General features: G+C 46.5%; 40 protein-coding genes and 1 pseudogene (1 of these 41 running past the window's edge). 15 read left to right on the top strand and 26 right to left on the bottom strand.

What is annotated here, in order from left to right:
* The 7 genes from ACQ5DJ_RS24410 to ACQ5DJ_RS24380 all read right to left on the bottom strand — a co-directional run.
* On the bottom strand, positions 1 to 863 hold the 5' portion of the coding sequence (locus ACQ5DJ_RS24410; RefSeq protein WP_429844687.1) for a hypothetical protein. It extends 52 nt beyond the left edge of the window; the window shows 863 of its 915 coding nt (coding positions 1-863); it begins with the start codon at positions 861 to 863; the stop codon falls past the left edge of the window.
* Positions 864 to 1,043: 180 nt separating this feature from the next.
* Positions 1,044 to 2,000 (bottom strand): tyrosine-type recombinase/integrase, encoded by a 957-nt coding sequence (locus tag ACQ5DJ_RS24405; protein ID WP_429844686.1) that lies wholly within the window; start codon positions 1,998 to 2,000, stop codon positions 1,044 to 1,046.
* Positions 2,001 to 2,181: 181 nt separating this feature from the next.
* The gene (locus ACQ5DJ_RS24400) at positions 2,182 to 2,520 is read right to left on the bottom strand and encodes an Imm8 family immunity protein (RefSeq protein WP_429844685.1); all 339 of its coding nucleotides are present in this window, start codon (positions 2,518 to 2,520) and stop codon (positions 2,182 to 2,184) included.
* A gap of 1,153 nt (positions 2,521 to 3,673) precedes the next feature.
* Positions 3,674 to 4,093, bottom strand: coding sequence for an SMI1/KNR4 family protein (locus ACQ5DJ_RS24395; protein ID WP_429844684.1), 420 nt, complete (start codon positions 4,091 to 4,093; stop codon positions 3,674 to 3,676).
* Positions 4,094 to 4,125: 32 nt separating this feature from the next.
* The gene (locus ACQ5DJ_RS24390) at positions 4,126 to 9,972 is read right to left on the bottom strand and encodes a polymorphic toxin-type HINT domain-containing protein (RefSeq protein ID WP_429844683.1); all 5,847 of its coding nucleotides are present in this window, start codon (positions 9,970 to 9,972) and stop codon (positions 4,126 to 4,128) included.
* Between the two features lie 62 nt (positions 9,973 to 10,034).
* A complete protein-coding gene (locus tag ACQ5DJ_RS24385; RefSeq protein WP_429844682.1) occupies positions 10,035 to 17,777 on the bottom strand; it encodes a S8 family serine peptidase in 7,743 nt (2,580 codons plus the stop codon).
* Between the two features lie 231 nt (positions 17,778 to 18,008).
* Positions 18,009 to 18,905: a PhzF family phenazine biosynthesis protein gene (locus tag ACQ5DJ_RS24380; RefSeq protein ID WP_429844680.1), complete on the bottom strand. Its 897-nt coding sequence runs from the start codon at positions 18,903 to 18,905 to the stop codon at positions 18,009 to 18,011.
* A 128-nt stretch (positions 18,906 to 19,033) separates the two neighbouring features.
* Between ACQ5DJ_RS24380 and ACQ5DJ_RS24375 the strand changes: the two genes are divergently transcribed.
* Complete coding sequence (locus tag ACQ5DJ_RS24375) at positions 19,034 to 19,903, top strand: LysR family transcriptional regulator (protein WP_429844679.1); 870 nt, start codon at positions 19,034 to 19,036, stop codon at positions 19,901 to 19,903.
* 18 nt (positions 19,904 to 19,921) lie between these two features.
* Positions 19,922 to 20,299: a DUF3899 domain-containing protein gene (locus tag ACQ5DJ_RS24370; protein ID WP_429844678.1), complete on the top strand. Its 378-nt coding sequence runs from the start codon at positions 19,922 to 19,924 to the stop codon at positions 20,297 to 20,299.
* Between the two features lie 51 nt (positions 20,300 to 20,350).
* Here ACQ5DJ_RS24370 and ACQ5DJ_RS24365 read toward each other — a convergent pair whose 3' ends face one another.
* The 10 genes from ACQ5DJ_RS24365 to ACQ5DJ_RS24320 all read right to left on the bottom strand — a co-directional run bounded on the left by ACQ5DJ_RS24365 (position 20,351) and on the right by ACQ5DJ_RS24320 (position 32,084).
* Positions 20,351 to 21,301 carry an ABC transporter ATP-binding protein gene (locus ACQ5DJ_RS24365; protein WP_429844677.1) on the bottom strand — a complete coding sequence of 317 codons (951 nt, stop codon included), beginning with the start codon at positions 21,299 to 21,301 and terminating at the stop codon, positions 20,351 to 20,353.
* Positions 21,298 to 22,320, bottom strand: a complete 1,023-nt coding sequence (locus ACQ5DJ_RS24360; RefSeq protein ID WP_429844676.1) for an ABC transporter ATP-binding protein — start codon at positions 22,318 to 22,320, stop codon at positions 21,298 to 21,300. Before ACQ5DJ_RS24360 ends, ACQ5DJ_RS24365 begins: the two co-directional genes overlap by 4 nt.
* Before the next feature lie 20 nt (positions 22,321 to 22,340).
* Positions 22,341 to 23,276 (bottom strand): ABC transporter permease, encoded by a 936-nt coding sequence (locus ACQ5DJ_RS24355; RefSeq protein WP_429844692.1) that lies wholly within the window; start codon positions 23,274 to 23,276, stop codon positions 22,341 to 22,343.
* Between the two features lie 9 nt (positions 23,277 to 23,285).
* Positions 23,286 to 24,218, bottom strand: a complete 933-nt coding sequence (locus ACQ5DJ_RS24350) for an ABC transporter permease (RefSeq protein WP_069850659.1) — start codon at positions 24,216 to 24,218, stop codon at positions 23,286 to 23,288.
* A 15-nt stretch (positions 24,219 to 24,233) separates the two neighbouring features.
* Complete coding sequence (pepV, locus tag ACQ5DJ_RS24345) at positions 24,234 to 25,667, bottom strand: dipeptidase PepV (protein ID WP_429844675.1); 1,434 nt, start codon at positions 25,665 to 25,667, stop codon at positions 24,234 to 24,236.
* On the bottom strand, positions 25,664 to 27,739 hold the full coding sequence (locus tag ACQ5DJ_RS24340; RefSeq protein ID WP_429844674.1) for a sigma-54 interaction domain-containing protein: 2,076 nt from the start codon (positions 27,737 to 27,739) through the stop codon (positions 25,664 to 25,666). Before ACQ5DJ_RS24340 ends, pepV begins: the two co-directional genes overlap by 4 nt.
* 75 nt (positions 27,740 to 27,814) lie before the next feature.
* The gene (locus tag ACQ5DJ_RS24335) at positions 27,815 to 29,479 is read right to left on the bottom strand and encodes a peptide ABC transporter substrate-binding protein (RefSeq protein ID WP_429844673.1); all 1,665 of its coding nucleotides are present in this window, start codon (positions 29,477 to 29,479) and stop codon (positions 27,815 to 27,817) included.
* A 79-nt stretch (positions 29,480 to 29,558) separates the two neighbouring features.
* On the bottom strand, positions 29,559 to 30,584 hold the full coding sequence (locus ACQ5DJ_RS24330; protein ID WP_429844672.1) for an asparaginase: 1,026 nt from the start codon (positions 30,582 to 30,584) through the stop codon (positions 29,559 to 29,561).
* 279 nt (positions 30,585 to 30,863) lie between these two features.
* Positions 30,864 to 31,832 carry a GDP-mannose 4,6-dehydratase gene (gene gmd, locus ACQ5DJ_RS24325; protein ID WP_429844671.1) on the bottom strand — a complete coding sequence of 323 codons (969 nt, stop codon included), beginning with the start codon at positions 31,830 to 31,832 and terminating at the stop codon, positions 30,864 to 30,866.
* A 6-nt stretch (positions 31,833 to 31,838) separates the two neighbouring features.
* The gene (locus ACQ5DJ_RS24320; RefSeq protein ID WP_429844670.1) at positions 31,839 to 32,084 is read right to left on the bottom strand and encodes a hypothetical protein; all 246 of its coding nucleotides are present in this window, start codon (positions 32,082 to 32,084) and stop codon (positions 31,839 to 31,841) included.
* A 66-nt stretch (positions 32,085 to 32,150) separates the two neighbouring features.
* Here ACQ5DJ_RS24320 and ACQ5DJ_RS24315 point away from each other — a divergent pair, with 66 nt between their 5' ends.
* Complete coding sequence (locus tag ACQ5DJ_RS24315; RefSeq protein ID WP_429844669.1) at positions 32,151 to 33,887, top strand: phospho-sugar mutase; 1,737 nt, start codon at positions 32,151 to 32,153, stop codon at positions 33,885 to 33,887.
* A gap of 6 nt (positions 33,888 to 33,893) precedes the next feature.
* On the opposite strand, the gene ACQ5DJ_RS24310 is transcribed toward ACQ5DJ_RS24315, so the two are convergent.
* Positions 33,894 to 34,601, bottom strand: a complete 708-nt coding sequence (locus tag ACQ5DJ_RS24310; protein WP_429844668.1) for a hypothetical protein — start codon at positions 34,599 to 34,601, stop codon at positions 33,894 to 33,896.
* A gap of 238 nt (positions 34,602 to 34,839) precedes the next feature.
* Here ACQ5DJ_RS24310 and ACQ5DJ_RS24305 point away from each other — a divergent pair, with 238 nt between their 5' ends.
* The 6 genes from ACQ5DJ_RS24305 (at position 34,840) to ACQ5DJ_RS24280 (ending at position 41,635) form a co-directional block, all read left to right on the top strand.
* Positions 34,840 to 35,700, top strand: coding sequence for a hypothetical protein (locus ACQ5DJ_RS24305; protein WP_429844667.1), 861 nt, complete (start codon positions 34,840 to 34,842; stop codon positions 35,698 to 35,700).
* A 126-nt stretch (positions 35,701 to 35,826) separates the two neighbouring features.
* A complete protein-coding gene (locus ACQ5DJ_RS24300) occupies positions 35,827 to 36,798 on the top strand; it encodes a GDP-mannose 4,6-dehydratase (protein WP_429844666.1) in 972 nt (323 codons plus the stop codon).
* A gap of 44 nt (positions 36,799 to 36,842) precedes the next feature.
* On the top strand, positions 36,843 to 38,078 hold the full coding sequence (locus ACQ5DJ_RS24295) for a glycosyltransferase family 2 protein (protein WP_429844665.1): 1,236 nt from the start codon (positions 36,843 to 36,845) through the stop codon (positions 38,076 to 38,078).
* Between the two features lie 30 nt (positions 38,079 to 38,108).
* Positions 38,109 to 39,065: a GDP-L-fucose synthase family protein gene (locus ACQ5DJ_RS24290; protein ID WP_429844664.1), complete on the top strand. Its 957-nt coding sequence runs from the start codon at positions 38,109 to 38,111 to the stop codon at positions 39,063 to 39,065.
* The gene (locus ACQ5DJ_RS24285; RefSeq protein WP_429844663.1) at positions 39,062 to 40,168 is read left to right on the top strand and encodes a glycosyltransferase family 4 protein; all 1,107 of its coding nucleotides are present in this window, start codon (positions 39,062 to 39,064) and stop codon (positions 40,166 to 40,168) included. Before ACQ5DJ_RS24290 ends, ACQ5DJ_RS24285 begins: the two co-directional genes overlap by 4 nt.
* A 27-nt stretch (positions 40,169 to 40,195) precedes the next feature.
* Positions 40,196 to 41,635 carry an FkbM family methyltransferase gene (locus ACQ5DJ_RS24280; protein WP_429844662.1) on the top strand — a complete coding sequence of 480 codons (1,440 nt, stop codon included), beginning with the start codon at positions 40,196 to 40,198 and terminating at the stop codon, positions 41,633 to 41,635.
* 51 nt (positions 41,636 to 41,686) lie between these two features.
* Here ACQ5DJ_RS24280 and ACQ5DJ_RS24275 read toward each other — a convergent pair whose 3' ends face one another.
* From ACQ5DJ_RS24275 to ACQ5DJ_RS24250, 6 genes are all read right to left on the bottom strand, one after another.
* The gene (locus tag ACQ5DJ_RS24275) at positions 41,687 to 42,574 is read right to left on the bottom strand and encodes an NAD-dependent epimerase/dehydratase family protein (protein WP_429844661.1); all 888 of its coding nucleotides are present in this window, start codon (positions 42,572 to 42,574) and stop codon (positions 41,687 to 41,689) included.
* A 25-nt stretch (positions 42,575 to 42,599) separates the two neighbouring features.
* Entirely contained in the window at positions 42,600 to 43,193 is a 594-nt protein-coding gene (locus ACQ5DJ_RS24270) for an FkbM family methyltransferase (protein WP_429844660.1), read from the bottom strand.
* A 14-nt stretch (positions 43,194 to 43,207) separates the two neighbouring features.
* The gene (gene rfbF / locus ACQ5DJ_RS24265; RefSeq protein WP_144616844.1) at positions 43,208 to 43,987 is read right to left on the bottom strand and encodes a glucose-1-phosphate cytidylyltransferase; all 780 of its coding nucleotides are present in this window, start codon (positions 43,985 to 43,987) and stop codon (positions 43,208 to 43,210) included.
* Between the two features lie 24 nt (positions 43,988 to 44,011).
* Positions 44,012 to 45,103: a CDP-glucose 4,6-dehydratase gene (gene rfbG / locus ACQ5DJ_RS24260; RefSeq protein ID WP_429844691.1), complete on the bottom strand. Its 1,092-nt coding sequence runs from the start codon at positions 45,101 to 45,103 to the stop codon at positions 44,012 to 44,014.
* Positions 45,096 to 46,499, bottom strand: a complete 1,404-nt coding sequence (locus tag ACQ5DJ_RS24255) for a sugar phosphate nucleotidyltransferase (RefSeq protein WP_429844659.1) — start codon at positions 46,497 to 46,499, stop codon at positions 45,096 to 45,098. Before ACQ5DJ_RS24255 ends, rfbG begins: the two co-directional genes overlap by 8 nt.
* 113 nt (positions 46,500 to 46,612) lie before the next feature.
* Positions 46,613 to 47,458 (bottom strand): hypothetical protein, encoded by an 846-nt coding sequence (locus ACQ5DJ_RS24250; protein WP_429844658.1) that lies wholly within the window; start codon positions 47,456 to 47,458, stop codon positions 46,613 to 46,615.
* 207 nt (positions 47,459 to 47,665) lie between these two features.
* Here ACQ5DJ_RS24250 and ACQ5DJ_RS24245 point away from each other — a divergent pair, with 207 nt between their 5' ends.
* Together ACQ5DJ_RS24245 and ACQ5DJ_RS24240 are read left to right on the top strand one after the other, a co-directional pair.
* Entirely contained in the window at positions 47,666 to 48,514 is an 849-nt protein-coding gene (locus tag ACQ5DJ_RS24245; protein ID WP_429844657.1) for a DUF1698 domain-containing protein, read from the top strand.
* Positions 48,515 to 48,637: 123 nt separating this feature from the next.
* Positions 48,638 to 49,825, top strand: coding sequence for a glycosyltransferase family 2 protein (locus tag ACQ5DJ_RS24240; protein ID WP_429844656.1), 1,188 nt, complete (start codon positions 48,638 to 48,640; stop codon positions 49,823 to 49,825).
* A 4-nt stretch (positions 49,826 to 49,829) separates the two neighbouring features.
* Here ACQ5DJ_RS24240 and ACQ5DJ_RS24235 read toward each other — a convergent pair whose 3' ends face one another.
* Complete coding sequence (locus ACQ5DJ_RS24235) at positions 49,830 to 50,177, bottom strand: DUF1360 domain-containing protein (RefSeq protein ID WP_429844655.1); 348 nt, start codon at positions 50,175 to 50,177, stop codon at positions 49,830 to 49,832.
* A gap of 95 nt (positions 50,178 to 50,272) precedes the next feature.
* On the opposite strand from ACQ5DJ_RS24235, the gene ACQ5DJ_RS24230 reads away from it, so the two are divergent.
* Positions 50,273 to 51,370, top strand: a complete 1,098-nt coding sequence (locus tag ACQ5DJ_RS24230) for a peptidoglycan-binding protein (RefSeq protein ID WP_429844654.1) — start codon at positions 50,273 to 50,275, stop codon at positions 51,368 to 51,370.
* 55 nt (positions 51,371 to 51,425) lie between these two features.
* On the opposite strand, the gene ACQ5DJ_RS24225 is transcribed toward ACQ5DJ_RS24230, so the two are convergent.
* Positions 51,426 to 52,811 carry a hypothetical protein gene (locus tag ACQ5DJ_RS24225; protein WP_429844652.1) on the bottom strand — a complete coding sequence of 462 codons (1,386 nt, stop codon included), beginning with the start codon at positions 52,809 to 52,811 and terminating at the stop codon, positions 51,426 to 51,428.
* 135 nt (positions 52,812 to 52,946) lie between these two features.
* Here ACQ5DJ_RS24225 and ACQ5DJ_RS24220 point away from each other — a divergent pair, with 135 nt between their 5' ends.
* The 3 genes and pseudogenes from ACQ5DJ_RS24220 to ACQ5DJ_RS24210 all read left to right on the top strand — a co-directional run.
* The gene (locus tag ACQ5DJ_RS24220) at positions 52,947 to 53,831 is read left to right on the top strand and encodes a glycosyltransferase family 2 protein (RefSeq protein WP_429844651.1); all 885 of its coding nucleotides are present in this window, start codon (positions 52,947 to 52,949) and stop codon (positions 53,829 to 53,831) included.
* A 108-nt stretch (positions 53,832 to 53,939) separates the two neighbouring features.
* Positions 53,940 to 55,142 (top strand): hypothetical protein, encoded by a 1,203-nt coding sequence (locus ACQ5DJ_RS24215; protein WP_429844650.1) that lies wholly within the window; start codon positions 53,940 to 53,942, stop codon positions 55,140 to 55,142.
* Positions 55,143 to 55,294: 152 nt separating this feature from the next.
* Positions 55,295 to 57,671 (top strand): annotated as a pseudogene (locus tag ACQ5DJ_RS24210) (hypothetical protein); the annotation flags it as partial.

Below are 57,671 nucleotides of genomic sequence, written 5' to 3'. Positions count from 1 at the left end.
GGGATGGTTATTTGCTTTGCCAAACTCCTACGATTAGGAAGAGTGGATGTTGTATAAATTGCTCTTATTCCACTTTCTTGGAACAAATTTTTGATCATAGTGAAACCTAGATAAGTCTCAATCTTTGATATTTCCTCCTTATTTTCCAAAAGCCATTCATAATCAATGGTTTCCACATTTTCTGTGTATGGCAATCCTTCCAGTGTCTTTTTGATTATGTAGGTAAAAAAGGAATGAGTGACGAGATGAATGGCTCTCTTCTCTTTGGTATATTTCTTCATGTCATTGTCGCTCGGTCTAATTTCTAATCGTAAAATTCCCTTGGATTGCTCAATGATCTGCTTCGGTTCCTTCGCTCGTTTACATTGCTTGTATTTATCGTATAGCATGACTCTGCTGCTTTTGTTATAAAACTCTACTGTTTCGTCATGATTAAAATTTCGCGTATCTTTATAGGGCATTTTCCCTTTGCTCAACTGACGAACATACTCCCCTGTTCGATTCCCAACATGGAAATTGCAGCAAACATCTAAACGGGTAATTCTCCAATCTTCATCGGCAATATGGATACCGAATAATAGCTGTAATCGTTCTTGTACACGCTGAAAGAAGATAGGAATATCTGATTCGTTGATTGCTTTGACATTGTTTCCATATAGCATCTTGGGAATCGAAACTTGGATAGTTAAAGTGCCGCTTGCTTCCTGATATTTGATATATGGAATGATCTCGTCTTGCATCTGGAATGTGGTCATAACACCTGTTTTCTGATTACGGTATGTAAAAGATGCAAGGTTATATTGTTGTAATATTTCAGGTTGAATAAATACGGAACTTACTTTCATTTTGATGGAATCAAACAATTTTATACTCTCCTTTTTACTATAAATTTTAATATATTGAATATGATTTGGCATGTTATATGATTTGGCATGTTATAACAAAAGATAGCAACTCATACGTTTGTTCACCTCCTTCATCGATTTACAATAAATTTTTAGTTTTATCTTGTTTCCCCAGAGGAATTACATCCTCTAGGTGCGTTACTCGTACATTGCAGCAATCATGTCTGGATTTACGAAGTCTTTTAATCCCCACCACATATACTCTAGCTTGTTTCCATTCATGACTTGGCTAATGCCGAACTGTTGGCATATCTCATAATACTGCTCTTTTCCGAGTTCACCATCACGTTCTAGCAGTTGTTTTCCCATCCAGATCATCCCGCTGCGTTGAATCGTTTTCACTCGTAGATTGTCCAAACCAAAGTATTCTTCTAATGCATGCAATCTCCCATAAATCAGATGAGGACTGACTTGTTCCATATGAACATTTCTTGTCTTGGCTGGCCTGATTACATAGCCTGTTTCAATTAATTCACTTGTTTCTTTGAGATGATCTCGTCTCATCTCCCCATTACCTTTGAGATAATCCTTTTGCTTGATTGCGCCATTTATTAATTTCAGACACTGTTCCGATATTGAAATTTCTCTTGTTTCTTCTTTATCGTTAAACAATATCAATGTTCGTTTCTCATCATTGACTTGTTCACGTTTCAGATTGCGTAGTTCACTTACCTCTCTTCCACCCGCACCTTCGAATAACAGGGAGAGAATCACTGAATCCTGATCGTTATTACATTGGTCAATGATTGCATCGATTTCTTTCTTCGTAATAAATTGTTGGTGGGTGTTGCCTACCATGTTCTTAAACCATTCTTTTGAAACGGACTCCAGTGGATTGGTGTCCTCTCTAAGCCCCTCTGCCCTTGCCCAATTCAAGTAAGCAGATATCGTTCTCCCAGCCGTATTAAGAGAGTCTCCTGTAGAAGCATGGAAGCTGTGCAGGGCAGTTTCAATCTCATCTAATGTAAAGTGGAGCAAATCCTTATCTTTTTCCACTTCGAACTTCATGGTCAGGTTGAACACTCTTGAATAAGCTTTTTGGGTATTTTCTTTATATCCTTGAAGAAAGGTAGTTTTTGTTTCGGGGTTAAACATGGTTACACACCTTTCTTGATGAAACAGAAATACTATAAATTTATAGTTCGACTTTCTTGAATTGATATTACTATAAATTTACACTTTAAATCAAGTGTTATTTACGTCTTTTATGAGTAAAAAAGAAACCCCAGACGAATAGTTGATTACTCGTTTGGGGGCACTCACCTTAAGCTATTATTTATCTCTTATCGTATTCCCAAAACAAAAACCGATTAATTGCTTGAGCTACCTCTTCCCAAGTTTCTCTCGCACATTCTTCTAACATCTTAATTACTTCTTCTTCAATAATTCTGCTATCAAATTTATTCATTATTAACAAGTCTTTCCCCCAAAAAACTCCTTCATCCTCAAATAATCTTTGCAATCGTTTAGGAGAGGCTGCATAAAAGTAAAATAGATCTGCTCCCGTTGAATCTTGAGTACCAATTACAGCAGTTATTGCAACATAAAAATCTTCGTCATTGTCTTCAGGAACATTGCGATATTCTAGTGGTCTCTTTAATATTGGTTTTATCATGTCTACTTTCCCTTCTTATCCTAGTATTTTCCCTAGCTTTTTTTAGAATTAGTCTTTTAAATGGATATGATAATTTTTATCAAGCTTCCCCTTACTATCACGAATTTCAAAGTTTGCTTCCCAATTACCGTCTCTCTTCTTTTGCATCATTCTTACAGTATACTTTCCATCCTTACTTATAAAATCCCAGATTCCGTTTGTAGTATCAATCTTTGCGGAAATAGTTCCTGTAAACTTTTTGGCTGCATCAATAACTGTCGCTCTATCTAATGTTTGTCCCTCTAATCCAACATTTACTCTATCTATATTTAAACTTTTTTGAATATCTTCAAGTAATTCCTTACTATTAGTAATTCCGCAACTATTATGCGTCCAAATTCCAAGATTGGAAACAAAGTACGTATGAAAGTCTTTTACCTTAAAGTTGTAAACTGTCTTATGTTCTTTCTTGACTTAGGGACAAAGGCGAGCTGATAGGAAACGTGTATGTAATGACTTCCATCTCTCACATGTAAATGATATTTAAACCCCTTCTCCTGCAAATGAAAGCTAGCATTGAAATGGGTACGTAATGCGAGATGGAATCGGTTGAAGAAATCCCAAAATACGTCCGTAAAATCTACTACAATTCGGTTAATCGAAACTTGTACGTTTTCCATACTCAGCCCAACCCGAAATTTTTTAACGAATTTCGGACTATATTAGAGGGCAAGGTGGCTAGCCTAAAACGTTCCTTACCTGCATCTATGTAAACTGGCACGTTACCAGATTAATCTTTGACCCTTACACTATAAGTAATCGGGACTACGCTGCATTTTGTTGCGATGAATATTTTTTGACAGTCCCTCACCCTATACATCGTTTTATGTACGTACATTGTGGCAAGCCTTTTTGAAAAACTGCAAGAAAACGAAGATAACAAAAAACAGGTCAATCATGGTGGTATCTGACCATAATCAACCTATACATCGTGATTGTATAACGTGATTTAGGGTATAATTGTCATCCTTACTTGTACGTACTTTATTTTAGGAAAACATTATACGGAACTGACGAAGGTTAAGTTCTTTCGGAACGTGCTGCCCGATTCATTTCGCACTGGGTGGGGGTAAAATAAAAGACCTTGAGGATTGCTGTCCCCAAGGTCCTTCACTCAATACAATTTTCTTATTAAGTCTGTAAAAGAATCGCAAACATAGATAACCTTATTCTCACCAGTATCGCTTTGTCTCCATAGTGCTATTGTAGGCGCTTCATTAAAACGATAATTAAAACAAAATAGATAACTATCCGACCCTAACCCAAATGGTATTAATCCCGATGGAATATTTTTTTTTATTGAATTGTACACATCGAGAATATCAAGTTCATCAAAAGCTAGAAACGTCAATAAGCAACTAAATTGTACAATAATATACTCATCCACCATGATATTACATAGAGAAGGTTTACCACCTTGATATTTAAGTACACACTCTAGATAGTCCTTTGGAAACTCAAGGGACAGCCGTTTTTCAACAATCTTTATGTTCTCCATCTGTACTTCATCGTACTCTGTATTCCAAGTGACCATTCCTCACTCTCCTTTTACATAAATAATCAAGTTTACTTTTTCCATTTAATATCACTTGACGACCAATAAGTACTCCAATTAGGGTCATTAACGTCACTAGCTTGGATAATCTCTCCTGTATCATTCCTCCTAGCAACGTAACCACCATTTTTATGATAGTAAACTGTTACTGGCGCATTATTCATGCCTTTTCTCTGGTCAGTCCAATTTACAATACCGGCAGGATTATCCAATGCTTCGCCAATACGTTTATCATTCCAACCTCTTTCAGCTATTTGGTCCGCTATACTCTTTCCGCCTTTTTTAACAGGTTGATAACTATAGCTGAATGAAGTTCCGGCAGATGTACACTTCGTATTATGCACCCAAATTCCCAAGTCAGTTACATAATACGTATGGAAGTCAGCTACCGTAAAGTTGTAAACCGTAACAGGCTCATCTAGCTTAACGAACTCTACTTTGTCAATCGTCAGGTTGCTTCCATCAGCCTTTTGGAGTTTGTCCCCTACTTGCAATTCATCTGCGAAGACCCACCCTTTACCTTCCACCCAAAACGGATGGTTGTCGGTCGTCTCGATGATTTGCTCTCCAACATACAGTTTAATTATATCATCACGCTGGTTGCGGTAAAGGTTCGTTACTTCCTTGTAAGCCAACTCTCCATCAGGGTTATTCTCATCCTTGGCAAGAACCTTATCCCCTACCTCGATTTCCTCGATAGGTTTCTCCCCTTCGTCTGTTAATACTTTTGTACCAGCAGTAAAACAGTTACATCCTTTTATTGCATTGATTAATACTCCACTAGTTTTACCTGTAGCTTTTCCTGCTTTTCCAGCAGGAACGAGTCCTATAAAAAGTTGTCCTGAAGCTACCCAATGTTCGTATGACATTGGCTGTTCTTTACCTATCCTCATAACCTCTTGTAACTCTGAATATGATCCCATTGACCAATAATCGACTGCGGAATCAAATGATTCATGTTTCTTCTTTAGAGTTTCCCAAGCTGCGTTTGCATCTTTTTCAATATAATCAGCCGCTTGTTTACAAAACGTTTGGGATGTTTCTGTAAAGCAGTGACCACTTGGATCAATGTACCTTAATGGGTTATTTCCTGTATACGTATACCGATTCAACGTCAGCGGGTTATCTACTTGCCCCTTATACGTATCCTCCGATATAAAACGCCCGATCTTCGGATCATAATACCGGGCCCGCAAATAGTAGAATCCGCTTTCCTTGTCATACATTTCCCCTGCATACGTAAATGGGTTAGAAATCGTCTCCTTGACCTTATCCGGGATCAAGTTACCCCAAATATCATAGTCATACGTATTCAAGACGTTACCGTTCGAATCCTTGATCTTAACTACATCACCGTGGCTATTGTAGTAGTAACTGCCTTCGAGATTCGACGCATAGTCCTTTCGCCAAATCAACTGGTTACCAAACACATTCCGCGCCTTCACTCTGCCATCCTGCGTCAACTCTTCAATAACTTGCCCATTCAAATAGACGTAGTGAGTCGTATCCGTCACGCTGCCAGTCTGTTGCTTCGTCGCCCGCAGTCCACCTGGGTAATACGTGTATGTCGTTGTCCCTTTCTCATCCTTATACTCCTGTAATCGATTAAACAAATCGTGCTTCATTTCATAGGAGCTTAAGATGTTACTAGGAGCATTTGCATACACTTGGCGGTTGCCCCGCTTGTCGTAGGCATACTGCTTGACGTTTCCTTCGACTGATTCTTCCTTGATCCGGGAAAGCTTGTCGTACACAAACAACCCATAATTCGTACCGGAGCGCTTTTGACTGGTGATATTCCCAAACAGATCGTAGCCATTTGTCTCATTCCAGCCATCTGCGTGATTCAAGGCTGTTTTTTCACCAAACGAACTAATCGATTGCTGCATTGCTGTCGGTTGTCCCGGATACGATATAGCATTGGTTTCCCCTGTGTTGCTGATATCGTACGTGTACGTGGTCGTTCCGACTCCAGGGATCGCTACCGCGTTCAATCTGTTCGCGTTGTCATAGGTGTATTCGACTCTCAGCGATGGGGCTGAACCAGATACTGCACCTCTTGCTGGGTAAACAAGAGTATCAACCGTATCGTCGCTGTCTGAATAGAGAAGCTGGTAGTCTTTACCCATCATCGTCTGGCGATTTTTGCGATGGAAACCATCGTAGCCATAACTGATGGCGTTTCCGGCGTTATTATTTTCGCTCAAAAGCAGACCAGACTGTGGATCATACACGCGCTCTTCATAGAAGGAAGTACCGGAAGAAACTTTCGTCAGTTCATGGAAAGGTGAATAGTCATAGTTGAACATGACGCCGTTTTTGTCCTTGTAACTTTTCACAAGGCCGCTTTTATCGTAGGTGTACGTCTCTGCTCTTGTTTCCGGATTCTTCTCCGAGAGCTTCCATGCCAAACTATTGTAGGCATACTCTGCCGTAGTTGTCCCATTTTCTAGGACACTGGTGAGATTGCCTAGTGTATCGTAGCCATATACGTTTACGTTATTTTCCGGGTCCTGCAAATATACTAGATTGTCGTTATGATCGAAGCGCATACTCCACACTTGGGAAGTCTTGCCGTCAGAGATTTCCTTGTTGGTTACTTTCCCGAATCGATCCGTCTGATAGGTTGTCACGCGATGGTGACTGCCACTTTGGGTCGTCTCCTCTGTGCTCTCCACTCTTCCATACAAGTCGCGGTAGGTGGTGGCGATGAAGCCATTTGGAGAGTGAGTTTGTTCCGTCAATCTTGGCAAATATTTCGATCCGTCCGAGTAAGCATTGTTTCGATGGTGCTTGGTGGTTCCCAGAGAATTCGTGGTTTGGTATTGAAAACCGTCCCAGTCATACAGATACGAAGTGCTTTCCTCTTGCTTCCCAAAAGGAACCGTGCGGCTGATCTCCAATCCATCCGAGGTGAAGTCGTTCTCAACCAAGGGACGCTTCGCACCTGTCGTGCCCACCTGCTCTTGATAGGCGGTATCTCCGTAAGGCGTGTAGTAAGTGATGAGTCTTGATGAGTCAGGGGCAATTTTCTCAACGATGCCCGGTCCCTCTGAACTCGCCCCAGAAGCTTCCCCGTCCCGATAGACATACGTAATGGTTCGTTTTGCGCCTTGATTGTGAAAAGTCTCCGATAGAGGTCTTCCTAATTCATCGTATTCATACGTAGCCTTGCTTCCATTCGGATAGGTCTGGCTTTTGATTTGGCTTTTGTCATCGATTTCGTAGGAAAAATTCAATACATCTGACCTTCCGCTTTCCAGCTCCACACCAGCGAGTGCAATCTGCGTGGGCTGAACTCCGTATGGATCATAAGCGGTAAAGGTCTGCGTCCGTGTTTTTCCTGCGCCAAAGTTCTCCGTTATCGAATAAAGCTGTTTGTTTGTGTACTCATAGGTCCGTTCAACCGATTGACTCTTGGGAGTATTGATTAAATTGGCAGGGAACGAGTTGATCTCCGTTTCCTTCCGGAGCAAATATTGATCGTTGTACTCGAATGTCGTATTCGAATAATAAGGATCGCCCGAGGCAGTGGTTGATTGGGTTCTGACTGCCTTCAAAACGGAGAAGGTTCGGAAGCCCCATGGATTCAGCGCCACCTCATCATGCGTCCATGTGCTCACAATCCCGTCCGGTGCAATCTGCTTGATGAGTTGTCCATAATCGTTATATTCCAAATACGTCTCTTGTGCGTAATTGTTGATCTTGGCCGCATACTTTGAGCGATTGGAGAGCTTCGGGTCTTTCAAGTAGGAATTGTATACCTCTAAATCGCTAACAGCCGATGTCGGTTCCAGGAAAACGTATTGATACGTGGGCTTTGTGTTCCGGCCTGAATAGGCGTAGGTAGTGTATGTAGTAGGATTGTACTCAACCCGGTACTTCGCGCCAGATACATTCGTTCCGCCTTTACTAATGCCTGTTGTCTTCTCGCTTCTCAGCAACGTATTTCCGTCTTGATTGACCTTGTAGATTGAATTCTTCGAGTAACGGGAAGCCTCCGTTTCCGTGACATGAATGGTATCCCCGTGTCGATCCGCAAAATTCTTCAGTCTGGGCAGCTGTTCCTTTGGCACCTTCCATATCTCGCGGAAATTGCCATTATCCGCATAGCTCTTTTCCAGCTTATACGTATTGGTCCCTTTCGGTGTTTTCTGCGTATAGCTGTATGATACTTTATTGACAGGATGGTAGGATACATAGCTCAAGGCATGCTTGTCTTGAAAAATCCGTACGAGTCCGTCATTGAAGGTAGTCTGACCTAATTGATAGGGACGGTAATCGTAATTGATTTTTAAGCCTTGCAAGGGATAAAACGCTTCTTGCATGAGCAAGTAATCGATTTCCGCTCGCTTGGTTACATCGGAATCCCAAAACTTCGCTGAATCCTGTAAGGTTTGATCTGTAGGCAGCTTTTCTAGCGTATAGTTTTTGTTTAAATTAAAATACGCAATGCCCTTCGTTTTCGGATCATGATAGGCATAACGCGCCATTGTATATGCGCCGCTTCCGCTTCCTGCTGTCGGCAGGACTTCTACTCGAACAAGCTGATGGTAACCGCTCAATGCGAACTTTCGTTCAAAGTGGTAGCGAATGTGCTTGAGAACGGTGGTCTCTGTCTTGTCTTTATAGACAATCAAGTCTTGTGTTGTGTCGTTTTGCTTGCGTTTTAGCACGACATAACGGCCGACACTGTCTTCAATGCTAACCGGCTCTCCTTCGCTATCCAGGTTATACTTGATCGTGTCCCCATAAATATTGGATTTGACGACCGTTCCTCGCTTCACATCAAATTCATACTTCAGATTACGGTAATGCAGCGTGTATCTCCAATTCACGTCGTCAATCAAGAACATAATGTCTTTATACGGATAATTCACAAACTTGTTGAATCGGTATTCTAAAGATGTGCCGTCTTCTAAGGTAATGTAATACCGATTACTCGATGGATCCTTATCTACTTTGGTAGAGTAAATTTGTAGACTTCGGTCATAGGGGTCGTCCCTTACCGTTACGGCCTGCTCCCGTGTGACGATATCCAACCTTGGCATATTAAAATCCCAGCCGGTTGCAAATTTCTCATTGGCCTTCAGTGCTTCATTCTTGGAAAAGTCCTCATCCCAGCTTGGCACACTGATTTTACTGCTTAGGGAGTGGTATCTGCGTTTTACCTCTAGATCCAGTCCATGCTTCCCTGGCAAATAGAGATCTTGCTCTACCAGGTTCGCACCACGATATAGATCATCTACGGATTGCTCTGTTTTTGATCGAGCAAATCGAAACTCCTGATCCTTCTCGGTGTATTTTACCGGAGGAGGCGTAACGGATTGGACCTCCATCTTCTCTTCCAATTGGTTGATTTCATTGATTTTTGCCAGAACGAGAGGGGTTAACCGCTGTAAGAGATCTTTGCTTTCCTGACTGAGATTCTCGAATTGGGAGATGATCTGCTCAGAGGAAAGGCGTTTGACTTCTTCTTGTTCTTCTACTGTTAGTAATTGCAGCAACTCAGAATAGAAATAAGCTGCGAATTTTAACAATGCTCTGTCAAAACTGCGATGAATTTCAATAACAGTGCCAGTGTCTAGCTGCGTCCATGTAAGAGAAGAAATATCCGTTTCTGTGAACTCGATCGGATTTTTTGCTTCTCCTTTGTCTTTGGTGATTGGCTCGCCCATGGATTGTTGAATCTCTTCGATTGCTGTGTCAGGCGTTGCTGCTTCTGCACCTGATGTTACATGAGAGATGGACACGGGGGATGATTCATTTGCGAACGTCGTTCCAAGCGGTAGCATCGTCGTGAATAATGCAAGGCATAGCACATAGATCATGAGTGATTTTATGGAAAAATGTTTCATAATGCCTCCGTTAGAGATATTCGTCCCCCCATGATGCGAAGGGGGGACTGAATGAACATGGATTAGGGTACAACCGTAACCATTATCGTTTTATACTGTCCGCCATAAAACACCCTGGCCTCTGTTGTTCCAGGGTTCATCCCATGCACAACGCCTTTCACGATAAATCCAACCCTAGAATCTACCACCGAGTAAAGGCCTTGTGTTGTTACATCCAGCGTACTGCCGTCCTCCAATGTTGCTGTGACCTTAATCGGTCGCGTGCTGCCAGCTCGTACCTCCACTTTTTCCAAATCCACATGCAATACGGTTCCTTTCGGTGGAAGCGTCACTGCATGCTTGACACTTTTCAAAATGTTTCCATTATCATCATGAATGAACGTTACGGATTCTACGCCATTTTCTTTAATCGATTTGATCCGATTGTTTTGATCGTAAACGTACTCATAAAGAGTCCCACCAGGGAGAGGAGCAAAAACGGTAAAGGAAACACTGACTGGATAGCTCTCGGTATTGGTCAATTTGATCGTGTAACTGCCCATCCCCAGCTCATAATTGATTTCGGAAGGAGTTGGCGTTTCTTTGGGTGATATGGCATTTCCATTGGACAGTACCGTGACAACCGGATATTTATTTGTCTGGTTTTTCAATTGTGTCATCATGCGATATTTGCCAGGAATGGTCGTAGTCATGATCATCTCTACTGTTTGACCAGGCTGAAGCGTAATTTCTTTTGGTTGGTTGAAGGTAAAGGCCTCCCCCCCTGGCTTTGCCAGAAGTGTAGCGTAAACGGAATCCTTTGCAACAATCTTTACATAATAGGTTTTTCCTGCAACGAATACTGGGTTGACTCTTCCATTCGCTCCAGCCGCAATCTCCTCATGTGGCTGCAAGCTGGCCGCTTTATAGATGGATAGGGTTGCATTTGCAGGTGAACCCGTATCGTTGTTTAACGTGAATGAATAGGTTCCATTTATTCCAGCAACGATTTTCATGTATTTCGCCTCATTTGCAGGGAAATACATCCGCATTGGGCTATTCTCAACCATTCCGTTAAAATTACCTTCTGCTGGTTTCGTTTCAACCGTAATCGAACTGCTGTAGCTACTAATACCAGCTGAAGTATACGCCCAAAGTCTAATGGTATAAACACGAGCAGGCTGAAGACCCGCGATCGTATGGTTAGTGACGTCGCCGACTTTTTTAATCCCGCCGCCATCGACTTGGATTCCGTAGTCAATGGCACCTACAGATGGACTCCAATAGATTTTGAGTGAATTGGTTTCAGCCTCTGCGTTTACGATACTCGGTGCATCTGGCTTGTCTTCTACTGTTAAGCTTCCGCTGTAATAGGCCACAATCGGCTCGGTCACTTGGATATTTTCGTACGTGCCTGATCCGATTTCCCGCCCCGTCCAGTTCAGCTCCCACTGACCGGAAATTCCTGTTGTCGTGAATTCTTTGGCAGGATCAGAGAGGTCGACCTTGGCTGCAATCGTTTCTCCGGAGGTAAGCTTCGTGTATGTTCCATCCAATGTAAAGGTGTCATCAAGGTCCATGACTCTTTTGGCAACCGGTGTGTAGATCACGATTTTCGGAAGTGCCTCTTCCAGTCGAACGGAATAGTTAACAGCTGGTGTCCATGCTCCCCTGTTATCCTGTGCCTGCACTGTCCAGTAAATGGTCTGGTGCAGCATGTCTTTGGTAAGGGGGAAGGAATATCTGCTAACAACCTGTCTGTTTTGGGAAGACTCCGGGATCATCTCTTCCTTTTCACCAAGCTCATTTCCGTCTGGTGTTACGCCTACTCGCAATTTTGTCGAAACGATTTTGTCCGTGACATCATTTTCATTGAGCGTATAGTTGATGAAGCCTGTAAGCCCTCTGTCCAATGTGACAAACTCCGTGTTGGATACGACAGGTGCTTGATTGGCAGCCAGAACACTGAAATTCAACTTCGCCGTGCCACCATAAACATGAACAGGCGTCTTCGGCATAATCGAGCGAATTCGTGCTTCCACTCGGGCATTTTTCTCGATCACACTTGTATCAAACACGTAGGAACGTGCTGTACCCGTTAATTTTTCACGGATCGTTGAGGTGACATGCCCACCTTCGCTAATATAAATGAGCAATTCTTGCGATTCAATTTTACTGGAGTGCCCACCGTAGCTTGCGTATTCCCAGGTCAGTGAAACCTTTTCTCCTTTTGAAATTTCGGTTCCATCTATCGGGGATTTCCACTTCGCGACAACCACGATGTCTTCCTTTTCGGCTTGCGCTCTCATGTCCAAGGTGAAGTCTACTTTTTCACTGAGTGATCTTCCGGACTTTTGATCAACAGCCCAGACACGAAGAGAGTACAAAACATCCGGTTTCAGGTGATGGGTGGACAGGTTGTACAAAAATGGTTGGTGCTTTTCCGAAGCCGTAAATCTCGTCAACTCTTGTGGATCTTCATCATCCAGCTGGTACCAAATGTTTACCTGATCTCCCCTATTCGGGTCCATGGCAAAACCTGAGATCGTGACAACATCCTCACCATCAACGGTAGATACCGCTTCTCCTACAGCAGGAGAGGTCAAATAAATTTGTGGAGATGCATTGTCGTTAACGGCATTACTCATGTAGGTAATTTCAGGTGTCCATTTTAGTAAGTCGCCAACGCTATTTTCTTTTTGATCCACTTGAAACAAGAGCGCATCTCCTTGCTCTACCTCAAGTTCTTCTTGGATTTCCACACCAATTTCATCGTTGAATTCAATGGCTTGCCAGCCAGTAGACGGCCAAATTTGTTGATCGTTTTTCAGCAATCGGACGTTTACCCCATCGCCCTCATCGACTTGAATTTTGGAAATCCAACCGTTGACCTGAATCTTGCCTGATCGTGGCGCTTCCCATTTGATGACAGGGTTTGAGCTGCCAACTCTTATCCAGGTATTCCCGATGGCCGTATCGTGATTACTCTTCCATTCTTCTGTTTGCTTGTTCCACGTCAAATCAGCATGACGATCCCCTGACATCTCTTGATAGGACCAATTGTCCTTGCCTTGCTGATCTGAAAATTGCAGCCAATAGGTGTACTTGTCTTGAATCGGTTTCACAATCGTGATCTTCTTTTCCATGCTGGTCTGTTTCCCGTCTTTTTCCGTTACCAGCACAGTCAGCTGATGTTGTCCCAAGTCCAGATCGTCCACTTCTAGCAGATACGAAAAACCTGGTTTTACAGGGGGTGCCTCTGGGTACATTCGCAAAATATCCGGGCGATCCAGTCCATATTTCGCCTCACCCCATGCAACACCATCCATCAACACTTCGATTTTTTCCACTTCACCGGAAGTCATGAACCAGCCTGTTATGGTATAGCTTCCACTAATCTGTTCATTCTCTCCCGGAGCATCAATCGCACCTGTCGTCATCAAAGCATCGCCCTTCACATGAACAGGCACTTGCTGGACGATGCCAGCAAAAGTGACGGACAGAACGGTATTCCCTGGCGCTAGGCCCGTTATTACACCAGTTGCGTCTATTTTTGCAATGGCTGGGTCTTGAATCGCGTAGTTGACTTGGCCCGTTACGTCCTTGGTACTCTTGTCCCGATAAGATGCAACAACAGTGAGAGAAGCGGTCTTTTCTTTCTCAAGATCAATTTTGGGGAGATTAGTAGTGATCCCTGTTACGGGGCCAACTGTTACTTCTTTATCAAAGACGAGACTTTCTACTCCCTTTTTGTTGGTTACTCGTACGGTTATTTTGTGCTCGCCTTCATTGAAGCGCATGGTATCGAGCTGATACTGAAATCCGGCATTTGCATTTTCATAGCGCGGATACAGGGCAAAAATGTCTGAGCGAGGCCCGCCATATACTGCCGTTCCTTGTAGCTGCCCATCCACCAACACTTCAATCTTCGCTACACCGTCCGGATCAAGCAGCCACCCCTGAATCGTTGTGGTTCCTCCTATTTCCGCTTTGTCCATCGGAATGTCGATCTGTCCTTTTGCAACCAGTGGGCCAGATTCTGTTTCCGTCACAACCACTGGAATGGTTAGGGTCTGACCTCCATAACTGACGACAATCTTGGTCATTCCTACTTCGAGTCCTGTGACGATTCCCAGTGGACTCACGTGGATCACATTGGAATTCTCGTACGAATATACGGCTTGGGTAGTCACATCTCTTGGACTTTGATCAGCTGAAGTTGCGGTAATCTGTAGCTTCTGCATCGATGATTTTGCCACGCTGATGCCCGATTCTGAATGCTTCAAACTATCCACCGGAGCTACTTCTCTAACCACAAAGCTTTTCTCTGGCAGTGGGTATTGTTTGCCTTCACTATCCGTCACCACGACAGAGACTGTATGAGGGCCAGCTTGCAAATCGGACAGATTCACCGTATAGCTGAATCCGGCATTCGTATTCTTATAGTCTGGATGCAGCAGGGCAATGTCAGGTCGTGCTACACCCGAATTGGCTTGTCCAACTTCTTTTCCATCAAGGAAGACCTGATAACGTGAAGGCGTAGAAGGATGCAAAAACCATCCTGCTATCGTATACGCACCATGGATAATCGTGTCATTTGCTGGCGTTTCTATTTCGCCTATTGCTTTAAGTGCTTCTGCTGCTGTAATGACCAGCGGTATCTTGATACTCTGATTTCCGTACTTGATCGTGAGACTCGTTATTCCTTGCGCAAGAGCCGTAACCAAGCCGTCTGGACTCACTTTTGCAATGGATGGATCTTCTATGTTGTAAAGAGCGAGCTTGGTCACATCCTGCTTGCTCTGATCCTCCAGCTCGGCTTTGACCGTGAGTTGATGTGTCTTTCCTTGAGAAAGCTGCAGCTCGGCGATATCTACGTGCAATCCGATTGCCGGTAGCAATTCGACCACTTGAACGGTTCTTGACCCCAGCATCGTTTGATTTCCATCCTTGGCGGTCCCACGAACAGAAATGACATGCTTTCCTTTCTGCAAAAGGCCCGTGTCCAGGCTGTAATGAAATCCAACGTTGCTACCCGGTAGAGAAATATCGGTAATCTCTATTTCAGGACGGGGAACTCCATACGTAGCTTCACCAATTACAACGCCATCCACCAACACTTCAATGTTCGAGACGCCGCTTGAAGCGATAAACCAGCCTGTTACAGGGTAGACTCCGCTAATCGTCGCATTGTCGAGAGGACTGTCCAATCCCCCTTGGGCCAGACCTGCCGCCGCTTTTACCGTGATCGGTATGGTCAGCGTTTGTCCCTGATAATCGACAATGAGCATGGTTTGTCCAATCTGGAGACCTGTGACGATTCCGTGCTCGGAAATGCTGGCAACCGTAGAGTCCTCAAGGGTGTACTTCACTTCTCTTGTTACATCCCTTATTAGGTCCTTCAGCAAAACAGCCGAAATGATAACTTGCTGTGTATTCCCTTGTGTTAGTTCGACCTTGCTTACATTGGCAACTATACTCTTGGCTGGTTCTGCACGCTCGATGGACACAGTGCGCTCTGCCAGGACTTGCTCTTTGCCTTCCTGATTAACAGCCATCACCGTAATCGTGTGCTGCCCTTCCGTTATTTGGGCCGTATCCAAAAAATACTGAAAACCAGAAGTAGCATTTTGATAAGCTGGATACACCTGCGCAATATCAGGTCGTGGTTGCCCGTAAAGAGCTTCCCCGACTAATTTCCCATCTACATGGACCTCTATCTTTGATACACCTGCTATATCTAAATACCAGCCTTTTATGAGTGAGACTCCCATCATTATGGAATGATCGACTGGACTCTCTACTTCCCAGCGCGGTATAAGCGCGATTTTTTCTTGGATCGTGACAGGAATCGTGATGGCCTGTCCCTCATAGCGAATCGTAACAATCGCTGTTCCTATTCCTGTTCCTTTTACGAAACCCGTCGGAGTTACCGTTACGATACTTTCATCCGAAGAAGTGTATGTAGCCAGCATCGTGACATCTTTTAGCGTTTTATCTTCGAGAATCGTAGAGACAACGAGCTGATGCGTATTCTCGGCTGTTAGTTCCAGCTTGGAAACATCGGCATGAAGGCCCTCTACTGGCTGTTTATTGCCAATATAGAACGTATTTCCCTCGATAACCTTCTGCTCTCCATTCGTGTTTTGAATGGCTAGCGTAATCGTATGCAATCCTACGCTCATTTCTCTTGTATCTAGGTTAAAATGAAAACCTGCGTTTCCATTTTGATACGCTGGATACTTGGCCTCAATATCGGGTCTGGGGTCGCCATAGGTCGCCTCTCCAACCTTTATGCCATCAATCATGATTCTGATTTGAGACACGCCTGTTGGATCTAGGTACCATCCCTTCATCTCATAGGTACCAACAATTAATTCACCATTTTCTGGAGTATCAAGACCGCCACGTGGGGTCAAAGGTACATTTTCACTAACCACAACTGGGATTTCGATCGACTTGTCTTCAAACTTTACGATCAATCGCGTCTCACCAATGCCTGTCGCAGTCACCAGTCCTGTTGACTTTACTGTTGCGATCTTTTCATCGTTACTGACATAACTCGCTTCCTCGGTAATGTCTTTGGTCGTGTCATCTGTCATCTTCGCCTTGATCTTCAATGGATAGCTTTGCCCTACGGAAATAGCGAGCTCGTTACGAGAAGATTCGATCGACTGAATTGCGAGAGACTCTGTGCTTCCTATCTCCAAGGCTTTTTCCAGGTTCACCAGCCCTTTGCCATAATAACGTGGCTCCCCTAGAGGTGTTGCACTCTCGGCCAAAATATCCCGGACTTCAACATTGGTTGCCTTTCCCTTCTTCGACCAAATGACTGCTGCGGCACCTGCCACGTGAGGAGCAGCTAAAGAAGTACCAGAGCGCAATTCATATCCTTTGTGAAGAGACGTACTTAAAATATCCACGCCCGGAGCCATCAAGTCCAAACCCGCTCCTACACTGGAGGTATCCGCGCGCTGGTTATCCCGATCAATGGAACCGACCGACAACGCTTCCGTATATTGTGCCGGGTATAATTGGGTATCCTCCCCGAGGCCTCGATTTCCCGCTGCTGCAATAACCAGAATCCCATGTTCATTTGCCCTTTTTATCTGGTCATGCAACGCGCGACTATCCACGGACCCGCCCGCACTGATCGAGATGATATTCATGTCATTCTGGATCGCCCATTCTATTCCCTGAATCATACTGGAATACTTGCCATGACCTTTTTCATCAAGAACTTTGATCGAATAGATGTCCGCTTCTGGCGCGACTCCTACTATTCCAAGCTGATTGTCTTTTCCAGCGATCACCCCAGCCACAGCGGTACCATGACCATGGGTATCATCATAATCCGCTTCACCTTCTACATAGGAAATGCCGCCACTCACTTTCAAATCTTCATGACGAGAGATTCCGGTATCTAAAATTCCTATCTTGATATTTTTACCTAAGTAATTTTTATTGTGTGCCTGAATAGCACCTACGTGCTCGACTCCCCATGGGATCTCCTGTTTTTCTGTCAGGTCGATCTCCGCTAACTCTGTGTCACTATCTTCCTCAATGTACGCTACATTTCGATCTTGAGATAATTCCTCCCTCTCGCTTTCAGTTAAGGTAGCCACCATCATTTTGGAATTGAGTTGTTGCACAGACGATCCCTGGATAGCGCTCCTTTTCGTTCGTTTACTGTCCTTGAAACCAATCAAGTATGTTTTGCTTTTTTCAGTTGCGAACGCCTGATCAGGAATCGTTTGCAAAAACAGTAAAGAGAGCATTATAAATACGTTACAAATACTAATGGAACGGATGATTTTACTATTCATCAGGCAACTCCTTTTCTTATGGAAAATGAATGAACCTTTCATTAACGAATCTTTCTCCAACTCCCTCCCCAATGGCGGTTCAAAACCAAAAGAATATAAGTAGAAGTAAAATTATTGAAATATTCCTTAAACACACAATCCGAATTATAATGAATTCCTTATATGGTATCAATAGGAAATTAAGACAAAAAAAGACGTCCTTAGATAAGAACGCCTTTCTCTTTTCCTTATTTAAACCCTCATCTGCCCCGCAATCGTCAAATGCGCCTCACCCGCTACGCGAATAACAGGCTCCTCTCCGGATCGATCAACCGTTACATACAGCTTTCCTGGCCGACCAATCGCATGTCCTTGCCCTACGACAAGCTGTGTCACTTTTCCAGCAGGCAGCCTTTCTTCCAATGCCAGATAGCCAGCCAGTGCCCCGTTTGCAGCACCTGTTACGGGATCTTCCGCAATTCCGATCGCAGGCCCGAAATCCCTCGTATACAAGTCATAGCCTTCAGCAGCATCCCACGTAAACAAATGGGTAGTCGTGATGCTGTGTTCCTTGTTCATTTCTGCGAGCGAAGAGAACAATGGCTGCGCTGCATCAATCGCCTGTCGGGTACGGACTGGAACGAGCAGATGCATATTGCCAGTGGAAGCGAGCCTCATTGGATAGCGATCGTCCAGATCAGCTGGTGTAAGGCCAACCAGCCTCGCTACCTCTTCTCTGTCTAAATCAATCTCCTTCACAGAAGGCTTGATTTGGGTCATTTCCACTCGCTGTAACTGGCCGTCCTCCATCATCAATTGAACAGGGATCAACCCGACGTTGGTCTCAAACACGATACGGCTACCCTTTTCCAACCATCCGCGCTCTGTTGCCAATAGCCAAGCTGAACCCACTGTCGCATGGCCGCAGAAATCGATCTCAACCGAAGGAGAAAAGTAGCGAATACGAAAATCTGCTTCTGGATGGTCAGACGGCATCAAAAAGGCAGACTCAGGAAGATTCAACTCATTGGCAATTTTCTGCATTTGTTGTAAAGTCAAAGTACCTGCTTCCGGGATGACGCCTGCAGGATTGCCTGCAAATGGCTCTCTCGTAAAGGCGTCCACATGGTATACGCTCACATGATTCATGGTTCATTTCTCTCCTTTTGTTAAACGAATGCTTCTCTTGCCTTTCATCTTAAAGTGCTGCAACCGCACTGTAAAATGAAGCTTTCGCATACCAACCATGATAAAAACTTCATGAAAGGAGGAGCACCATGACTTTGTTTCAAATGGAAGTTCTTGTGGCTGTCACGAACGCTGGTAATTTCACACGAGCAGGAGAACAAATCGGATTGAGCCAGTCGGGTGTAAGTCATACCATCGGCGCACTGGAAAAAGAGCTGGGCATTTCCTTGTTCATCCGAAATCGTGGCGGTGTTAAGCTGACCGCAGTTGGCGAAAAAATTGTCGCCTCTGCTCTGACCATATTGGAAAACGTCTCTCTGATAAAACAGGTGGCTACTGAATCAAGCGGGCTATTGGAGGCAACGATTCGGATTGCTTCTTTTCCCAGCGTAACCGCTCAGCTCCTGCCAAAATTGCTAAAAGCGATGCAGAGTCACTATCCGCATATGAAAACAAAACTATATGAAGGAAGCTATCAAGAAATAAAAGAATGGGTTCGTTCAGGAGTTGTCGACGTCGGTTTTCATGTGTGGCCCGATGACGAGCTGGAGGGAATCCTGCTGACGACAGACACCCTGCATGCTGTCGTGCCAGCCCATCATCCTCTGGCAAAAGAGCGCTCTCTTACCTTGGAGCAATTAGCCCGCGAATCGTTTCTCATGCCCATGGCGGGTTGTCAGTTGTTGATAGGCGCGGAGTTTGCCAAGGCTGGGCTTACGCCAAATGTTTCCTATGAAATCGCGGATAATACAACGATACTGGCAATGGTAGAAAGCGGTGTTGGGGTGACAGTCGTTCCGTCACTGACTCTACCAGCGCAACTACCCGATGTCGCTGTCAAAGAAATCACACCGCCTCTCTCTCGGCAAATCGGCTTGACTGTACGCTCGCTTCGTGATGCCCCACCTGCCGTTCAAGCTTTTTTGCGGGAAGCAGAGCGCATTGCACCCACACTATAAAAAGGACGTGCTTCTTCGTTGAAAAAATGGCTCATTCTACTACTCGCTCTCTCCGTGATCAGCAGTGTGATTTTAGGAATTACCATTCAAGCTGGTACGTTGGTGCCTTTGATTAACCAGAGCTTTTTAATCGGTCTTTTCCTGTTAATCGTTGGGAGTATTGCTGTCGTTACACGCTCTGGATTTTTCACTATTTTTCTGCGTGGATTCAAACAACTGAAAGGAATGTTCTTTCGCAAGCCGCGCATGATGGACAGTGACATCGTTCAAGCAAACGACCCTGCTTTCGAGGACAAGAAGGAGACATTCGTGCGAATCGGAACCTCGCTTTTTCTCACGTCAGGCACTGGACTGATTGTCTTCTCCATCGTCCTTACCTGTTTCTACTATTTATAGTCTCACAAGAAAGGGCTGTCCCATCGGTCGGGAACAGCCCTTCTTCCTCTCTTACGACTCTATCAAATGACAAGCCACCCAATGCCCGGGCTGTGCCTCCTGCCACTTCGGCACTTCTTCCGCACAACGAGGCTGTACGAGTGGGCAGCGTGTACGAAAACCACAACCACTCGGCTTGTTGGCTGGACTCGGTAAATCTCCCTGCAAAACGATGCGCTCTCGCTTCACCGTCGGGTCAGGCACTGGCACAGAAGAGAGCAACGCCTGCGTATAAGGGTGCAACGGACGAGCGTACAGCTCATAGCTCGATGCAAGCTCGACCATTTTGCCCAAATACATGACACCAATCCGGTTGGAAATATGTTTGACCATGGACAGATCATGTGCGATGAACAAATAGGTCAATCCACGATCATGCTGCAAATCCTCCAATAAATTGACGACTTGCGCTTGAATCGATACGTCGAGCGCGGAGATCGGCTCATCGGCAATGATAAATTCCGGCTCTACTGCCAACGCACGTGCGATTCCGATCCGTTGGCGCTGTCCCCCGCTGAATTCATGCGGAAAACGCTGCGCATGATCCTTATGCAAGCCCACTAGATGGAGTAGTTCCGCCACACGCTCTCGTCTCATCCCGCGATTCAAATGGTGGATGTCCAAACCCTCTGCAATGATATCCTCCACGGTCATACGCGGGTTCAGACTTGCTTGCGGGTCCTGAAAAATCATCTGGGCATCCCGATTGAACTGCCCCGCTTCTTTTCCCCGAAGCTGATGAACATTCTTCCCTTTGAACAGCACTTCACCATCTGTATGCTCATACAGGCGAATAATGGTCCGACCTAGCGTAGACTTCCCGCAGCCACTTTCGCCGACCAGACCGAACGTCTCCCCTTTGTTGATCGCAAACGAAACACCATCGACTGCTTTCAAATCAAATCCCGTTCCAAGCGAAAAGTATTTCTTCAAATCGCGAACATCAAGCAAAGCTTCTGTCATACTCCTTGCCTCCCTGCTGCCACCAGCTCCTCTATTCGGGGTGCCCGTGGATCGTGGAGCCAGCAAGCTGCCTGATGTCCACGACCGAATTCGCTCGTCACGGGCATCTGCTGTTCGCATATCTCCATCGCAAAATCACAGCGGGCAGCAAACGGACAGCCGACGGGCGGATTGAACAAATCTGGAGGACTGCCTTCGATGGGAATCAGCCGTTGCTTTTCTCCTTCATCCAAACGAGGGAGCGAGCGCATCAGTCCCCATGTATACGGGTGACGAGGATTTGCAAAAACGTCCTCGACCGTCCCAGTCTCTACCACCATCCCCGCATACATGACAACCATGCGATGAGCGATCTCAGCTACGACTCCCAAATCATGGGTAATAATCACGACCGACAACTCCTGTTCCTCTTGCAGTCGCTTGAGTAAATCCAAAATCTGCGCTTGAATCGTCACATCCAGTGCTGTCGTAGGCTCATCAGCAATCACCAGCTTGGGCTGGCAAGCAAGAGCAATCGCAATGACCACACGCTGACGCATCCCTCCGCTGAATTGGTGCGGGTACTGATCGATTCGCTTTTCCGGATCGGGAATTCCTACGAGGGAAAGCATCTCGATCGCTCGCTCTCGCGCTTCCTCTCTCGATACGTGATGACTGCGAACGAATCCCTCTACAATTTGCGTCCCTACCTTCATCGTCGGATTGAGCGCTGTCATTGGGTCTTGAAACACCATACCAATCTGCGTTCCGCGAATACCCAGCAGCTCTTTTTTGGGCAGGTGACTGATTTGGGCTCCTTCAAATACAACCTTTCCCCCGACGATTTTTCCAGGTGGATTGGGGATTAATCCCATGATCGCTTGAGCCGTAACGCTCTTGCCACATCCACTCTCGCCTACGATGGCAACTGTCTCCCCCTTGTCCACGTAAAAGGACACTCCCCGCACGGCTTGAACCTCGCCACCATACGTCTTGAAATTCACCCGCAAGTTATCGATTGTCAGCAAATGCTGATTCATCCTCATTCCCCCTGTCGTCTCTAATCGCGTAGACGCGGATCAAGTGCATCCTGCAAACCGTCGCCGAATACGTTGAAGGCGAACATCGTCAGCGAGATCATCAATGCCGGGAAAAACAGTCTCCACCAATCACCCGTTAAAATAACGCCCAAGCCATCGTTTGTCATCGTCCCCCAACTGGCGACGGGAGCCTGTACACCGAGTCCAAGAAAGCTGAGAAAAGATTCCGCAAAAATCGCCGATGGAATCGTAAAGGTCAAATTGACGATAATGACGCCAAATGTATTGGGAATCAGATGCTTTAGCAAAATTCGTGAAAACTTTGCCCCCAATACTTGGGCAGCCAGAATGAACTCTTGATTTTTCAATTGCAGGATTTGTCCGCGCACCAACCGCGCCATGCCGACCCAACCAGTAGCAGACAGGGCAATAATAATCGTCAGCATACCCGGCTCCATCACGACCATGAGCAAAATGACGACTAACAAATACGGCAATCCATACAAAATCTCGATAATACGCATGATCATCGTATCGATGCGATCCCCTCGTTTGCCTCGTCCCGCCATATAGCCTGCAATTCCCCCGACTGTCACTCCGATGACCAGGTCGATTAATGCCGCGACAATGCCAATCGTCAAAGAAATCCTCGCCCCGTACCATGTACGGGCAAACATGTCACGTCCCAGCTCATCTGTACCGAACCAATGCTCTGCGGAGATTTCCTGATTTTTGGTCAGCAAGCTCTGGTCGGAATAACTATACGGCACGAGATTCGGTCCAATAATCGCCATGCCAATCAAAGCGAGAATAATGAACAGCCCGAGCATAGCCAGCTTGTTTTTCAGCAGCTTCCGAATGACCTGCTGCCCATTGCTGAGACTCGGTCGTGCAATGACATTCGCCTGCGTATTTTTCATCAGCGGGCGAAATAACGGGTCCACTTTGTGCTCCATCGCCACAGTTTATCTCTCCTTGTTGGTCAGCTTGATCCGCGGGTCAATCAGGGTGTATGCGATATCAATCAGGAAAATGGTAAAAATCAGAATCGCACTGTAAAAAATAGTCGTACCCAAAATGACCGGATAATCACGGTTGAAAATGCCGTCTACGAAATACTTGCCAATGCCGGGAATCGCAAAGATTTTCTCCACAACAAAGGTCCCCGTTATCAAACTGGCAATCAAAGGTCCGAGAAAGGTGACAACAGGCAGAATCGCATTGCGAATGCCATGTCTGACGACGATGATAAACATGGGAATACCCTTTGCTTCTGCTGTTCGAATGTAGTTCTGGTTCATGACTTCAATCATGCTAGCGCGCATGTAACGGGTAATGACCGCAACCGGACCAAAGGCGAGTGCCAGGGAAGGCAGTATTGTATGTAGCCAGGTTCCCCATGTCGCAACGGGAAAGAGCGGCAGCTTAATCGCGAAAAAGTTGATCAGAAGCGGGGCCATAATGAAGCTCGGGATTGCTACCCCCAATACAGCAAGCGCCATGGCAACGTAGTCCAGCCATTTGTTGCGATTAAGCGCTGCGATGATGCCCAACGATATTCCGAAAAGAAGTGCGATCCCGATCGCTTGCGCACCCAACCACGCAGATGCACCAAAGCCATCGGAAATCATGTCATTGACTCCACGAGAGTCTGATTTAATGGATGGGCCTAAGTCGAGCATTAACAGATTTTTCAGATACAAAACGTATTGAACAGGCAACGGCTCGTCCAAGTTGTATTTGGCACGTAAATTATTGAGAATTTGCTCTGGCAACTGATCCGACTCCGAGGCAAACGGGTTCCCCGGAATGGCATGCATCAAGGCAAACGTCAGCGTCACGATAATCCACAGGGTGACGAACATCATCAAAATACGCTTTACCAGATAGTTTGACATGGAAGTCCTCCTCGTTTACTTAGCCAGTTCGTAAATGGCATGCGCGTAAATCGCCATGGCACGCAGCAGGTCGTCAATCTCGGCATATTCATCAGCCAAATGGGCCATGGATTCCTTGCCTGGAAAGAGCGGGCCGAAAGCAACACCAGACGGCATGATTTTGGCATAAGTTGCTCCTCCTGAGGAAAGAAGGGTCGCCGGTTCTCCCGTGTGCTCCTCGTACACCCGCGACAAGGTTTGAATCACGGGATGATCTTTGGGTACATAGTGCGACTTGGATGTCCGCAAAGCGGAAATCGTCCAGCCCAGCTCTGCCGTCCTTTGCTTCAATTTCTCCACGTATTCTTCACAAGAAACGGTAGCTGGATAACGGATATTGAGCCGAACTGTCCCTCCTTCGCTGGAATCGTAACGCAAAATCCCCGCGTTGACCGTCAGCTTGCCTGACACTTCATCCTCACAAGCCATATGTAGATGGTGAGCAAAATAATCTTCATGCAGGACATCAGCTAACATCGTAAGAAAGGACAAACTGGAGCCACCAAACGGGTACGAGCAAAAAAAAGTAGCCAACAAGGTTCCCGCATTCACGCCCTGGAATGGCGCCATCCCATGAGCCGGCTTTCCTGCGAGCGTGAATTGCAACTGTCCCAGCCCTAGCAGTTCCATACGACCAGTTGTGTGATTTTCATTCAGAAACATTTCCCACTCTTCCACCAATCGAGAAAGGACGACCTCCTGCCGTGCCTGAGAGTCCAGTCGTACAAGAGCGACTGCTTTTTCGGGAACACTGTTACCTTGATCACCGGAGACAAATGAGGCTAACTGCCATACTCCATTTTGTTCGATTGGTTCGATCACTGGAATCGTCAATGTCGGGTTGATCTGTCCCTTCTCTGCATGTGTCATCGGGAAGGAAGAATCAGGTGAAAAACCAAGCGGCGGGATACGATCATGCTCAGCAAAATGTTTCATGCACAGCCAGCCACTCTCTTCATCTGTTCCGATGACCATTCGCACGCGTTTGGATAGTGGCAAGCCTGAATCCTTGACCAGCTTTAACGCATAGTACGCAGCCATCGCTGGGCCTTTGTCGTCAATCGCTCCACGCGCATAGATGCGTCCATCGCGAATACTCGGCTCAAAAGGCGGGGTCGTCCAACCTTCTCCCACAGTGACAACATCGATATGAACGAGCACACCGATCTCTTCTTCCCCGTCGCCGAACTCGATTGTCCCTGCGTAACCATCCAGGTTTTTAATCTGGAAGCCATCCAGCTCACCGCGTGCGAGCATTGCTTCAAGCGCCGCGGCAACACCTTCGCCAAATGGCTTGCCTTCTTTTGCCGTCGTCATGTCTTCGATGCTGTTAATGGAAAGAAAGGATTTCAAATCATCCAGGTACTGCTCTCTTTGCAGAAGCGCTTGCTGCCGCCAGTAATCGCTCATATGCGTTCCCCTGCTTTCATCCGATGTAGATAGGCAAGAAAGGATTCACCTTTCGAGGAAATCTGACTTCCTTGTCTTCCTTTGCCCACTTGAATCAGCTCATCCTGCTGCAAAAGCTTCAGGCGATAGCGCAGCTGCTGCAAGGTAACCGAGTGACCTCTTTCTTGCAACTGCGCAAGTAGCGTATAGCGTCCTCCGCTTCCTTGCCCCAGCTCCTGCAAAATAGCCGTGATTTCATCCAGAAATCCTCGTTTTTTATATTCAGTGAAGATGATTTCACATTCGTTGTTTAGACCATCTACAGGCAACGGTGCTTCCGGTATTTCCCGCAGAAACGGCAAATGATACGGATACGCTTCATCCTCTACGACGTGTGCTAAATACTCGATCACATTTTCGAGCTCGCGAATATTTCCAGGCCAATCGTACTCACGGAGCGCCCGCATTGCATCATTAGTCAACGTAAACGGGGGGCGGCGCAAATCATAGGAATATTTCTTCATAAATTGATGGGCCAACCACGGGATATCCTCCCGTCTGTTCCGCAACGGCGGCAAATGAATCGGCAAGATATTCAGACGATAATACAAATCAGCGCGGAAGGCTCCTTCCGCAATCATCCGCTGCAAATCTTGATTCGTTGCTGCGATGACGCGAATATCTGTCGGGATGATCTTGCTGCCGCCTACGCGCATAATCTGGCGTTCTTGCAATACACGCAGCAGTCGGTTTTGAATAGCCGCGCTGGCATCTCCGATCTCATCAAGAAAAATGGTCCCTTTGTGGGCCAATTCAAACCAGCCGATATGTCCACCTTTACGCGCTCCGGTAAAAGCCCCTTCTTCATAGCCGAACAGCTCGCTTTCCAAAAGAGATTCCGATATGGCAGCGAAGTTTACCCCGACAAACGGCTCTCTTCTGCGTGGCGAAGCGTTGTGGATAGCCTGGGCGAGCAATTCCTTCCCTGTCCCTGTCTCTCCCAACAACAGCACGGTGGAGTTGCTTCTTGCGATTTTGCGGGCAATCTGAATCACTTTTTGTACAGGCACGCTCTCCCCATAGAAATCATCAAATTGGTACTTGGCTACCAATCCTTTGCTGTAAAGGCGCATGCGATAATCATGCTCAAGCTTTTCAATTTCTGCGGCCTGGCGAAACAAGAGCAGACTACCGAGAAAGCTTCCTTCCATGACGATGTGCATTTTGCGGAAAAAGTAGGTTTTGTTCGCCCAATCTACCAAAACATCTTTGTTCTCTTCACACTGCTGGATCAACTGATAAAAATTCGCAGGTAAGCAATTGGACGCCCGCTCACCGACGACTTCATTCCCATCCATCTGCAACGTATCGATTGCTTTCTGATTGACAAAACGGATATTTTCTTTTTCATCCATAGCAATCACCGCGTCCTCGATCCGATTGACGATGGCCTCCAAATATTTGCTCAACAGATGCGCATGCTGAATCTCGTTGTTCAGCTCTTTGGTGATATCGACCAACGATTGCATGGCGCGTGCGGTCACCTTTTGAAAATTTCCGTTTTTAAAATGAGAGTAGATGGCAAGCCATGTAGATAAATCGATGATCCGATACCCGATATCGACAACTTTGCGAATATGCGGGGGGACATGCTCTGCCTCTCCTGGTGTTACAGCAATCTCGATGTCAGGTGGATAGTCAGCACCTGGGTAATAGGGATATAGTTCAAAATCCATCCCAGAGGCACGCAGCAATTCCACATTTTCTTCAGCAGTCTCTTTGGTGTCACTGACGAGAAGCACTTTCACGCCTTTCGGGATTTCCAGCATACCGCGCAAATTATGGTACGGCAGCATTCGCTTGGCGATAATGATGCTGGATTCTTTTGGCACATACGGTTGTACAAGTGGGACGATGCTTTTGGTGGATACAATGACGAGGGCACCAGGCGTGATCGGGCGTAACGGTAGCTGGTCGACTCGCATCGCCTCGACATGGATATCATCGCCGATTCCCAATTCATGATATTGACTAACGACGGACTGTAGAAACTCATCCATTCTCGCAATAAATATGATCGATTTTTTGTCCATATCAGCCGCTCCAAGATGTAAAGTGAAGACAAGAACGTTTCGAATATTCGCTCTTGTCTTCGCTTATTTTACTTATTATTTATTGCCGATTTCTACCCATTTGTAGTCAATCGTGCCGACTGGATGACGAACGATGCCTTTTATGTTTGGCTGCTCCATAAATACTTTTGTCCCGAAATAGATAGGCACGAGTGGCATATCATCCATAAAAATTTTCTCGGCGTCATGCATGAGCTTGAAGCGCTCTGTTTCGTCGGCAGTGTTGCGAATCTTCTCGACCAGTGCATCATACTCTTTGTTGCTGTAGTTGACACGGTTTCCAGGATGGTCAGTCACGAACAGCTCAAGGTAATTGACCGGGTCTCCGTAGTCGGCAGGGATCGTCGAGCGGGAGAATTGAAGACTGCGGGCACGCTGTTCAGCCAGGAATACTTTCCACTCTTTGTTTTCCAGCTTCACATCTACCCCGAGATTTTTCTTGTACATTTCCTGCAAAACTTGCGCGATGGCCTTGTGTGCATCACTGGTGTTATACGTCATGGTGACAGGCGGGAGGGTTGTCCACCCTTCTTCTTCCATTCCTTTTTTCAGCAGTGCTTTTGCTTGCTCAACATCGTTATCTTTGAAGAAATCCCCGCCCTTTGTGCGGAAATCCGCTCCGTCTGGCTCCGGGAAGCCCAATGGCACGTGAGCCATGGCAGGTGTCTGTTTCCCTTGCACGACATTGTCGATCAAGGTCTTGCGATCGATGGCCAGCGCAAATGCTTTCCGAATGTTGGCGTTAGTGAATGGAGGTATTGTGGTGTTCATTCGGTAGTAGTAGATGGACGCTTCCGTTTCTACCTTTGCTTCCCCAGAATCGATCAACTGTTTCTTCATATCGTTTGGAACGGTCTGGATCATGTCGAGCTGACCTGTTTTGTACATTTGGAATTGCGTATTTTCATCGTTGACCATGACAAACTCGATTCCCGCATATTTGATCGAATCACGGTCCCAGTAGCCGTCGTTTTTCGTAAGCCTCACTGATTGGTCATGAACCCAATCTTCCATTTTGAACGGTCCATTCGTCACGATGCTTGCAGCGCCTTCCGCCCATTTCGGATTGCTCTCCACGGCTTTTTTATTCACTGGGAAGAAGGTCGGCTGCGTCAGGATGTGGAGGAAGTAACCTGTTGGTGCCTTCAGCTTTACCTCAAACGTCTTCTCATCTACGGCTTTTACCTGTACGCCGTCTGCATTTCCTGATCCTTTGTTGAACGCTTCTGCTCCATCGATGTAGTAGGCGAGGAAAGCAGACGGGAATGCATTGTTTGGATCGACAATGCGTTTAAACGCAAACTCGAAATCTTGCGCTGTCACTGGTTCGCCATTCGACCATTTGCTATCGCGCAGTGTAAAGGTATACGTTTTCCCATCCTCACTCACTGCCCATTTCTCAGCCATGGCTGCTTGCGGCTTGTGATCCTTGTCCAGTCGAACCAAGCCTTCCATTGTGGCATTCAACACTTCGTTTGAAGTACTGTCAAAGCCTTTTGGCGGATCAAGCGAAGGTGGTTCGGTCTTCAGGTTGAGCTTGAGTTTTGCAGCGACATTGGCTTGTCCACCTGAATCTGTGGACGCTTGACCTGCTGTACCTCCTCCTGTTGGCGGCGTTGTTGACTGGCTACAACCTGTAATGGCAAGAACAGTGACAAGTGCAGCAGTACTCAGCAGCTTCCATCCTTTTCGCATGTTCATTGCATGTGACCCCCTTTTCTTTTTGAACAACAATTAGCTTTGTTGCTTTATGAATAAACGGCACCACTGGGAATGCCATTTAGACACGTAAAGAAAAATCTGTCTTGGCGAGACTAAAGGAAGTCTCGATCCGTCCGACAACGTTACCACTCATGTTTGTAATGGGAGGATTCGTGTATTCCGCGAGCGTTTCCAAAGGACCATCCATGCCAATTCCCAGTTGACGAAGCACTTCATTGACGACCGGATTGATCGCCCGTGGTCCTCCATCCTCGATTTTGATGGCAATGCCCAAACCTGTTTCTCTATCGCCCAGGCAATACACGGACTCGGCGCCTGCCTTCCCTACGATACGACCGCCAAAAGCTGTCATGAGGTCTGTGCAATATCGATTCTCGCCTCCGACCATTTCGGGATGAGCAATCATGGCATCCGCAATACGCTGAACGGCTTTTCGTCGCTCGGGATTCTCGATCACCTCTGGTTTCGCCAGCTTGGCGAATGCCCACGCGTAATGGGCGAGCGGCAATTGATGGACGGGAACCCCACATCCATCTGTCCCGAGGTTGATTTTGTCTTTGGGGCAGCCTGTTATGTCTTCGACTACATCGAGAATCCGCTGTTGCACTGGATGCATAGGCAAATGATAGGTAGACACGTCCTCCCCCATATGTGTCGCGGTGGCGATCATGCCGGAGTGCTTACCGGAGCAATTCGAGAATACAGGTGTAAGCGGCTTGCCCTCCCGAATCAGCTGTTTGTAGCTCTCCTCATGACGTGGTACATGTGTCCCGCATTGCAATGCCGATTCTGGCTGACCTGCTCGCGCAAGCATCGAGAGCGCCCGCGCGCGATGGCGTGGCTCTCCACTATGAGAAGCGCAACAGAGCGAAAGATCAGCAGGCTCGAAGTCATACCGATCTGCCGTCCCCGTCTCGATTACCGGAATCGTCTGCAACGGCTTCATACTGGAGCGTGCATATGTAAGGCGATGGGGATCACCGTACGAATAGAGCAATGTCCCCTTCGAATCAACGACAGCAATATGTCCGAGATGGGAGCTCTCTACCTGTTCTCCCCGGTATATGTTGGCAACGACGTTCATAGCAAGTCTCCTTTAAGTGTGAATAGTAGAATGATTGTACTTTTCTACACTAAGCAATTAGCGTGCCAATGCATGGATATGACAGTTAATATTGAATTTTCTGCTATTTTACCCATAAGTAGCTGGACAAAAATAACAATCCGAACAATAAACAAGCCACCCTATAAACGTTAATAGGTTGTCCTTTTATATAATTAGGCTACCTTTATGATCAAATAAAAGAAAAACACCCCTTTCTATCCCGAAATCGGAAATAGGGTGTCCTGTATAGCCTTCTTCTTATTGTTTGGCAACCCGCTGCATATCCGCTTCGACCATCATGTGAATGAGCTCTTCCAGCTTCGTTTTCGGTGCCCAGCCGAGCTCTCTCTTCGCTTTTTCCGGATTGCCCAACAAAATGTCCACTTCTGCTGGCCGATACAATTCCGGGTCGATCACGACGTAATCCAGGTAGTTCAACCCAACATAATCGAAGGCGATTTTGCACATCTCTTCCACTGTCGCAGTTTTTCCTGTCGCAATGACATAGTCATCTGGCTTATCATGCTGGAGCATCAGCCACATCGCTTCCACGAAATCACCGGCAAAGCCCCAATCCCGCTTCGCCTGAATATTCCCCAGCCGCAGTTCCTTTTGCTTGTTCGCAGCAATTCTTGCGACTGCATGTGTCACTTTCCTTGTCACGAATTCCAGTCCACGCAAAGGTGATTCATGATTGAATAAGATGCCGTTCGTGCTAAACATCTGAAAGCTTTCCCGATAGTTTTTGGTCATCCAGTAGCCAAACAGCTTGGAGACTGCATATGGGCTTCTTGGGTAAAAAGGCGTTTGCTCCGATTGCTGTGGCTCCTGGATTAATCCGTATAGCTCACTTGATGAAGCCTGATACATTTTGATTGCGGGGTCCGTTTCCCGAATCGCCTCCAGAACATGCAGGACACCTATTCCAGTTACTTGCGCGGTCAAAATAGGCTGCTCCCACGACGCACCGACAAAGCTCTGCGCACCTAAATGATACACTTCCTCTGGTTTGCATGCCTTCAATGCACGCGTCAATGACGACACATCCAATAGATCGCCATCCTTGTACTCTACGTGATCTGCGATGTTCAAATACTCCAGCCGCCACCTGTCCACCGTGCTACGACGTGGTACCAGTCCTACCACATGGTACCCCTTCTCAAGCAAAAATTTTGCCAGGTAAGCGCCGTCCTGACCTGTGATTCCTGTAAGGAAAGCTGTTTTCATCCGCTACTACTCCCCTTCTTCAGGCTGTGCCGTAATGTTCATTCCGGTAAGTTCCCTTGAGCATCTCTTAAGCTTATGCCGGACCATGTTCATTCGTTCAGTTGTCAGGGTGAGGTCAAGAATAGAAGTCCGTAATAAACGAATGAAGGCAAACTGTTGCCATTGATCAAGGAGGAGGTAGGCGGGTAACAGATCAGTAAGTCCTAAACGCGATAAATAGTCCCAGACCAGCTTGGAATTCGTTCCACTCACTCCCTCACCATTTCGTTAATACCCTAGTAAATGATGTCGTACTCTACACGCGGGAGTGAACTCTACATGGATGCAAACTGGCACGCACACTACACACGCTGGAACGAGTGTGAATCCCTCGATCCAGAGCTTCGTCAGCAGTTAACCGCCATGCACACTGATGAAAAGCAGCTTGCTGATTGCTTCTCTGCCCCGATTACATTTGGAACCGGAGGCATGCGCGGGGTCATGGAGCCGGGAATAAACCGCATCAACTTATACACGATTCGCAAAGCGAGCGCAGGGCTAGCTCTTTATTTGCTCGAAACATACCCGGATCTGTCCGTCAAAAAAGTCGTCATTGCCTATGATTCACGGAAACACTCACAGTTGTTTGCCAAAGAAACCGCCAAAGTTCTCGGTCAGTACGGGATTACTACATGTATATTCAACCAGCTGACTCCTACCCCTTTGCTTTCCTTTGCTGTACGCCACTTTTGCGCGTGTGCTGGCATTGTCATTACAGCAAGCCACAATCCTCCCGAATATAACGGCTACAAAATTTATGGCGCGGACGGGGGGCAAATTACGCTCGCGACAGCCGAACGACTGATGGAACAGATCGTTGCAGCCGGAAATGAACTCGAAATCACCCCAGCCAATGAACCAGAGCTGTACAAAAATGGACTTCTTCACTACATTGACGATTCTCTCTTACATTCGTATTTGGAAAAAGTAAAGCAATTACGCGTCCATCCTGACTTATCTCCTGCGATCCGGGAGCAAGTGAAGATCGTCTTTACTCCCCTGCACGGTACGACGCATGAGTCTATCACGCGTGGTTTGAAATTTTTCGGGTATACACAAGTGAGTGTTGTTGAAGAGCAAGCTGTCCCTGATCCTAACTTTTCGACTGTAGCCTCCCCTAATCCCGAAGAGCCTGAGGCGTTTCGATTAGCGATTTCATCCGCCAAACAGGTGGATGCTGACCTGATCATGGGCACCGACCCTGATGGAGATCGCCTCGGTGTGCTCGTCAAAAATCAGGCAGGAGACTACAGCGCCCTGACAGGGAATCAGTTGGGAGCCTTGCTTCTTCATTATCTGCTGGAAACCAAACAAAAAAAGGGGGAGCTCCCCTCTAACGGCATTGTATTGAAAACAATCGTCACGTCTGAAATGGGCAGAGCCATCGCGACAGACTTCGGTGTATCAACAGAAGACACTTTGACAGGCTTCAAATATATTGGCGAAAAAATCGAAGCCTACGAAAAGAGTGGAGCGTACGTCTTCCAATTTGGTTATGAAGAAAGCTACGGATACTTAATCGGCGATTTTGTCCGGGATAAGGATGCCGTACAAACTGCTTTGTTGCTGGCTGACATGTGCGCGTATTACAAATCACAGCACAAAAGCCTCGATGACACCATGAATGACTTATTCAACCGTTACGGTCATTATGCGGAAGAGCTGATTTCTTTCACGTGCAAAGGAGGAGATGGCATGCAAAAAATAGCGGCAACGATGTCTTCTCTGCGCAGTCAGCCACCTTCCCAAATCGCCTCCTACCCCATCATAGCCATCGAAGATTACGGCAGCGGAATCTACACAGATTGTCAAACACGTACAACTACACCGCTCACCTTGCCTGCCTCGGATACGATCAAATACTTTTTCCACGATCAATCGTGGTTTTGTGTCAGACCCTCAGGTACAGAGCCCAAAATCAAAATCTATTTAGGAGTGAAAGGAACGAGTAGGCAGGATAGCCAAGAAAGGCTTTTCACCTTGAAACAAGCTGTCTTACAGCTGCTCGGATTCTAGTATGGACTAGATTTCCAAATAAGGACCGGATTGATGAGGATGTCCCCCCTCGTCTGTTCCGTACCGAGGAGGATGATAAGCTTGTTCTGGTGGTAATTCAGAAAAACCAGATTCACGAAGCAAGTCGTGTCTAAGAAAAAAAGCGTTGACGCCCTTTGAATCTGTCCCCACCAAGGCATACCCCAACCTGGTTCCCAAAATGGCCAAGGAACTCAAGCTGGCACCAAAATAGGTAGTACCACCCCATATAAAATCCGGTTGATACTCAATCACCATTTTTTGTGGAGGTGGAAAAGACGCATTGTACTCAATAACAACAAGTCGCGGGTTGTAAGTAGAAAGAGCTTGCCATACCCAGTAATCATTGCCGTCAATGTCGATGGAGAGCAGATCAAATTCCTTTGGAACACCATTGTCTTCGAATAACGGAGCAATATTTTCTTTCGTGATCGACTCACATTTGATCGTGAGCTGCGGGAAGGGGGCATAATCGGCAGACATTTTTTTGCAACTGTTCAGGTCGCCTTCCATCGCCAATCCGCTCCATCCATGCTGCGTGACGAGATTTTTGATCATGCATTCCGAGCCATCTCCAACTCCGAATTCTACACAATAGCGATTCGTAGTTCCGATTCGCGAAAATATTTCTTCAATGATGCCGTCTTCTCCATTTTGGGAATACACTCGTTTTTCATACCGGTTTAACCCATCCATTCTCCCCACGCCTCCATTTACAACGTCCGTCTTTACGTATCTTATTTTTCTTTTTGTGGATACGATTGGTCATTCAATGAACAGGCTGCAAAACAGGCTATTTGCATACATCTTATACAAAATGTTCCACGTAAGAGGCGCCAGCCGTTTCAAGGCCCTCCTCGGGACAATATATTAGGATAAAGTTTATCAATAGGAGCCTATTAGGCATTTTGTAAGACAGAGGAGATGTATAATTGTGAGTTTGCCCATCGTGTTTATTCACAGAACGGCTGAAGAGCATGTAGGATTTTGCATGCAACAGGCGAAATACAGCAATCCTTCCTCTCGTGTCATTCTCATCGGAAACCCAGAAAACAAGAATCTTTCGAAAGAAAACTCAGAGCACTTCCTGTTGAGTCATTTCTATCAAAGCGCCCAAGCTTTTTCTTATGTTTACAAGCACACCACTTCCAACACCTATGAATACAATCTGTTTTGCTTCCAACGCTGGTTTATTTTGCGCGATTTTATGAGGAGTCAAGGGATAGAACGTTGCTGTTATCTGGACTCCGACGTGATGCTATACACTGATATCAACAAGCGAGAAAATGAGGATTACGATGACTTTACGTTTGAGTATACCTGGACGACCGTATGCGACCTGGAAAAACTCAATCAATTTTGCGATTACGCGACCAAGTTTTTTCGCGAACCTCTCCACTACCAGACACTGCTTCAATTCGCGAAAAATGAACTCGGAGATGTACCCATTTCTGACATGGTGTTGTTTATCCTGTTTCACAATTACGTGCTTCGCCGCAATGCTACGTATGGTATAGTTGCCAACGGCTTTTTCGATCATAATCTCAACTGTCCTTTTGCCCCATCCTGCCCGCAGGCCGACAGCCACGATGGGAAGAAGCAGATTTATCAAAAGGCTGGCACTCTCTATTGCAAAATAACGGGCACGACAGACTACCTTAGCGCTCATTCCTTGCATTTTCAAGGACTTGCAAAAGGATATATCCCCTACTTCCGCTCACAGGACATCCCGAACACAGATGATTTCATGTATTTCGACTATCCAACCTGCAAATGGGTGCGAGCCGAGCTCTGATCCCCATAAAATTCCGGTTGAAAACGAGCTGTGCGCCGTGCCATTTTTTCACGTTTTTCCATATTCATAATATGTTAAGCTGTTCATCCTTCGCTATGAGCATCATGGACAGGGGGGATTTGACTCATGAAGGCATTAATTACCGGAGTAACGGGATTTGCCGGCAGTCACTTGGCTGAGTATCTACTGTCACGGGGAGATGTAGATGTCTACGGCACATTCCGATCCCTTACCAAAAAAGAGCAGCTGGGGCACTTGATGGACCGCGTGCATATGGAAAACTGTGAATTAAAAGATCCCCAATCTGTAAATGAACTCATCCAGAAAATAAAGCCTGATCTCATTTTTCACCTGGCTGCACAAAGCTTCGTCCCCACCTCGGTATCGTCTCCTGCGGATACGATGGTGAACAACATTGTCCCACAGTTAAATCTGTTCGAGGCAGTACGGAACCATGCTGTTCCGTGCAAGATTCAAATCGCTTGTTCCAGTGAGGAATATGGTTTGGTCTATCCCGAGGAAATCCCCATTAAGGAGACCAACCCCCTCCGTCCTCTCAATCCATACGCTGTCAGTAAAATTGCCCAGGATTATCTGGGATATCAATATCATCACAGTTACGCTCTGGCGATCATCCGTACACGTACGTTTCACCATACAGGTCCGAGAAGAGGCGAAAGCTATGTAACCTCCAATTTTGCCAAACAAATTGCCCAGATTGAGCTCGGTCTGCAAGAGCCGAAAGTACTCGTCGGCAATCTTGGGGCAATTCGAGACTTCACGGATGTACGAGATATTGTCAAGGCGTACTGGTTGGCTATTACGCAAGGCGAACCAGGTGATGTATACAATATATCCGCAGGTACCCGTTATACCATCGAGGACATGTTAAAGACGCTGTTGGCACTGACTGATGTGCAGGTAGAAATACACGTAGACACCAATCGGTTGCGTCCCTCTGATGTAGATATCGTATTGGGTGACTCTTCGCTATTTCGAGAAAAGACGGGATGGGAACCCGAGATCTCTTTCCAGCAAACGATGGAAGATTTATTGAATTACTGGCGCACTGTGCTACGCCAACAGAGCATCTCTTGAAAACGTCGAGTGGATGAGTAGAAAAAATCAGGAGGGAACTTTTTATGGCCATGCAATCCCTTCCTCTCGTAAGTGTCATCACCCCTTCGTACAATCAGGCACCCTTCATCAAGCGAACGATTGAGAGTGTACTGACACAAGACTATCCCCATATTGAGCATATTGTGGTAGATGGTGCCTCAACCGACGGTACCCAGAGTATTTTACAGCAATACAGTCATCTTGCAGACCGCTTCCGCTACGTTTCCGAACCAGATCGCGGCCAATCCCATGCCGTCAATAAAGGATTACAAATGGCCCGTGGTGAGATCATCGGTTGGCTCAATTCAGATGATACGTATTTTCCCGGCGCGATTCGAAAGGCCGTCGCAGCCTTCCAGCAGCATCCCGAATGGGGAGTCGTTTACGGGAAAGGGCTCCATATCGATGAAAATGACAAAGTGAAATATCCGTACATTTGGATGGAATTTGACAGAAAAAAATTGTTTCATCTCAACCTCATATGCCAACCCGCTGCGTTCCTGCGTAAGCATGCCTTTGAAGCAGTTGGCGGTGTAAATGAGGAGCATGACTGGTGCATGGATTACGATCTGTGGAACCGGATCTCCCTGCATTATCCGATTGGGACGATACCAGAGTTTTTGGCCAATTCCCGTTTGTACAGCGCGTGTAAGACATACGTTTATGAATTGGAGCCAGGGTTTTCCGAAATTTTGAAAACGAGCGTGAAGCATCATGGCACCATCTCGAATGAATGGCTCCATCACTACACGCAGAAGCACTATAAACAAGGAGCATTTTGGTTTCTCCACAAGCTGAAAGCGTATCATGCATTCGGACCCTCTCCCCAAATCATTAGATCCAACCGCTACTCGGACGCATGGGCTCCCCAAAACCTGCGAATGACCATCGAAGCCAGCCATGGACCGATGCATGCTTTGCTTCTCAAAGGAAGCAACCATAATATCGCCCCTCTCCTGCATTTCCATGTCATGAGGAACGGGAAACTTGTACACAAATTCCAAGTTACCCACGCGCGTTTTCAAGTCGTGATTCCCATTACCTCAGAGGGACAGCAATGTGAAGTGAGTATTTTTTGCAGCCAGCAGATCCTTCAGGACCACCCCAACAATCCTGAAGTCAAACGATCTGTTAGCTACCACCTTGAAGAAGTCCTCCCGCTTTCCTACGAGGAGTACCAATTTTATCAGGAATTCACCAAAGGCAAGGCCCATATCGAAAAATGGGTAAATCGCAGAGTCCCTTCGCCTCGAATTTGAATGCGGACGAGAAAGGCAGGTTGACACGAATTGAATCTGGCGAAAAAACGGATTGTGGTTACTGGTGGATCAGGATTTCTTGGAAGCCACGTCGTTCATCACTTGCGCAATTTGGACTGTACGGACATCTTCATCCCTAGAAGCCATGAATACGATCTTCGCAAAGAACATGATGTGAACAAGATGTTGCAAGATTTCCGTCCCGATATCATTCTTCATTTGGCTGCTGTCGTCGGCGGTATCGGCGCGAATCAAAAAAACCCCGGAAAATACTTTTACGATAATTTGATCATGGGGACCCAGCTTTTAGAGCAATCCCGGTTATTCGGTGTCGAAAAATTCGTAGCCATCGGAACCATTTGCTCCTATCCGAAGCATGCGCCCGTCCCGTTCCAGGAAGAAGATATTTGGAATGGCTACCCTGAAGAAACCAATGCTCCATATGGCTTAGCTAAAAAAATGATGCTAGTGCAGTCACAAGCTTATCGCGAGCAATATGGGTTCAATTCCATTTATTTGCTCCCTGTCAATTTGTACGGTCCAGGCGACAACTTCGATTTGGAAACCTCTCACGTCATTCCTGCCATTATTCGAAAATGTGTAGACGCTATACGAAATGCTGAAAAGAAGATCGTGCTCTGGGGATCAGGGAGCGTGACGAGAGAGTTCATCTATGTCGAAGATGCGGCACAGGCGATTATTGCTGCTACACAGCGCTATGATCAATCGGAACCGGTCAATATCGGCTCCGGCCACGAAATTTCCATAAAAAATTTAGCCGAAATCATCAGGCAGCTAAGCGGCTTCCAAGGAGAGATCGAGTGGGATAAAACCAAGCCTGACGGACAACCGCGCCGCCTTTTAGATGTGACTAAAGCAAAAGAACGCTTCGGCTTCGTGGCACAAACTTCCTTACTCGCTGGCTTGGAAAAAACGATTGCTTGGTACATGGCGCATCCTCACGTACAAGGGAGGATCCCTACATGAGAATCGGAATAAATCTGATGTCAGTTATTCCTGGCAAAATCGGTGGAATGGAACAGTATGTCAGGAACTTGCTGGCCTACTCGATGAATACTGGGGACGGACATCAGTGGTTTCTTTTTTTATCGTCACACAATTTCCATACCTTTGAGGCACAAAAAAATGTGCGCAAATTCATGGTCCCCGACCACGGAAATGCACACGCGATGCTCCATTTCTGGATTAACTCCTTACAGTTGAATTTGTGGTTCTGTCCGTTGCTTGTCTTGAATCCAGCTGATGTCACAATCCCTTCTGTTATCAACATTCCTGATATCCAGCACGAGTATTACCCGGAGTTTTTCGATGCTCATTCCTTGCGCTGGCGAAAAGACAACTACCAATCGTCTGCACAGCGTTGCAGTGCCGTGCTGACTCTCTCGGAGTTTTCCAAACAAACGATCCTCCAAAAATTCGAGCTTCCTCCGCACAAAGTACATGCGATCCACCTAGATGCTTCGCGGGAATTTTCCTTGCCGCATAATGAGGCACTCAACCAGCAAGTCATACAAAAGTATAAGCTTACTAGTGACTACGGCTTTTTCCCCGCCAATACATGGCATCACAAAAATCACCTGAATGTATTCAAAGCACTTGTCACTTTGCGAGATAAACACAATATACGAATTCCCATGGTTTTCACCGGTTTTGCTCAAGAGGCACATCAAAACGTCATGAATTACATCACAAATAACCAGCTGTGGAACCAGGTCAAATGGCTCCACTACGTACCACAGGAAGAGATGCCTTACTTGTATCGGAATGCCCAGTTCCTTTGCTTCCCTTCCCTCTTCGAAGGCTTTGGCATTCCACTGGTGGAAGCCATGAAGTCCAACATTCCAATCGTATGCTCCAATGCAGGGAGTATTCCTGAGGTGGTGGGTGACGCTGCTCTCACCTTTGACCCGAATATTTCCGATGATATCGCGGTGAAGCTCGCCCATCTTTATTTGACACCTGAGGCAAGAGCAGAGCTGATTGCCAAAGGCATCCATCAAGCCAAGCACTTTTCGTGGGAGAAATGCGCGCGCGAAACACTGGCTGTCTTTTCTTCCATCGCACGCTAATGTCATTTGAAAGGAGGTCATCTTTGTATGTCACGCATGCAGCAAATTCGGGATACGTGGAGGAAGGAGCGCCGAATCCCGTTCCCATTAACTGAACAAGAAACTTGGGATTTTTGGCTATTGGAAGCACCAACAAACGATTTGAAAAGGTCAAAGATCAAGCATATAGCAAAAACGATGGGCATACGCACCTTGATCGAGACAGGTACGTTTAAGGGCGACATGTTGCAAGCGATGAAACACCATTTCGACTTGCTCATTTCCATCGAGCTGGATGAAGAATTGTTTATAGCGGCAAAAGAGAGATTTTCAGGCGACAGCCACATCCATATCCTCCACGGTGACAGCGGAGAAGTAGTGACCAACCTGATGCACTCTGTTACATCACCTTGCCTGTTTTGGCTGGACGGTCATTACATCCCCCGCTCAACTGAGGCAGCCAAAGGAGACCTAGACACCCCTATCTTGCAGGAGCTGGCTGCCATTCTGCAGCATTTTGTTCAAAATCACGTCATTTTGATTGATGATGCTCGTTGTTTTATTGGTCCCAATCCATTGTTGAACGATTATCCCACTATCCAAGGACTACGAGAATTCGTTCATTCTATTCGTCCAGACCTCTTATTCGTCGTAGGAAATGACATCATCATGATCTACAATCCACTTGAAGGAGCAACGAATTCGATGAAGAAAGTTGACTTTCACCTGCCGTTTGACAACCAAACCTTTACCGTCTATGGGGACGACTCCGATCAAAGCGTCCTGTACTTTATGGAATATTACAAGGGATACTATGAAGACTATGTGATCCTTCCGCTGAAAAAAATCGTACAACCTGACCATGTTTGCCTAGACATCGGAGCGAACATCGGTGCGATCTCACTCGCCCTGAGCTATCTTGCACCCCAAGGCAAGGTTTACGCGTTCGAGCCTTCGGATGCCAATTATCCTTATCTCCTGCGAAACCTAGCCGAGAATCACATCACCAATGTCGAACCACTCCAACTCGGAATAGCTGACCGGAACGGGAACATCCATTTTAATGACGACCCGCGTGGAGGCGGATGGTCTTACATCCCGCATGAGCCTAAAGACGTGGAGAAATCCACTCAATTCATATCATGTGTCAGGTTGGATGACTGGGTAGAACAGAATATGATATCGCGCATCGACCTTATTAAAATTGACGTGGAAGGTTCAGAAGTCGTCGTCTTGGAAAGTGCAATGCGAACGCTTAAGCAGTGGGACCCGGATGTGATCATTGAATTCAACCCGGAAAGCATCAAGGAAAACTTCGGCAGACATCCACTCGTGCTATACACACTGCTGGAAAAATTGTTTTCTCATATCTATATGTTTAAGCGGGACAATACGGTGGTGAAGGTGAAGAACTACAACCATTTACTAGACGAAATGAAACCTTTCCACGCTGATCTGTTCTGTACGAACAAGACCTTCCTCGATTAAGCGTACACGAAAAAACATGGCTGCAGGCTCGCCATGTTTTTTGTTTCGCCGCTATTTGAAATTGGCCATGACCTTTCTCAATCCATCCTCCAGCTTCACTTGATGCTTCCACCCTAATGCTTGCAGTGGTCGAATGTCTGCTTGTGAATGCATGATTTCCAGGTCTTGATAAGCAAGCGATCCGAACTTCAGGACCGTACGTGATCGGGTCATCTGATGAACCAGTTCTACAAACTCGCGGATCGAAGTAGCCGTACCTGTCCCTACCTGGTATTCCGTAAAGCCTGCGGGTAGACGGGTAGCTTGCGCCAGCAGCACACGAAAGGCAGAAACAACATCATCCACATAAATAAAGTCCCTTGCTTGCTTTCCTTCTGTAAGCCTTAGTTCGGGCTGATTTTCGAGACAGCTTTTGATGACAAAAGCGACAAATTTCTTCGTACTGTCATAAGGACCATACATATGCTCCAGCCTGACATTGATGAATTGCAGGGAAGATGTATCTGCTAGGCATTTTCCCCATTCTCGAAACTGACGCTTCGTCAAATTGTATGGTTGTAGATGCTTGGATAATCGGACGGGCGCACTGGAAAAGGTATCTGTATTCAGAAAAACAGGGGTGTCAAAGCGCATAGCCACATCCAGCAGTTTCAGCGGAAAGGTCACATTTGCATCTACCATCGTGGCATGGCTCTCGTTCTTGCGTCCATAACAGGTTGCCGTATGGATGATCGCATCGACTCTCCCCTGCTCGAAAAAAGGAGCTTCCCATTGACCCCGATCCGTATCATACGTAATCAAATCAGGCAATATGTCCTGGATACGCGAGCAATCGGAAGTGCTCCTTTTCAAAATAATGACGGTATGTCCGTCCAATCGTAGCGCTTTTACGAGCTGGCTTCCGAGAAAGCCTGTCGCGCCGGTCACAAGTATCTTCATTTGGGATCGCTCCCCTTCACCTGCTTTATACCCAGTTCAAGTCGATGTTGTGAATTCGTTTTTCTTGCATGACCCTCCGAAAGTGATCGGCTTTCGTTTTCAAGTCTTCGATCAGCCATTCATGATTTTCTACGACGATTTTTTCTATTTGCAGGTGTAAATTTTGCTCCACGTTTTTTTCCAACAGTTCAAATTCTGCCCCCTCGATATCCATTTTGATTAATTTGATCGGACGATTGAGCATTTGGATAAACCGTGTCAAATCGATCACTTCTACCTCTACATACTTTTCCGGATTCGTAACGGGATGATTAGTCAGAAGAGAAGAGGCATAAGCAGACCCTGCCGGATCAGTATGGTAAAGATCATGCAAATGCAAGCGCAGCTTGTCGTTTTTATGCCAAACCGCTTTGTTTATACATACGACATTGGGATAGGAACCAACTCTTTTTTTCAATTCCTCAAATACGTATGGATTCGGTTCAAAAGCAAAGACGAGGGCGCCTTTATCCGCCATTTTTTGAGAAATGACTCCGTAGTTTGCCCCACAATCGATGGTAATGTCCCCGCATCCGATCGGAGAAAAAACCTCTTCACTGTTCTCGTTTAATCCACCCACTCCTGCTTCCTCCTTCATGTTCGGCTGGTTGCCCATGCTGCTTTTCCGGATTTCCACAGTTCTTCTAAGTAGTTTTTATCTCTGAGCGTGTCCATCGGATGCCAAAAACCAGTATGCTTGAAGGCCATCAGTTGATTCGCCTTGGCCAAGCTCTCCAGCGGCTCTTTTTCCAATACCGTCTCATCACCCGCAATATAGTCAAATACGCCCGGCTCCATGACAAAAAAACCTGCATTGATCCACCCGCCGTCCCCCTTTGGCTTTTCCTGGAATCCTCTTACGGTGCTCTCATTGGCAATATCCAATGCTCCAAATCGGCCTGGCGGTTGAGTCGTGGTGATCGTTGCGAGTTTTTTATGCGTACGATGAAATTTTACCAGCTGTTCAATATCAATGTCGGATAAGCCATCTCCATACGTCAGCATGAATGTTTCTTTTCCCACATACTTCTGAATGCGCTTCACCCTTCCACCTGTCCCTGTGTCTTTCCCCGTATCAATCAATGTGACTCGCCACGGAGCAGCATTGTGGTTGTGAAAAGTGACCTGATTGTCATTCCGAAAATCAAATGTCACATCAGAATGGTGAAGGAAGTAGTGCGCGAAATACTCCTTGATCATGTAGCCTTTGTACCCGAGACAGATGATGAAATCATGAAAACCGTACTTGGAATAAATGGACATGATATGACAAATGATGGGCCAATCACCGATCTCAATGAGCGGCTTCGGACGAAGATGCGTTTCTTCTCCAATGCGCGTGCCATACCCTCCTGCTAGGATGACGACTTTCATTGGCTGCGCTCCTTCCTCTTTTGTTCATTGGGCCTTATCTGTATACGCTGCGATTTGGGCCAAACAGATCTCCCTTACATCTTGCTTTTGCTGATAAGCCTTATGCCAAGAAATGATACTGTCCAAGGTCTGCTCGAGTGACCACTTGGGCTTCCAGCCTATTACACTTTTGGCTTTGGAACAGTCCAGCTTTAGGTATTGAGCTTCGTGCCATTGAGGATCGGTTCGCTCTGCTTCAAAGCTGGCACCAACTCCCCATCGCTCACACAATTGCTGGACGATCCACTCTACCGATTTGGCATCTTCCTCATTCGGACCAAAATTCCAGCTCTGGGCGTAATCCTTGCCATTTCCCCACATTTTTTCAGCGAGCATCAAATACCCTGTTACTGGCTCAAGGACGTGCTGCCATGGTCGAATTGCTTTTGGATTTCGGACGGTGATTTTCTCTCCCTTAATCAAGGCACTCAGGCAATCCGGTATCAAGCGATCAAGAGCCCAATCACCCCCGCCGATTACATTGCCTGCTCGCGCTGAAGCAACTGCTACGCCATGCTGCTGATACTGATCGGGGTGAAAGAAAGCATTGCGATAGGAGGCAGTCACTTGTTCCGAACATGCTTTGCTGTTCGAGTACGGATCATAGCCCCCCAACACATCTTGCTCACGGTATCCCCACACCCACTCCCGATTTTCGTAGACCTTATCCGTCGTAACATTGAGGATTGCTTTGATTTTCATTCCGTTCTGCACAGCCACTCTCGCCGCTTCGAGTACATTCACCGTACCCATGACGTTGATTTCGTAGGTTTCCGCCGGATATTGATACGACAAGCGCACCAGCGGCTGAGCGGCCATGTGAATGATGATATCCGGGTTTGCTTGGCTGATCGCTTTTTGAACACTTTCCTTCGATCTGACATCATCAATGATTGAATCAACCAATGAGCTGATTTGGGCACACTCAAAAATACTCGGATTCGTCGGCGGCGACAGCGCATACCCTGTTACCTTCGCCCCTAAATGATGCAGCCATAAGCACAGCCATGCCCCTTTGAACCCCGTATGACCTGTGATCAACACTTTTTTGTCTCGCCAAAACGCTGGATCAACCATCGTGATCACCGTGCTTCCCTATCTGCTCCAGGATCGCTGACCACGTCATTCCCAGTCGAACGATATCTTCTTCCACCAACTGACTTCCCATCTGTACCTCGATGAATTCCAGCTCAGTCGTGGCTTTGATTGCATGTTTGGCTCCTACCGGGATTTGCAATACGTCACCTGGTCCAACCTGGCTCAGCTGATCATTCAAAATGAACTCGCCGCAGCCCACTACGATGATCCATACTTCGCTACGGTAGTGATGGTACTGATAGCTCAAATTTTTCCCTGCGTATACATGGATTCTTTTCGTTAATACTTCCACGTCGTCTTCATTCTTCTGAAAATGCATAACTTGATACCATCCCCAACGCCGCTCTTCATACATTGGGCGCTTTGTCCAATCCGAAGCCAAGTTTTTGACCATATGACTTTGTTCCTTGGAAGAAACGAGGATGCCATCAGGACTGGCTGCCACGATCATATCCGATAAACCGATAGACACGATAGGTATGTCCAATTCGTTGATAACGTGCGTATTCGTGCAACTCTCATCAAGCAAAACCTTCCCGATTGCATTCACGCTCATTTCTTCCGTGAGCGTATTCCATGTCCCTAAGTCCTTCCAGTCTCCCTCATATGGGAGAACAACTACTTTCTCTGCCTTTTCTACAATCTCATAGTCAAAGCTGATGGCAGGCATTTGGCTATATTGCTCAAGCATGCGGTTGTATTCAGTAGGCAATCCTTTTTGCTCCAATTCGCGAATCAGATAGCCCAATCGAAAAGCAAAAATTCCACAATTCCATAGGGCCTTCTTTTCTACTAAATCCTGCGCTTGCTCAAGTGACGGTTTTTCTTTGAAGCTTTTTACTTTTTGATAGGCTTGAGGCCTTTTACCCTGATCCGACTCTGATTCTAGCCGTGGCACAATATAACCGTATTTCGTAGATGGATACGTAGGCTTCACTCCGATTAATGCGAGATTAGCGCCTGATCTGAGTATGACGCTCTCCAGCTCCTTGATCCTGTCCATGAAGCGATCCTCAACGAATGGATCAACAGGCATGATAGCTATGATTTCATCCGGGTCCATTGTCAAAGCAGAGTACAAATAGGTCACCGCTAAAGCAATAGCAGGGAAGGTATCTCGTTTTTCCGGCTCCACGATCAAAGGAACACTTTCTCCAAGTTGGCTTTGAAGCAAGTCAACATGCGAACGACCTGTTGAAATATAAACAGGCTCCGACCAATTGCGGGAGGCCAGCTGCCTCCACACTCGTTGAACCATCGCCTCTGGTTGGGCATGTGCATTGCCTATCAACTTCAAGAACTGTTTGGACCTGACATCATTGGAGAGCGGCCACAGCCTTTTCCCTGAACCACCCGATAGCAATATCAGTTTCACCCAGGCCACCTCTATCCGTTTATCGTGTTGTATGCACCATCGTATGCGTTTGTCGCAGTCGATGCTCTATGGTCCAATGAAAATGGTCAAATAACACGAGGGATGATAGAGGCCTATGAAAACTGAATCCATCGGTTGGAAATATAATCGAAAATGTAAGAACCGGCTTGGGGGAGATAGGGTGCCGTGAAAAATCTCATAAAGTGCTTCATGTATCCTTGAAAATGAAGAGAAAACACCTGCAGATATCGACCTGTTGCCTTATCCTTGCAGCACAAGACACCATTTATCGAGTAAATTTTCTTATAGCCGTACAAATTTTCCACCGTTGTAGCCTGCTGAATATTCCCATCAATGATGCCATCATGAAACAAGCCATTCGTGATTTGGTAATCCTTGAACCTCTCAAGAAACAGCAAGGCCAGCACCATATCTGTAATTAGGGGCTGATTGAATCGTACATGTTCCTTTTTCTTCATCGTGTAATGAACGACTTGCGCGAATGCAATAGGATTGGCAAAGTGAGACTTCATAAACTCGCAATATAGTTCCAGCTTCTGCCTATCTACGAAATTGGTCCATACGAATTCCATCGTAAAGTTGCCAAAGCGCGGATGGTTCACGTCAGTAAACACCATGACATCCGTATCGATATAACAGCATTTCGGAATCTGATGCCTTTCCATAAACGCCAATAAAATAAACCATCTTTGAAAACAAAACAAATTGTACTCAAAGGGCATGAAATGAATATGTTTATAGACTCTCGTCATTTCGCTAGCGGCATGCATGTAATCGTCTATCATTTCGTGAATGACGCCGTTCGTAGCATGCCTCCTGTTTCCTCCATTCCCTATTAGATAGACGGGCGAATGGGGGTTACTTCTTTTCGCTTGCTGCAAGCTGTATGTGAGATAATCATCGTCCCCCCGATGGATGATCACGATGGGCAAGGGCATACTCTTTCCGCCTCCTTTTTCTCCCCATACTTTATGTATGTGACAGACAACGAGAAACGGGCATATGCCTTTTTTCCGAAAACCAGCTAGTTGCCAAGCAACTTTAGACGTGAATGGGACGAAATTAATGCATTTATATCATTTCCCCCAGCTCAGTCCGAACATATCGTATAGGGCAAGCACTCTGCAATGAAGGGGGACATGTCGATGGGAAGATTCTGGACAGATCAGGAAATCCTCGATGAGATCAACAAACGGCGATGGTATCATAAAATCGCACTGCGACCCGGTATTGTCACTCCCGGGATTACGCTTCTGGAAAGTGTATGGAATATGACGAGACAATCCAGAGAATACATCCAATATTCGGGGAAACGCGTCCTTGATCTCGCTAGCTTTGACGGTATGTGGGCTTTTGAAGCGGAGCAAAGAGGAGCGAGTCTTGTCGTTGCTACAGACTGTATGCAACCACTCTATTTGAATTTTGAGTTTTGCAAGAACATCCTGCAAAGCAAAGTTTTGCCGCTGTACAATACCAGTCCTTATAAGCTTTGGGAAGGTCTGCAAGTATTGCTGATGGACGATTTTACAGAACCCCTGCCGTTCCCACATCAAATTCGGCACAATCAATTTGATGTTGTCCAGCATCTTGGTCTGCTCTATCATCTGCGCGATCCGATGTGGACATTGTCGCAATGCCGAAGCGTGATTAAGCCAGGTGGACACCTCTTGTTGGAAACTGCCTGTATTTTGGATACGAATCAATCCATCATGGTCTACAACGGCGCTCCTGGTCAAATGAACCGAATTTATAAGGACGATACGACTTGGTGGTTGCCATCCGTCCTTTGCATTGAGGAGATGCTGAAGAGCACGCTGTTTGAAGTTATACCTGAATCAGTTCGAACCATCCCCTCTGGCAAAATAAACAATTACGATGCAGGTCGCATCAGCCTCGTGGCAAGAGCCATTTCTGGCAGCGCAATTGACCCTAACTGCCACGCGGAATTGCTCCGTATATTCCGCAATCCAGGAATCATTCCAGACTACTTGTAAAATCCGGGTAAATGAAAATCGGGTGCACAAGATCGACAATGCTTGTGTACCCGATTTTCCATTCTTTCATAGTCTGATGGTAGTGCATGCATTTTTTATGATGGAAAGATGGGAGTGAATCTCGTGTCCCACTCACAGCAACCATTCGTGAGTATCATTACCCCCTCTTACAACCAAGGCCGGTTTATTCGTGAGACCATAAATAGCATATTAACCCAGGACTATGTAAACCTTGAGCATATCGTGGTAGATGGAGGTTCGACTGACGATACGCTCTCCATCTTGCAAGAATATGCACAAAAAGATCCGCGCTTCCGTTTTATTTCCGAACCGGATCGCGGACAGTCTCATGCGCTTAACAAAGGCTTGGCATTGGCAAGAGGGGAAATCATTGGCTGGTTGAATTCAGACGACACCTATGTGCCTGGCGCCATAATGAAGGCTGTACACGCTTTTGCGAGTAACCCAGGCTGGGGAATGCTTCACGGCAATTGCCATGTGATGAACGAGTACGGTCAAGTATCCACCACCTACCCGTCAGAACAGGCTGATTCCAAGAAGTTGTATCAGAGCTGTGTGATTTGCCAGCCATCCGCTTTCATCAGAGCCCACGTCTTCAGGCACATGGGGGGCGTAGATGAAAAATTGCAATTTTGCATGGATTATGACCTGTGGATGCGCATCGCCAAATTTTACCCCATCGGTTATCTGCCTCAGTATTTAGGAAACGCTCGAATCCACACAGCGTGCAAATCAGCTACCCAATGGCATTCCGTCGGCGTACCTGAAGTCTTACGATCTCTTGCGAAAAATTATTCATCCATACCCAGCCACTGGATATCGTACGTTCCACAATACAAAGGCATGGGTGTACTCGACCTGTTGAGGCTCTATAAGTCCTTTCCATCCAATACAACCAGAATCACAAGCATGAATCGGGGGATGGACTTGTGGGCGCCTCCTGTCCTGCGCGCGATTGTTGAATCAGATCCTTCTGCACCGGCTCAAATGTTGCTCGTGAAGGGCAAAGTCCCTGGCTCCCCCGTAAAATTGCCGAAGCCCATTATTTTGACTGCGCTTGTAAATGGCGTAAACGTAAAAAGTTATACCGTTGAAAAACCCACCTTTGCCCTCGAAATTCCACTCGATCCGAATGCCACGACGCATCGTGTGGACATCGCGTCTACCAGTATCGGTGTACCGAGCACTCCTCAAGTCCAGCAAAGAATTGTAGGAGGATACATGGCCGAAGAGATCATTCCTCTTTCGTATGACGAAGTGATCGTGTACAAAACTTTTTCGAGGAGCTAACCTTTTAACTCGAGTATAGCTTCGTCTCAATGACAGCCGCCGCTCCGGCTATGGCAAGCAGGAGTAACAACGGATAGGCGGCTGGCACATACATATACAACGCAACGATCAAAGCGCCCACCCAAATTCCCACGCACCAATGGCAGCTCAACAATCTGCCTATCCATTGGCGCATCCTTCCGCCTTTAAATTGAAAGTCCCGAACCATTTGCCCCGACTCATCGGGTACATATAACACCTGATAAAATGGGTTTCTCAGAAAAGACGTGATCTCATCAAAAACAATCAAATGCGTGAGACGAAAGCTTGCCAACACGAGAATGATTAAGTCGATCCAAGAGAGGTCAAACATTCCACCTCCACCTCTTTCCAATATTTTGTGCTTTTCTCATTTGTTCCACATTTAGTACCATTGTGGTGCGACAAATCAGAGAAAGGCGTGATGAGATGAATCGCAACATAAAGAAAATGGCAACGATCCTTTCCCTGTCCGTCCTCGTTACCATGATCGGACAACCTGCATTTGCGAAAACAAGCTTTACCTCTTTGAAAAAAGGGATGAAAAACTCGCGCGTGCTTGAAGTGGAAAAGATGCTCGATGTACTTCATTACGACTACAAGCTGGTAGTGGACAAGACATACAACAGCTACACGGCTTCTAACATCAAAGCATTTCAGAAAAAATACAAGCTGCCGCAAACCGGAATTGTAAACAAAGCCACTTACGATAAACTGAAAAGCGTGTACCAAGCTCGCAACCAAGAGCAGCCGACTCAGCCGAGCACACCGCCCAAGCCTAGCAAGCCTGATGAGTCCAATGATTACGTTACGCTGAAATTAGGTGCTAGTGGTGAAAACGTAAAGGAATTGCAAAAGATGCTCGCTGGCCTCGGATACAAAGTAACTGCTTCGGGTTATTACGATGAATCTACGCGCTTTGCCGTCATGCTATTCCAGTCACGTAATAAGCAAACTTTGACCGGTGAAGCTGACGCCAAAACCTTTATAGCCATAAAAACACAATACAAGAACAATCCAGTACAGCCTAAACCAGATACGAAGCCAACCGTCCCAACAAATCCCACAACTCCCGTAACACCGAGCAAGCCTGAGCAACCACAAAACCCTGGTGCCGGCACGCAAGTTCCTCTTCCCGCTGGTTTGACGGCTGAGGAAAAAGAAATGGTTCAACTCGTGAATCAAGAGCGCACCAGTCGTGGTCTCGCACCCTATCAAGTGGACATGCAGTTGGTGAACGTTGCACGTGTAAAAGCTCAAGAAATGGTAAACAAAGGCTACTTTAGCCACACCTCTCCCACTTACGGCTCACCGTTTCAAATGATGGACACTTTTGGTATTCGTTATATAGCTGCTGCTGAAAATATTGCTCAAAACTACTCTGTAAGCAGCGCTCATCAAATGTTCATGAATTCCTCCGGACACAAAGCCAATATCATGAGTCCGACATACGACTTCGTAGCCATTGCTGTTGTAAATGGCGGTCCGCACGGGAAAACGTTCGTACAAATGTTCTTGAAAAAATAGAAGCGCGGAACGGAAAAGCCATCATTTCAACTGAAATGGTGGCTTTTCTTCCATATTAGAAAGACACGGCGATCCGGTTATTGGCGGAAAAGTGTACCGTCTGATCGTTGCACAGCACGACACCCTCGACGACGATTCCCTTCCCCGCTTCTTGCTTCATAAATGAAATCTGAAAGTTCTGGAACGATTCCGTCGATTCTGGCGCAATGGTTACAGGTTGGATCGGCGCTATCCAGTATTCCCCTCTCTCCATCGCTTGAGTAAACCAATCGTCTTCTAGGTATCTCCATCCTTTTAAGCCCGATGTACCTTGCACGGCCATCGTCTCCACGAGCTTCGGCGGCAATACCTGCCCTCCCATTTTGATCGAATCGACAGGCGAGACACGCAGGCAAACAATTGGATTTTTCAGTTCAACGTTCCCCGTATTTTTCACCTGAAGTGTCCCAATCAACAGGTACGGCTTCTCAACTGATTCAGAGTGAATCAACGTGTAATCAAAATACACTTCTGCCGCTGTACGCAATTCAACCCATTCAGGCACTTCTTCGACCGGATGAATGGTCACTACTTGTTCCAGTAGTTCTTCTTCTGCCAAGATCAACAGCTCTTCCCGTTCACTGTCTGATTCGCTGTTTAATTCGCTGCTTACTTCGCTGTTTTCTTCTTTATTTGAGTCACTGGCCTCAGCACTCGGCTGGTCACTTTCCTGAATCATGATTTGTTCCTCTGCCAATGGCTTTCCATCTACTTCCTGCTGACTTTCCTTGTCAGAGGTAAAGAGCATCGTGGAATAAAACAGCTTTAAAATATTGGGTGGTAAAAACGCCATTGGTTGAATGTGTAATCCATTTTGGAAATACTCCAAAACCCCTGACGCTAAGTGTAGCGCAATTTTTTCCGCATAAATCTTACGCTTGCTCACTTCCGTATAAAGTGGTAGCTGCAACTGGATGTGAACGATCGATGGTTGCTTTTGGTTTTTGATTACTTTATAGTGGCACGGGATTCCTGACTGCTGCATTTCTGTTCGCAAACACTTGACCAGATCTTGCCGCTTATCATCCTCCGCTTGAAAGAAAATCAGTCTCGGTTTTTCCAAGACTCGCATTTCCTTCAAGCTGAAACGTATGGCGACATCCGTATTTTTCGCCAGAGACGGATTGTTTTGGGTTAAGACAACCTCCATTCCGCTATCAGAGAGAAATTTTTGAACGTTCCCCAATACCTCCCACTCGTAGGCGGTCCCTCCTGAAGTAGATATGCCTGTAAAAAGGACACAAACTTTTCCTTTCAACCCCGAATCCAGGTCAACTCTTTTATTCGTCGAATCCCACTTCAATTGAAAGCCATTTTGTTTGCAAAATAAGCGAAACGCTGGCAGAGCCGCGTACGGCATGGTCCCGCCACGTTGACCACTGTAATATACCTCAACATCCATTCCCATCTCTCCTCACGCACTTTCCTTCAGTCCGCGATATTGTATGAATGCCTAGTGTCCAAAGTGAACATTTTTGGCGATGACTGTTCCGAAGAAACGCTTTGCGCATACGATGCTACAGAAAGGAGTGGTCATATGCCCACCTCACAAATGCCCCTGATCTCCATTATCATTCCTGTAAAAAATGAGGGGGACAATGTGCGTTCTACCATCACTTCCCTTTTGAATACAAGAACCACGTATCCATATGAAGTGATCGTAGTCGATGATGCCTCAACTGATAACGGTTGTCACTTTCTACAAGGCCAAGGGCAAAATGAAAAAATAAAATTAATCACAACAGAAGGCATTGGTGCTGCTGCAGCACGCAACTTGGGCGTGAATCACTCACGCGGCAACTATTTCATTTTTTGCGATGCCCATCTGTCTTTTGAAAACTTTTGGATCGATCGTATGATGGAGCTCATTCTTACAAAAAAAGCAGATGGCGTTGCTCCGGGAATCGCTTCCATGACGGAGCCACATAAAATTGGCTATGGGCAAAATCTGAATCAAAAGCTTGAGATCACCTGGTATCCAAAGCCAACAGGCCCGGCACCGGTTGCGATATTACCAGGGGGATGCTTCCTGGTCACTAGAGAAGCTTTTATGAAAGTCGGGGGTTTTGACCGTGGTTTTCGCATATGGGGATTTGAAGATATCGAGTTTTCCATCAAAATGTGGCTCTTTGGATATGCGTGTATGGTCCAGCCATCCGTAAAAATCTTGCATTTGTTTAGGCAAGTTCACCCTTACACAGTTGCACATGAGCACATTTATTACAATATGCTTCGAATGGCGTACAGCCATTTTAACGAGCCGCGGATTGAGGCAGCGAAAAAACTTGTGCTCTACGCAAATGCGAGTGAAATTGCGGATGATGTGCTGACTTGCGGGGCTGCCGCTCAGCGTGTTCGATATACGGCCCAAAGAAAATTCGACGACAATTGGTTCTTTCAAAAATTTCAAATTCCATTCTGACAAGATAGTGACCTAAAAAATAGGCGCATGCTCAACATGCCAAACTCCCGTTGCCCACATAGTATGTAACTGCAAAGCAAACTCCCTAGGAAAGGAAGGATTCTTACGGTGAAACATCACGTGAAGCCCATTATGGGTCGCCAGCTCCCTACACCGACGCCTACAGCAACTCCTCCTATATCGAACAACCTGCAGGAAGAGTGCATTCGCGTCAATAAGGTGTATGACTGGGTAGTATTAGCGAACAGCTACCGAAACAAGATTGCCCTTCCCGACGATTGTCAAGCTCTGGTAGACGCTGCCATTCGTGCAGGGCAAGATATCACGATCTCCTGCGTTGAGCCAGTTACTCCTGGTCCTACTTGCAGAGTCGTCAGTATTCGCCGCGAGAACATTATAGTCAATGGGACCACTGTTCGGGTCGGAGTCGTTCGCTTCGTATTCGGAGCTACTGTGCTCGTTCGCGTCTTCGCAGACGGAACACCTCTCTGCGAATTCACAACGACCGTACAATTCGATCAGGAAGTCGTTCTCTGCCTGCCTGAACCGCTTGATGAGGACAATATCTTGTGCCGAATCAGTGCTTTCGAGTGCTCACCAACCGGTACTGTTCTCCTCGGTGGCATGGTTCAACTCGACGTCATTGTCTGCGTAGAGATCCAGGTAGAAGCAGAAGTCAAACTGGAAGTATTGGCGAAATTCTGCTCTCCACGTCCAAACAACATTCCAATTCCATCGCCAACGCCATCTTTCCGTTGCCCGCCGATCACATTCCCACCACAATGCCCACCAATCTTCCCAGTACGCAACTGCGATTGCCAGGCGTCCGTCAACGCGTTGGTACCAAACGTCTCCATTTCTATTGGTATCCCACTCGCCATTGCCGTCGGTACGATCCAGCTCATCGCGGATATCTGCCCAAGCTGCGATCCATCCAGCAGCTCGTTTACCTTTAACTTCTTTGATGCTCTCCTGCCTGATGTCCTTGGCGATCAAAGCTTCAGCTTCTCGCCAACGACTATCAGCTCGCCGACATGCATTACCGTACTGCCTATCCTGCCAATTGTGACAGGTCTGGTAGTAACAGGTACTGGTGTACGGACATTCACAGCAACAGGCGCACAAGAAACGCTGACCTACTCTCTGACACTCGCCGAAACAGGACTCGGCTTGCCAGACGTTATCATTCTGACGCTCACCGACTCTTCTGGTGTCCTCGTCTTCAGCGCCACAATTACAGTCGTTCCAGACGAACAATTATTGGTTGCCGATTGCATCACATTCGGGGATATTGTCATTACCACTCCGTAAGAAAAAAATATTCGTTTCCAATCAGGCGGGAGAAGACTAGCACTTCTCCCGTTTTTTCTATAAATGAACCCGTCACTACAATACAGGCACCAATTCCCACCCCGTACATATGTCTATATGGGAAAGCCAGACGGAAAAAGGAGGACAACACTGTGTACAAAAGGAGAATCTCCAATGCAAACAAGTCGAGAGAAAATGAGAAGCTCCTCCTGCTAAAAAAACAAGCACACTACTACGAAGAAAAAACAAACCAACTCATGCAAGAAGTGTGGCACCTACAAAAGCTGATAGAGGAAACATCCCAAAAAAACGAAGCATACAGAGAGCAGCTTGGACAATTAAACCAGAACCTCCACGATTGGGACAGCAAAGGGGCAGAATGGAAGCAGCGCTTGAATGATTCACAAAACATGCTTCAAGAAATGAAGAGCAAGCTTGACTACTACGAACATCTCCTGAAACAACGCGAAAATGCCATAACCGACCACCAGGAAACAGAGGCAAAACTAAAGAGTTCGATCGACAGCTTGCAAACCGAGATCAGAGAGCAACGAAAAGGTCCACGGCTTGAAGAAATCATGTCCAAACATCAAGCACAGGAAGCACACTTGCGCGAGCACATTGAATTGCTCCAACGACGAGTACAAAGCTTCGAACAAAAAGAGGCACAATGGCAAAAAGCGTTACATGAGCAAGATCAGCAACAGCTGAGTCAAATCGAGGAGATCCTGCATGAACGCCAGCAGCATTTAGACATGATCGCGCATCTGGAGCAGCAACAACTTACATGGAAACAAGCTTTGGATCATGTAAATGAAGAGTTTGAGAGTGCGCAGATGAGACAGCACGAGCAACTATCCAGAATCGAATCATTGAATCAGCAGTTGGAGGACGCACGAGCACGGGAAGAGCGGACACTCTCTGACCTACAGCAGCTTACAGAAGGAAGTGCAAATTGGGAGCAGCGCGAGCAGGAACTCCAGGTGCGAGAGCATAACCTCCACGCATTTGAGCATAGTCTCACGGCACAGGAGCAGGAACTTCTCGATCTTGAGCAAGAGTTGCTGGGGCAAGGGCAGGAACTGCACTCCCTAGCGAGCAGCCTTCAGACGAAAGAGCAGGATCTACTCTCTTTCGAACAAGACCTCCAATCGAAGGGGCAAGAACTGCATTCTCAGACGCAACACCTACAAAAACGGGAACAGAAACTTCTCGATCTTGAACAAGAGCTTCAGACGCAATGGTTAGAACTGCATTCTCAAGCGGATCACTTGCAGACGAAAGAACAAGAACAGCTCACTCTCAATCAAGAGCTTCAGGGGCAAAACCAAGAACTGCATTCCCTAGCAGATAAACTCCAGACGAAAGAACAACAGCTGCTTGTTACAGATCAAAAGCTCCAAGCTAAGGAGCTGGAGCTGCATTCTCAGACACAGGAACTTCAAGCACGGCAGCAGGAACTTGTCGGTCTTGAGCAAGAATTGCTGGGGCAAGGTCAAGAATTGCAATCCCTAAAGCATAGCCTGCATACCAAAGAACAAGAACTGCTTGTTACCAACCAAAAGCTCGAGGCTAAGGAGCTGGAGCTGCATTCTCAGACACAAGAACTTCAAGCCCAGAAGCAGGACCTTCTCGGTATTGAACAAGCGTTACAAGCGCAAAGACTAGAAATGCAATCTCAGGCACAAGACCTCCATGCACGGGAGCAGAAACTTCACGGTCTCGAACAAGAGCTTCATACTCAAGACCAAGAACTTCAATCATTAGCGCATAACCTCCAGACGAAAGAACAACAGCTGCATTCTCAAACGCAAGACCTCAACGTACGGGAACAGGAACTTCTCGGTCTCGAACAAGAACTTCAGACCCAAGGGCAAGAACTTCAATCCCTGGGTCAAAATCTGCAAACGAAAGAACAACAACTCACGTCCAAAGAGCTAGAGCTGCATTCCCTGACGCAAGGCCTCAACGCACGAGAACAGGAACTTCTCGATTTTGAGCAAAAACTCGAGTCTAAGGGACTAGAACTACATTCTCTGACGCAAGAACTCAATTCACGGGAACAGGATCTTCACATTCTCGAGCAACAGGTTCAGACACAAGGGCAAGAGCTTCAATCCCTAGCTCACAGCCTGCAGACGAAAGAACATCAGCTCACTTCCAAAGAGCTAGAGCTGCATTCCCAGACGCAAGACCTCAACGCACGGGGGCAGGAACTTCTCGATCTCGAACAAGAACTTCAGACGCAGGGCCAAGAACTTCAATCCCTAGCACATAATCTCGAGACGAAAGAACAACAGCTCCAGTCCAAAGAGCTAGAGCTGCATTCCCAAACGCAAGGCCTCAACTCACGGGAACAAGACCTTCACGTTCTCGAACAAGAACTTCAGACGCAGGGCCAAGAACTTCAATCCCTAGCGCTTCATCTCGAGACGAAAGAACAACAGCTCCAGTCCAAAGCGCTAGAGCTGCATTCCCAAACGCAAGGCCTCAACTCACGGGAACAAGACCTTCACGTTCTCGAACAAG

Source organism: Brevibacillus sp. FIR094 (genome assembly GCF_050477165.1).
Lineage (GTDB): Bacteria > Bacillota > Bacilli > Brevibacillales > Brevibacillaceae > Brevibacillus.
The sequence above is the reverse complement of the archived record's forward strand: the minus strand, read 5'-3'. Positions and strand labels throughout refer to the sequence as shown.

Excerpts from the sequence above, each read along its gene's own strand:
- ACQ5DJ_RS24400 (WP_429844685.1), bottom strand. The coding sequence starts at position 2,520 with ATGATAAAACCAATATTAAAGAGACCACTAGAATATCGCAATGTTCCT.
- ACQ5DJ_RS24360 (WP_429844676.1), bottom strand. The coding sequence starts at position 22,320 with ATGAATCAGCATTTGCTGACAATCGATAACTTGCGGGTGAATTTCAAG.
- ACQ5DJ_RS24335 (WP_429844673.1), bottom strand. The coding sequence starts at position 29,479 with ATGAACATGCGAAAAGGATGGAAGCTGCTGAGTACTGCTGCACTTGTC.
- ACQ5DJ_RS24340 (WP_429844674.1), bottom strand. The coding sequence starts at position 27,739 with ATGGACAAAAAATCGATCATATTTATTGCGAGAATGGATGAGTTTCTA.
- ACQ5DJ_RS24285 (WP_429844663.1), top strand. The coding sequence starts at position 39,062 with ATGAGAATCGGAATAAATCTGATGTCAGTTATTCCTGGCAAAATCGGT.
- ACQ5DJ_RS24330 (WP_429844672.1), bottom strand. The coding sequence starts at position 30,584 with ATGAACGTCGTTGCCAACATATACCGGGGAGAACAGGTAGAGAGCTCC.
- ACQ5DJ_RS24235 (WP_429844655.1), bottom strand. The coding sequence starts at position 50,177 with ATGTTTGACCTCTCTTGGATCGACTTAATCATTCTCGTGTTGGCAAGC.
- pepV (WP_429844675.1), bottom strand. The coding sequence starts at position 25,667 with ATGAGCGATTACTGGCGGCAGCAAGCGCTTCTGCAAAGAGAGCAGTAC.
- ACQ5DJ_RS24310 (WP_429844668.1), bottom strand. The coding sequence starts at position 34,601 with ATGGATGGGTTAAACCGGTATGAAAAACGAGTGTATTCCCAAAATGGA.
- ACQ5DJ_RS24225 (WP_429844652.1), bottom strand. The coding sequence starts at position 52,811 with ATGGATGTTGAGGTATATTACAGTGGTCAACGTGGCGGGACCATGCCG.
- ACQ5DJ_RS24300 (WP_429844666.1), top strand. The coding sequence starts at position 35,827 with ATGAAGGCATTAATTACCGGAGTAACGGGATTTGCCGGCAGTCACTTG.
- ACQ5DJ_RS24250 (WP_429844658.1), bottom strand. The coding sequence starts at position 47,458 with ATGCCCTTGCCCATCGTGATCATCCATCGGGGGGACGATGATTATCTC.
- ACQ5DJ_RS24390 (WP_429844683.1), bottom strand. The coding sequence starts at position 9,972 with ATGAAACATTTTTCCATAAAATCACTCATGATCTATGTGCTATGCCTT.
- ACQ5DJ_RS24295 (WP_429844665.1), top strand. The coding sequence starts at position 36,843 with ATGGCCATGCAATCCCTTCCTCTCGTAAGTGTCATCACCCCTTCGTAC.
- ACQ5DJ_RS24405 (WP_429844686.1), bottom strand. The coding sequence starts at position 2,000 with ATGTTTAACCCCGAAACAAAAACTACCTTTCTTCAAGGATATAAAGAA.
- gmd (WP_429844671.1), bottom strand. The coding sequence starts at position 31,832 with ATGAAAACAGCTTTCCTTACAGGAATCACAGGTCAGGACGGCGCTTAC.
- ACQ5DJ_RS24380 (WP_429844680.1), bottom strand. The coding sequence starts at position 18,905 with ATGAATCATGTGAGCGTATACCATGTGGACGCCTTTACGAGAGAGCCA.
- ACQ5DJ_RS24350 (WP_069850659.1), bottom strand. The coding sequence starts at position 24,218 with ATGTCAAACTATCTGGTAAAGCGTATTTTGATGATGTTCGTCACCCTG.
- ACQ5DJ_RS24245 (WP_429844657.1), top strand. The coding sequence starts at position 47,666 with ATGGGAAGATTCTGGACAGATCAGGAAATCCTCGATGAGATCAACAAA.
- rfbF (WP_144616844.1), bottom strand. The coding sequence starts at position 43,987 with ATGAAAGTCGTCATCCTAGCAGGAGGGTATGGCACGCGCATTGGAGAA.
- ACQ5DJ_RS24365 (WP_429844677.1), bottom strand. The coding sequence starts at position 21,301 with ATGACAGAAGCTTTGCTTGATGTTCGCGATTTGAAGAAATACTTTTCG.
- ACQ5DJ_RS24275 (WP_429844661.1), bottom strand. The coding sequence starts at position 42,574 with ATGAAGATACTTGTGACCGGCGCGACAGGCTTTCTCGGAAGCCAGCTC.
- ACQ5DJ_RS24220 (WP_429844651.1), top strand. The coding sequence starts at position 52,947 with ATGCCCACCTCACAAATGCCCCTGATCTCCATTATCATTCCTGTAAAA.
- ACQ5DJ_RS24280 (WP_429844662.1), top strand. The coding sequence starts at position 40,196 with ATGTCACGCATGCAGCAAATTCGGGATACGTGGAGGAAGGAGCGCCGA.
- ACQ5DJ_RS24395 (WP_429844684.1), bottom strand. The coding sequence starts at position 4,093 with ATGGTCACTTGGAATACAGAGTACGATGAAGTACAGATGGAGAACATA.
- rfbG (WP_429844691.1), bottom strand. The coding sequence starts at position 45,103 with ATGGTTGATCCAGCGTTTTGGCGAGACAAAAAAGTGTTGATCACAGGT.
- ACQ5DJ_RS24315 (WP_429844669.1), top strand. The coding sequence starts at position 32,151 with ATGGATGCAAACTGGCACGCACACTACACACGCTGGAACGAGTGTGAA.
- ACQ5DJ_RS24375 (WP_429844679.1), top strand. The coding sequence starts at position 19,034 with ATGACTTTGTTTCAAATGGAAGTTCTTGTGGCTGTCACGAACGCTGGT.
- ACQ5DJ_RS24230 (WP_429844654.1), top strand. The coding sequence starts at position 50,273 with ATGAATCGCAACATAAAGAAAATGGCAACGATCCTTTCCCTGTCCGTC.
- ACQ5DJ_RS24355 (WP_429844692.1), bottom strand. The coding sequence starts at position 23,276 with ATGGAGCACAAAGTGGACCCGTTATTTCGCCCGCTGATGAAAAATACG.
- ACQ5DJ_RS24385 (WP_429844682.1), bottom strand. The coding sequence starts at position 17,777 with ATGAATAGTAAAATCATCCGTTCCATTAGTATTTGTAACGTATTTATA.